49 protein-coding genes (1 of these 49 running past the window's edge) are annotated in these 48,781 nt (G+C 58.7%); 22 read left to right on the top strand and 27 right to left on the bottom strand.

Features of this window, described 5'->3' with window-relative positions:
- Positions 1-200: 200 nt before the first annotated feature.
- The 3 genes from ACN0VH_RS17265 to ACN0VH_RS17255 all read right to left on the bottom strand — a co-directional run bounded on the left by ACN0VH_RS17265 (position 201) and on the right by ACN0VH_RS17255 (position 5,647).
- Positions 201-3,890 carry an Ig-like domain-containing protein gene (locus tag ACN0VH_RS17265; RefSeq protein ID WP_417701522.1) on the bottom strand — a complete coding sequence of 1,230 codons (3,690 nt, stop codon included), beginning with the start codon at positions 3,888-3,890 and terminating at the stop codon, positions 201-203.
- 293 nt (positions 3,891-4,183) lie between these two features.
- Complete coding sequence (locus tag ACN0VH_RS17260) at positions 4,184-5,026, bottom strand: AraC family transcriptional regulator (RefSeq protein ID WP_417701520.1); 843 nt, start codon at positions 5,024-5,026, stop codon at positions 4,184-4,186.
- Between the two features lie 282 nt (positions 5,027-5,308).
- Complete coding sequence (locus tag ACN0VH_RS17255; protein ID WP_417701518.1) at positions 5,309-5,647, bottom strand: hypothetical protein; 339 nt, start codon at positions 5,645-5,647, stop codon at positions 5,309-5,311.
- A 214-nt stretch (positions 5,648-5,861) separates the two neighbouring features.
- Between ACN0VH_RS17255 and ACN0VH_RS17250 the strand changes: the two genes are divergently transcribed.
- The 3 genes from ACN0VH_RS17250 (at position 5,862) to ACN0VH_RS17240 (ending at position 7,505) form a co-directional block, all read left to right on the top strand.
- Positions 5,862-6,332 (top strand): hypothetical protein, encoded by a 471-nt coding sequence (locus tag ACN0VH_RS17250; protein ID WP_417701516.1) that lies wholly within the window; start codon positions 5,862-5,864, stop codon positions 6,330-6,332.
- Positions 6,333-6,478: 146 nt separating this feature from the next.
- Positions 6,479-7,102 (top strand): tetratricopeptide repeat protein, encoded by a 624-nt coding sequence (locus ACN0VH_RS17245; protein WP_278923716.1) that lies wholly within the window; start codon positions 6,479-6,481, stop codon positions 7,100-7,102.
- A complete protein-coding gene (locus tag ACN0VH_RS17240; protein ID WP_278923717.1) occupies positions 7,077-7,505 on the top strand; it encodes a hypothetical protein in 429 nt (142 codons plus the stop codon). Before ACN0VH_RS17245 ends, ACN0VH_RS17240 begins: the two co-directional genes overlap by 26 nt.
- Positions 7,506-7,681: 176 nt before the next feature.
- On the opposite strand, the gene ACN0VH_RS17235 is transcribed toward ACN0VH_RS17240, so the two are convergent.
- The 6 genes from ACN0VH_RS17235 to ACN0VH_RS17210 all read right to left on the bottom strand — a co-directional run bounded on the left by ACN0VH_RS17235 (position 7,682) and on the right by ACN0VH_RS17210 (position 13,434).
- A complete protein-coding gene (locus ACN0VH_RS17235; RefSeq protein ID WP_417701513.1) occupies positions 7,682-8,827 on the bottom strand; it encodes an NAD(P)/FAD-dependent oxidoreductase in 1,146 nt (381 codons plus the stop codon).
- Positions 8,820-10,328, bottom strand: coding sequence for a M81 family metallopeptidase (locus ACN0VH_RS17230; RefSeq protein WP_417701512.1), 1,509 nt, complete (start codon positions 10,326-10,328; stop codon positions 8,820-8,822). Before ACN0VH_RS17230 ends, ACN0VH_RS17235 begins: the two co-directional genes overlap by 8 nt.
- 74 nt (positions 10,329-10,402) lie before the next feature.
- The gene (locus ACN0VH_RS17225) at positions 10,403-11,146 is read right to left on the bottom strand and encodes an amino acid ABC transporter ATP-binding protein (protein ID WP_278923720.1); all 744 of its coding nucleotides are present in this window, start codon (positions 11,144-11,146) and stop codon (positions 10,403-10,405) included.
- A gap of 24 nt (positions 11,147-11,170) precedes the next feature.
- Positions 11,171-11,845, bottom strand: coding sequence for an ABC transporter permease subunit (locus ACN0VH_RS17220; protein ID WP_278923721.1), 675 nt, complete (start codon positions 11,843-11,845; stop codon positions 11,171-11,173).
- On the bottom strand, positions 11,838-12,563 hold the full coding sequence (locus ACN0VH_RS17215; protein WP_278923722.1) for an ABC transporter permease: 726 nt from the start codon (positions 12,561-12,563) through the stop codon (positions 11,838-11,840). Before ACN0VH_RS17215 ends, ACN0VH_RS17220 begins: the two co-directional genes overlap by 8 nt.
- A 73-nt stretch (positions 12,564-12,636) precedes the next feature.
- Positions 12,637-13,434, bottom strand: a complete 798-nt coding sequence (locus tag ACN0VH_RS17210) for a transporter substrate-binding domain-containing protein (protein ID WP_417701509.1) — start codon at positions 13,432-13,434, stop codon at positions 12,637-12,639.
- A gap of 158 nt (positions 13,435-13,592) precedes the next feature.
- Here ACN0VH_RS17210 and ACN0VH_RS17205 point away from each other — a divergent pair, with 158 nt between their 5' ends.
- Complete coding sequence (locus ACN0VH_RS17205; protein WP_417701507.1) at positions 13,593-14,525, top strand: LysR family transcriptional regulator; 933 nt, start codon at positions 13,593-13,595, stop codon at positions 14,523-14,525.
- Between the two features lie 223 nt (positions 14,526-14,748).
- Here the strand turns inward: ACN0VH_RS17205 and ACN0VH_RS17200 are convergent, their stop codons facing one another.
- Positions 14,749-15,261, bottom strand: coding sequence for an RES family NAD+ phosphorylase (locus tag ACN0VH_RS17200; protein WP_278923725.1), 513 nt, complete (start codon positions 15,259-15,261; stop codon positions 14,749-14,751).
- Complete coding sequence (locus ACN0VH_RS17195) at positions 15,261-15,611, bottom strand: MbcA/ParS/Xre antitoxin family protein (protein ID WP_232405386.1); 351 nt, start codon at positions 15,609-15,611, stop codon at positions 15,261-15,263. Before ACN0VH_RS17195 ends, ACN0VH_RS17200 begins: the two co-directional genes overlap by 1 nt.
- 508 nt (positions 15,612-16,119) lie before the next feature.
- Between ACN0VH_RS17195 and ACN0VH_RS17190 the strand changes: the two genes are divergently transcribed.
- From ACN0VH_RS17190 to ACN0VH_RS17180, 3 genes are read left to right on the top strand one after another with little or no spacing between them, the layout of a single operon-like run.
- Complete coding sequence (locus ACN0VH_RS17190; protein ID WP_278923726.1) at positions 16,120-16,794, top strand: acetyltransferase; 675 nt, start codon at positions 16,120-16,122, stop codon at positions 16,792-16,794.
- A 1-nt stretch (position 16,795) separates the two neighbouring features.
- Positions 16,796-17,725, top strand: coding sequence for a hypothetical protein (locus ACN0VH_RS17185; protein WP_417701504.1), 930 nt, complete (start codon positions 16,796-16,798; stop codon positions 17,723-17,725).
- Entirely contained in the window at positions 17,722-18,669 is a 948-nt protein-coding gene (locus tag ACN0VH_RS17180) for a GNAT family N-acetyltransferase (protein ID WP_417701502.1), read from the top strand. Before ACN0VH_RS17185 ends, ACN0VH_RS17180 begins: the two co-directional genes overlap by 4 nt.
- Positions 18,670-18,764: 95 nt before the next feature.
- Here the strand turns inward: ACN0VH_RS17180 and nagA are convergent, their stop codons facing one another.
- From nagA to ACN0VH_RS17160, 4 genes are read right to left on the bottom strand one after another with little or no spacing between them, the layout of a single operon-like run.
- The gene (nagA, locus tag ACN0VH_RS17175) at positions 18,765-19,919 is read right to left on the bottom strand and encodes an N-acetylglucosamine-6-phosphate deacetylase (protein WP_417701500.1); all 1,155 of its coding nucleotides are present in this window, start codon (positions 19,917-19,919) and stop codon (positions 18,765-18,767) included.
- The gene (locus ACN0VH_RS17170) at positions 19,916-20,944 is read right to left on the bottom strand and encodes an SIS domain-containing protein (RefSeq protein WP_417701498.1); all 1,029 of its coding nucleotides are present in this window, start codon (positions 20,942-20,944) and stop codon (positions 19,916-19,918) included. Before ACN0VH_RS17170 ends, nagA begins: the two co-directional genes overlap by 4 nt.
- A gap of 10 nt (positions 20,945-20,954) precedes the next feature.
- A complete protein-coding gene (locus ACN0VH_RS17165; protein WP_278923731.1) occupies positions 20,955-21,713 on the bottom strand; it encodes a GntR family transcriptional regulator in 759 nt (252 codons plus the stop codon).
- A complete protein-coding gene (locus ACN0VH_RS17160) occupies positions 21,710-22,606 on the bottom strand; it encodes a glucosamine kinase nucleotide-binding domain-containing protein (protein WP_417701496.1) in 897 nt (298 codons plus the stop codon). The genes ACN0VH_RS17165 and ACN0VH_RS17160 overlap by 4 nt, the downstream gene beginning before the upstream one ends.
- A 146-nt stretch (positions 22,607-22,752) precedes the next feature.
- Here ACN0VH_RS17160 and ACN0VH_RS17155 point away from each other — a divergent pair, with 146 nt between their 5' ends.
- From ACN0VH_RS17155 to ACN0VH_RS17130, 6 genes are all read left to right on the top strand, one after another.
- Entirely contained in the window at positions 22,753-23,649 is an 897-nt protein-coding gene (locus ACN0VH_RS17155) for an N-acetylmuramic acid 6-phosphate etherase (RefSeq protein WP_417701494.1), read from the top strand.
- Between the two features lie 29 nt (positions 23,650-23,678).
- Complete coding sequence (locus ACN0VH_RS17150; RefSeq protein WP_278923734.1) at positions 23,679-24,932, top strand: ABC transporter substrate-binding protein; 1,254 nt, start codon at positions 23,679-23,681, stop codon at positions 24,930-24,932.
- A gap of 80 nt (positions 24,933-25,012) precedes the next feature.
- Complete coding sequence (locus tag ACN0VH_RS17145) at positions 25,013-25,939, top strand: carbohydrate ABC transporter permease (RefSeq protein WP_417701491.1); 927 nt, start codon at positions 25,013-25,015, stop codon at positions 25,937-25,939.
- Between the two features lie 11 nt (positions 25,940-25,950).
- Entirely contained in the window at positions 25,951-26,790 is an 840-nt protein-coding gene (locus ACN0VH_RS17140; RefSeq protein ID WP_278923736.1) for a carbohydrate ABC transporter permease, read from the top strand.
- A complete protein-coding gene (locus ACN0VH_RS17135; RefSeq protein ID WP_417701488.1) occupies positions 26,787-27,812 on the top strand; it encodes a Gfo/Idh/MocA family protein in 1,026 nt (341 codons plus the stop codon). Before ACN0VH_RS17140 ends, ACN0VH_RS17135 begins: the two co-directional genes overlap by 4 nt.
- Positions 27,809-28,816, top strand: coding sequence for an ABC transporter ATP-binding protein (locus tag ACN0VH_RS17130; RefSeq protein WP_278923738.1), 1,008 nt, complete (start codon positions 27,809-27,811; stop codon positions 28,814-28,816). The genes ACN0VH_RS17135 and ACN0VH_RS17130 overlap by 4 nt, the downstream gene beginning before the upstream one ends.
- A gap of 18 nt (positions 28,817-28,834) precedes the next feature.
- Here the strand turns inward: ACN0VH_RS17130 and ACN0VH_RS17125 are convergent, their stop codons facing one another.
- Complete coding sequence (locus ACN0VH_RS17125) at positions 28,835-29,668, bottom strand: LysR family transcriptional regulator (RefSeq protein WP_417701486.1); 834 nt, start codon at positions 29,666-29,668, stop codon at positions 28,835-28,837.
- 97 nt (positions 29,669-29,765) lie between these two features.
- Between ACN0VH_RS17125 and ACN0VH_RS17120 the strand changes: the two genes are divergently transcribed.
- Entirely contained in the window at positions 29,766-30,191 is a 426-nt protein-coding gene (locus tag ACN0VH_RS17120) for a hypothetical protein (protein WP_417701484.1), read from the top strand.
- Between the two features lie 47 nt (positions 30,192-30,238).
- On the opposite strand, the gene xylB is transcribed toward ACN0VH_RS17120, so the two are convergent.
- From xylB to ACN0VH_RS17080, 8 genes are all read right to left on the bottom strand, one after another.
- Entirely contained in the window at positions 30,239-31,681 is a 1,443-nt protein-coding gene (gene xylB, locus ACN0VH_RS17115; protein ID WP_417701482.1) for a xylulokinase, read from the bottom strand.
- Positions 31,682-31,747: 66 nt separating this feature from the next.
- The gene (locus ACN0VH_RS17110) at positions 31,748-32,701 is read right to left on the bottom strand and encodes an ABC transporter substrate-binding protein (RefSeq protein WP_417701480.1); all 954 of its coding nucleotides are present in this window, start codon (positions 32,699-32,701) and stop codon (positions 31,748-31,750) included.
- A gap of 35 nt (positions 32,702-32,736) precedes the next feature.
- A complete protein-coding gene (locus ACN0VH_RS17105; RefSeq protein ID WP_278923742.1) occupies positions 32,737-33,735 on the bottom strand; it encodes an ABC transporter permease in 999 nt (332 codons plus the stop codon).
- Positions 33,736-33,748: 13 nt separating this feature from the next.
- Positions 33,749-35,272 (bottom strand): sugar ABC transporter ATP-binding protein, encoded by a 1,524-nt coding sequence (locus tag ACN0VH_RS17100; protein ID WP_278923743.1) that lies wholly within the window; start codon positions 35,270-35,272, stop codon positions 33,749-33,751.
- Positions 35,269-36,405 carry a Gfo/Idh/MocA family protein gene (locus tag ACN0VH_RS17095; protein ID WP_417701478.1) on the bottom strand — a complete coding sequence of 379 codons (1,137 nt, stop codon included), beginning with the start codon at positions 36,403-36,405 and terminating at the stop codon, positions 35,269-35,271. The genes ACN0VH_RS17100 and ACN0VH_RS17095 overlap by 4 nt, the downstream gene beginning before the upstream one ends.
- Positions 36,405-37,460 carry a sugar phosphate isomerase/epimerase family protein gene (locus ACN0VH_RS17090; protein WP_278923745.1) on the bottom strand — a complete coding sequence of 352 codons (1,056 nt, stop codon included), beginning with the start codon at positions 37,458-37,460 and terminating at the stop codon, positions 36,405-36,407. The genes ACN0VH_RS17095 and ACN0VH_RS17090 overlap by 1 nt, the downstream gene beginning before the upstream one ends.
- Before the next feature lie 24 nt (positions 37,461-37,484).
- Positions 37,485-38,780 carry a xylose isomerase gene (gene xylA, locus ACN0VH_RS17085; RefSeq protein ID WP_278923746.1) on the bottom strand — a complete coding sequence of 432 codons (1,296 nt, stop codon included), beginning with the start codon at positions 38,778-38,780 and terminating at the stop codon, positions 37,485-37,487.
- The gene (locus ACN0VH_RS17080; RefSeq protein ID WP_417701475.1) at positions 38,777-39,835 is read right to left on the bottom strand and encodes a LacI family DNA-binding transcriptional regulator; all 1,059 of its coding nucleotides are present in this window, start codon (positions 39,833-39,835) and stop codon (positions 38,777-38,779) included. The genes xylA and ACN0VH_RS17080 overlap by 4 nt, the downstream gene beginning before the upstream one ends.
- 61 nt (positions 39,836-39,896) lie before the next feature.
- Here ACN0VH_RS17080 and ACN0VH_RS17075 point away from each other — a divergent pair, with 61 nt between their 5' ends.
- The 8 genes from ACN0VH_RS17075 (at position 39,897) to ACN0VH_RS17040 (ending at position 47,437) form a co-directional block, all read left to right on the top strand.
- Entirely contained in the window at positions 39,897-40,145 is a 249-nt protein-coding gene (locus ACN0VH_RS17075; protein WP_278923748.1) for a hypothetical protein, read from the top strand.
- Between the two features lie 213 nt (positions 40,146-40,358).
- Complete coding sequence (locus ACN0VH_RS17070; RefSeq protein WP_417701473.1) at positions 40,359-40,763, top strand: 5-carboxymethyl-2-hydroxymuconate isomerase; 405 nt, start codon at positions 40,359-40,361, stop codon at positions 40,761-40,763.
- Complete coding sequence (hpaE, locus tag ACN0VH_RS17065; protein ID WP_417701471.1) at positions 40,760-42,268, top strand: 5-carboxymethyl-2-hydroxymuconate semialdehyde dehydrogenase; 1,509 nt, start codon at positions 40,760-40,762, stop codon at positions 42,266-42,268. Before ACN0VH_RS17070 ends, hpaE begins: the two co-directional genes overlap by 4 nt.
- A gap of 102 nt (positions 42,269-42,370) precedes the next feature.
- Positions 42,371-43,222: a 3,4-dihydroxyphenylacetate 2,3-dioxygenase gene (gene hpaD / locus ACN0VH_RS17060; protein WP_417701470.1), complete on the top strand. Its 852-nt coding sequence runs from the start codon at positions 42,371-42,373 to the stop codon at positions 43,220-43,222.
- 68 nt (positions 43,223-43,290) lie between these two features.
- Positions 43,291-44,148 carry a fumarylacetoacetate hydrolase family protein gene (locus ACN0VH_RS17055; RefSeq protein WP_417701468.1) on the top strand — a complete coding sequence of 286 codons (858 nt, stop codon included), beginning with the start codon at positions 43,291-43,293 and terminating at the stop codon, positions 44,146-44,148.
- Entirely contained in the window at positions 44,145-44,945 is an 801-nt protein-coding gene (hpaH, locus tag ACN0VH_RS17050; protein WP_278923753.1) for a 2-oxo-hept-4-ene-1,7-dioate hydratase, read from the top strand. The genes ACN0VH_RS17055 and hpaH overlap by 4 nt, the downstream gene beginning before the upstream one ends.
- A 51-nt stretch (positions 44,946-44,996) precedes the next feature.
- On the top strand, positions 44,997-46,055 hold the full coding sequence (locus tag ACN0VH_RS17045) for an aldolase/citrate lyase family protein (protein WP_417701466.1): 1,059 nt from the start codon (positions 44,997-44,999) through the stop codon (positions 46,053-46,055).
- A 122-nt stretch (positions 46,056-46,177) separates the two neighbouring features.
- Positions 46,178-47,437, top strand: coding sequence for a nucleotide sugar dehydrogenase (locus tag ACN0VH_RS17040; RefSeq protein WP_417701464.1), 1,260 nt, complete (start codon positions 46,178-46,180; stop codon positions 47,435-47,437).
- 58 nt (positions 47,438-47,495) lie between these two features.
- On the opposite strand, the gene ACN0VH_RS17035 is transcribed toward ACN0VH_RS17040, so the two are convergent.
- The 3 genes from ACN0VH_RS17035 to ACN0VH_RS17025 form a co-directional block, all read right to left on the bottom strand.
- Positions 47,496-47,684 carry a hypothetical protein gene (locus tag ACN0VH_RS17035; protein WP_417701463.1) on the bottom strand — a complete coding sequence of 63 codons (189 nt, stop codon included), beginning with the start codon at positions 47,682-47,684 and terminating at the stop codon, positions 47,496-47,498.
- Positions 47,685-47,847: 163 nt separating this feature from the next.
- Positions 47,848-48,654: a crotonase/enoyl-CoA hydratase family protein gene (locus ACN0VH_RS17030; protein ID WP_278923756.1), complete on the bottom strand. Its 807-nt coding sequence runs from the start codon at positions 48,652-48,654 to the stop codon at positions 47,848-47,850.
- A 98-nt stretch (positions 48,655-48,752) separates the two neighbouring features.
- Positions 48,753-48,781 carry the end of an acyl-CoA dehydrogenase family protein gene (locus ACN0VH_RS17025; RefSeq protein ID WP_417701461.1) on the bottom strand. The gene runs 1,741 nt beyond the window's last position, so 29 of the gene's 1,770 nt are visible here — the last part of the coding sequence; the start codon falls outside the window, past its right edge; its stop codon occupies positions 48,753-48,755.

Genomic DNA, 48,781 nt, shown 5'->3' with positions numbered 1-48,781 from the left:
GCGTGACCCGGATGAGTGACAAAGACCCAAAGGAAAGAAGGAAAACGAGCTTGACCCAAACACCCAATTAGAGAAGCAGGCATTCGCATCGGCCGAAAGCCGTGTCAGTTTCTCCTAACAACAGACGCTTCGCCGCCCGTTTCTGAGTTGCCATATTCTGAAAGTCAGCCAGCCCTCAAGACCCTGTGGAAATGGGGCGTTCAGAACGTCAGATTGAACCCGAACTGCACCCCAAAGCTTTCATAAACTGCGGTGCCGATACCGTCATAGAATGCGTCCACCGTCAAAACCGCTCTATTGGGTAGTGTGTAATTCGCCCCCGCCTTTAACTTGCCACGCCCCCCCTCGTACTCCGGCACAACCAGAGCCGCGTTCCCCGACCCTTTGGTAGATGAGCCGACAAAGGCGAGGCCGCCGGTCAGTTCCAATGTGCCGCTGCGTCTTGGCAGGCGGACCTGGTGGCGGACATCAAGGCCAAGTTCGGCCTGGGTCAATTCAAAACCCTGCTCTGGAATGAGGTTGCCAAGCCCATCGGTGTAGGCCTTCTGCGTATCGGTTGTGTAGGACAGCTGAACAGAAGGCATCCATGTTGTCCGACCCTGATCGATTTCTCCGGTCACCTTGAACTGTGCGAGCAGCCGTTGCGTCTCAAATCTGTCTGAATAGGTCCCAAACGGCGAGATATCGTTCTTCGTCTGCCCATAAAGAAGCATCCCCTCAAAGAACAACGGATGGGCCGGGCTGCGCGCCACGAAATATGGACCGATCAGCCAGCCATGGCCATCAATGCGGCTGGCGCCGTCCTCCTGGCTCAGAAAGTCGAATTCAATCATGCCGCCTATCAGCAGATTGGGAGACAATTTGACGTGGCTCCCGATGACGCCGAAGGTATAGCGGGTATTCCTAGTATCCTCATGTGTCCAGGAGCCGGTCAATCGTGCCCAGATGCCATTGTCTGCACCAGGCGCGCTGGCGAAGTCAAAATCACCTCTGCCACGTGTCACGGCCAGGTTCATGGCACCGGTGTTGCTGCCAGAGAGAAACCCGGTGAGGTTCGGCTGGCTGGCGATCAGCTGCGTCGCCCGCGATTGAATGAACTGCGCGATGACCTTTTGCGTTTTCTCAACAACGGCGTTGGAAATGGACAAGGTGTTCGACGCCGTGTTGGAATTGTCAGCCACATCTGTTGCGACGGCAGCGGGAATCGATATCTCGGTATCCCCTTTGCCAGTTGTCGTGACCGTGGCGAGATAGTCCGCACCGCTTCCTGAAAGATTCGTGACCGTGCCATTGGCAACGGAAATGTCGCTTGCGGCAAAACCGATCACGTTTTCGGAAAAGGTGATCGCAATCTCAATTGAGGCTGCTCCGACAAAAGTTGTGCTGGATGACGAGATACTGACCGATGGCGCGGTGGCGTCATATGTCGTGGTGACCTCGTTCGATGCCGCCGCGTTCACATTTCCCGCCGCATCGCGGAAGCTGCCCGCCGCCACCGACAGCGCCACCGATCCGTCCGCCAGTGGCGTCAGCACGGCGGTGTAGCTGGTGCCCGACCCGGACAGCGTGGCACTGGCATTGGTCAGGCTAAGGTCGGCAAGGGTGAAATCGGTGCTGGCCTCCGAGAGGGTGATCTCTGCCGATTGCACCCCGTTCAGCGGGCCAGTGAAGGCGCCGATGCTGATGGTGGGGGCGGTGGCGTCATATGCTGTGGTCACCTCGTTCGATGCCGTCGCGTTCACATTCCCCGCCGCATCGCTGAAGGTGCCCGCCGCCACCGACAGCGCCACCGATCCGTCCGCCAGTGGCGTCAGCACGGCGGTGTAGCTGGTGCCCGACCCGGACAGCGTGGCACTGGCATTTGTCAGGCTAAGGTCGGCAAGGGTGAAATCGGTGCTGGCCTCCGAGAGGGTGATCTCTGCCGATTGCGCCCCGTTCAGCGGGCCAGTGAAGGGGGCGATGCTGATGGTGGGGGCGGTGGCGTCATATGCTGTGGTCACCTCATTCGATGCCGTCGCGTTCACATTCCCCGCCGCATCGCTGAAGGTGCCCGCCGCCACCGATAGGGTCACTGACCCGTCCGCCAGTGGTGTCAGCACCGCCGTGTAGCTGGTGCCCGATCCAGACAGCGTGGCACTGGCATTGGTCAGGGTGAGGTCGGCAAGGGTGAAATCGGTGCTGGCCTCCGAGAGGGTGATCGCTGCCGATTGCGCCCCGTTCAGCGGGCCAGTGAAGGCGCCGATGCTGATGGTGGGGGCATCATAATCTGGAAACAAGTCAACCGTTGCAACCGGTGACACATAGCCCAGGCTGTTTTCTACGGTGACAGATACGGTCCCACCAGTCATGTCCGCTGCTGAGGTGACAGAAAATGTGCCGCCTGTCGCTGTGACTGTTTGCACGCTTGCGTCGGGAAATGTGATACGAACCGTCCCGTCTGCCTCAGCCGTACCACCAATTGTCATGGAGCGGTTTGTATTGATGACTGTTGTCGTCAGTACAGGGCTGTCCGGCACGGCGCCCGGCGTAATTGTGATGGTGAACTCTTCCTCGACAGCCTGATTTCCCGCCGAATCCGTCGCGTTGATCTTGATCAGGTTCGCCCCAATCGGGAAGTCATAGGGGGAGGTGATCACAACACTATTCAGCGAAAAGATGGGGGCTATGCCGCTGTCAACATTGTCATCAACAATTGTGGAGAAGCCAATCCGCCGGGTTCCGGATGGATCGGCTTCGAAAGAGATATCGCCAATGGGGCGTATTACTGGCGCGGTGCCATCGTAGGTCGTGGTGACTTCGTTTGACGCAGCGGCGTTCATGTTCCCGGCGGCATCGCTGAAGGTGCCCGCCGCCACCGACAGCGCCACCGATCCGTCCGCCAGTGGCGTCAGCACGGCGGTGTAGCTGGTGCCCGACCCGGACAGCGTGGCATTGGCATTGGTCAGGGTGAGGTCGGCAAGGGTGAAATCGGTGCTGGCCTCCGAGAGGGTGATCACCGCCGACTGCGCCCCGTTCAGCGGACCGGTGAAGGCGCCGATACTGACCGTAGGCGCGGTGATGTCAGCTGAAAATGCCACTTCATTAGAGGCGACCCAATTTCCCAGCCCTCCGCTGTCGGTAAAGCCCTCCTTTGGGACGGACACACTGACCTCCCCATCCATCAATGGGGTCAGAACAATGGAGAAACTGCTGCCGCTGCCGGACACTGTCGCGGTGGCGTTTGTCAATGTCAGGCTGCTGGATGTGAAATCAGAGCTGCTTTCAGACAGGGTGGCGACCACGGTATATTTGCCGCTGCCGTCTGGACCGCTGAGGCTGCCGAGTGACACCGTTGGTGCCGTATTGACAAGGGTCTGACCCACTGAAGCCGTGGTTCCCGTTACCCCGCTGATTTCGGCGCGGTAGGCATAGCGATCACCGTCGCTGGTCCGTGTTGCGTCAAAGGAAACCCCCATATAGCCATGGGCGGCATAGGTTCCTGCGGCGCCTTGCTGAACAAGGCCAGCGACATCCTTAAGACTGCAGTGTGCTTCCAGATTTGCAGCCGTTATCGCCGAAAAAGTGGTGCTTACACCTCCGTTGAAATAAGATGCCCCACCTGCCGCTTGGGTTTGTACAGCACCACCGCCAAGCGGTCTAACGCGTACAGACGCCAACCCCCCATTCACATCCTGGACGAAGGCGACCAGCCCGCATTGGGAATTCAGGTTCAAACTCCGGTCGATACGCGATGGCGCATCAAAGGCCGCTGCGGGCGGTGTAAGGGCAAGCAGGGTCGCGCAGATGACGGCAATGTATCCAAGACAGAGATTGCGTTTACCGGCACTCATGTTGGCTTTGTCGCTGCCAGCGCCGCCCGCCAAAAGTGTCCGCATCAAAAGTCCAGCCATCACAAGTTCATCCATAATTGTCGGATATCTGCCATGGTCACATTGATGTCAGTCCAGCGAACCCACACCAATCCAACCACGATCCATCCGGTGTCGCGTCAAATCGGCCTGCTGTCTGCGCTGAAGGGGGCGGCCCCCCGGATTATCCTGCCATCAGCATCTTGGGGGCACGGCCCGCACCCCGGGTTCTCAGACGCCAAATTTCTGCAAAGAGATCAAGGCCCTGGCAAGAGGCTGGGCCTCTTATGATAATTCTTTTTCAAAAATGATAATTCTTTGTGTCGCGAGGGGAGCTAGGGCGTCCGCGTGGCGCCTGCGCGCGTGTCCGAAGGGGTTTCCCCAAAGTGCTGCTTATAGGCGCGGGTGAAATTGCCAATATGAGCATAGCCACAGGCAAAGCCGATTTGTTTGACCGAAGTGGTGCCGTCGCGCAGTGCTGCCTGTGCTTTGGTCAGGCGCGCGGTGCGTGTGTATGCTGAAAGTGTGGTTCCAAACTCCATCTGAAACACCCGCCGCGCCATCTGATCGCCCATTGCGAACCGCTCCAGCATTTCACCTTCGGCAAAGCATTGGCCGGGATCGGCATCGATGGCAGCCTTGAGCTGCCGTACCCTGTGGGCCTGCCATGGCAAAACGCTGCGAGTATCGGCGTCGTCCAGAGCCAAGTGTGCATAGCCGGACAACACCTCGGACAGAAAGCTGATGGCCAGACCTTCTGCCCTGACGCTGCCCAGCCCTGTCGCCGCACGCAGCTGATACAGCCGCTGCGCGGTGCTGCGCGCCAGCATATCCGTAGGAACCGGCACAGCAAGGTCAACCGTCGCATCAGAAGCCATCAATCGCGCAAGCTGCGGACTAGATGTTTCATCCAGGCGGCCATTCAGGTCATGACGATACATTGCCACACAAACATGACGCAGGACCTGTCCTGGCTCCACGATCAGCCGAAAACCGGGCGTGTCACTGCGGATCACGGATGTTCCGTCTTGCGTCCAATGCTGCCGCTGCCCGTTTCCCATGACGATGCTGGCCTCGCCCGACAAAAAATACTGGGCAGAGACATGCTGGCCACTTTCATCGTGGGGAAAGCAAATCTCGGTCGGTTCATTGACCTCAATAGACGAGGTCACGAGCATTGCCCCGCCTGGGAAGGCGTTGAAGCTGAGGTATTGAGAGCCCTGCGCAGAAATAACACGCCCGCTTGCGGCTTGCCTTTGCAAATTACCGCCTTGTACCACCAATTCATTCACGCTTCACCGCCTCCAACAAGTCGCCGCGATGATTGACTTTGCTTCATATGGGGTCAAGACGTGTCTGGCCCAAGTCGCCGCACAGGTCTCAACCACGGCTGCGCGATGCCGCATCAGGTTGCTTCGCTTTTGGCGCAGAAGGTACGCATGCGGCAGGACACAAGGCGTTCACCTTTCGTTATTCAGGCGATGCAGTTCTGACCGGGCTTCATGCAGCGCTGAAAAGGCATTGCCGACACCTTGCCTGATATCACCGGCTTCGGCCGCTTTCCGCAGGAGGGTGATCACTTGCTTCGTAATTTCGGACACATACTCGGTTGCCGTGCATTGGAGGGCGGCTTCGATCTCATCGAGATATAGCGGAATGTTGTCTTGAATATCGCTTTCAGACAGGCGTGCAATGACGGACTGCGAGGGCAATTGTTCCGCCAGGCGGGCGAGCAACCGGATGTCACTTTCCAATTCCTGTTTTGTCGCTGAATCTGCGTTCTGGTTTCTACAAGCCACGGAAACCTTCCTGTTTTAAGGACAGTAAACTCTTTGCATCCTGCTACCCAGACAGTTCAAGACCGGATAATATTGCCAAAACGTGCCACCATTTCGCCATGTGGTGAGGAATTGCAGGACGCAACTATGCAAGGTTAGTATCTCAAAGTACATATTAATGGGGCACAGGCCCAGGCATTTACCCCAATAGTCACGTTTCCAGAGGATGCTAAAATTGAAGACCGCCCTACTAACCTGTCTTGCTATTCTTGGCTTTTTGCAAACCGCCTACGCGGGGGAAGAGAACCGTTGCGGATTCCCGTCATCGCAAGACGCTGATGAGCTTTGCGAGGGGATGACACATTTGCTCCCGCATTTCGCCGATGACTTCGATCTATCCCGGCTTGATGGCCGGTATGCATTGGCCTGCGGGATGATGGAAGGTATTGAGCTCTTCGGCGCGTCCGCCAAGAATGAAACACGGGTGCATGTGGATCGGCATGAGGCAACTGGCATCTTCCACCCCAAAGCCTTTTTTGGCCCGTTGAGCGGCCCTTTGAGCTTCATCTTGGCGATTTCCTACACGGATCCACAAACGAGCGAGGAGAGAACCTTTTCGGTGAATGGAGATCATCAAGGGTTTTACATACTGGCGGACCGGGACGGAATTCAAAGGCTGTCACAATGCGCTGAGGCCGCAGAATAGGCCGGGGCATTCTGGAAGGCGCCACGACAATGTATTTCCAAGTTCACAAGTGAACCACTAATTATATAGCATGCTCTGCTAACACCCTATCAGCGGGTACAGCTTGAACGGCGCGGACCATGTATACATCAAATAGGAATTCAAAGATGTTCAGGAATTTGATTTTGCTTCTTACTTTTCTCAACGCGCCTTTCGCCGCCTGGGCTGGTACGAGCAAGAGCGATATCTATTGGGCCGTCGTCAGATCTGACAGTGCCAACCTGGTACATCCAGGGATTGAAATCTTTGAATTCCAAGAACAGCGACAGTTTTCCAATGGACTCTCAGAGAGTGCTTGCGAAGGCAATGACGTTGCACATGGCAAACTGGAAGCGGCTGCCTCTTTGGGAAATGCAACTGCGAATACCTCTCTTGCGTGGCTTTACGGGAAACAGCACTGCCACTACTTTCAGAATAACCCTGAACTGGTCACAAGCCTGTACAAGCGCGCTGCAGAGCAGGGCTACCCCATCGCGATGACAAATTATGGGATCAAGTTGCTTCGAGGTGAAGGAACCGCAAAAAACCCCTATGTTGGCACCGTCTACCTGTTAAATGCTGCCATATCCGGTTGGGGTAATGCGGGCCTGTTCTTGGCCGAGCATATTCTTCTAGGTCTGAATGCGGAACATGATCGGGACGTGGCACAGGCTCTCTATGATCAATTCCGCACTAGCGCGGATAGCGATGAACTGATCAGAAGCGTTGAAAACCTATTGGCGCAACATTGAGCAGGCGGCGTCAGCAGAGGTGAAATCTGCGGAAAAAATGATGTCCGATTCACAAGCATTCATTGCCGAAGGGCTCGTGCCTATCGGCCGGTACAGGCAAGCGCTGGAAGATCTCGCCCGCCGTGCGGATGCCTGCGGCATATCAGGCCATGAAGAGGAGGGCGATATCGTGCTTCCTCCGCTCTATGACAGCGAAGCGCATGTTGAATTTCTTGACAGTATTGCCCGGCAACCGGAGCAGTATCATGCGTTCCTGTTGCTGCAAAAGGTGTGCCTGCTGGAGGACACCCTAGCCTATCTGCAGCGGTTTGGTGATCTAAATGCCGATACGACCATTCAGGGGTTGATCCGCATTTTGCGAGGTCCGGCGGTGGATATTGCCCCCATAAAGCCTGAAGCCTAAGGTTCAGGTCCCGTCAAGCTACCCGAGGCGGGCAACCAATCCGTTGTAGTTTCTGTCATTTGCAGTTGCTCAGTCTTCTGGCAAAAGTGACGGCATTGTCCGGCAATGCAGGTCTCCGGCCTTCAGAAAGCTGCGCTGCGGCGTTCAACTGCTTGATGCTGCACTGTGAAATGGCCCTATCCCGACTGGCGGAAACGTTCGGGTGAGACCTGTTCCGAATTGAAAGCACTTCCACGCATGGGGTGGGGCAGCGGTGTGTGGGTGAGGAGGGCTGCAGCCAGTTGGCCCACCGCAGGAGAGGTCTGTATGCCAAAGCCCCCAAGACCGGCGAGCCAGAACACACCTTCTGCGGTGTTGTCATATCCGATCAGGGGAACCCGGTCCGGTGCGAAGGTGCGCAACCCGGCCCAGCTGTGCGCCACATGCGAGATATCAAGCGTGGTGCATTCAGAGAGGTAGTGCGCAGCAAAGGCGATGTCCAACTCTTCCGGCCAGGCGTCATGTGCTGCGACGGGTGTCTCATCCGCGGGACTGACCATGAGCTGCCCGGCATCAGGTTTGAAATAGAAACTATCCTCCAGCTCAGTGACTTCGGGCAGGTGGGTCAAATCGTGGCCGGGTGTTTTCACGCTGATGGCGGTGCGGCGCAGGGGTTGCAATCCATAGTCCGGCAGCCCGAACAGAGCTGCGATTTCAGCGGCCCAGCCACCGGCCGCATTGACGACGGTCCGTGCCCGGATGTCGCCTGCGGTGGTGTCGAGAACCCAGTGGTCACCGTCTCGTCGGGCTGCAGTGACACGGGCCTCACGCAGGGTCTGCCCGCCCTGTTTGCGGGCCCCCTTCATGAACCCCTGCAACAGGGTCTCGACCTCCACATCCCAGCAATCAGGATCGTAGAAGGCGGCGCCCAACCAGTCCGGATCAAGAAAGGGGACCTTTTCCAGGGCTTGCTCTGTTGTGAGCGCCTGAATCGGGCTGGCGCCCTCAGGTGCTGTGGCGAGCTCTGCAGCGCAGATACTGCGCAGCTGTGCGGCCTTGTCGTGATCGGCAATCACCAGGTTGCCGCGCAGACGCAGCAGAGCGGTCTCGGCAAAGCCATCAGGCGGGGACATCATGAAGCCTGTGCTGGCGGTGGTTAGCTGTCCTGCAATCTTGGAGTGAAACCGTCGCGTGAATTCCGCAGCTGAACGCCCGGTGGAATGATAGCCAAAGGCCTGCTCCTGTTCCAGCAGGATAACGGAACGCCGACCCTCCAGAAAATAGGCGAGAGAAGCTCCGGCGATACCGCCGCCAATGATTGCGATGTCATGAATTTCAGGCATGAACCGTCTCCAGAGGAAAAACCGGGCGGCGCAGGCGGCTGTAGCTGCGCTTGCTGACATCCGGGGTACAAAGCCCGCCTGCGTCGGCGGTGATGATTGCCGAGGCGATGGGAGCAAAGGCGCCCTTGAAATGCTGCATCGACTTCACGGCGAGGACCGATTTGCTTGCCGGTTCGATACCGATCAGGCGAAAGATATTCTGGTCCAGCATCTGCATGCGGTCCGTGACGATCATGATGTCGATCCCTTCGACCCGAAAACACACGCTCAACCCGGTTGAGCCGGGCAACCCGGTGAACATCGGCCCTTCGAACGTGAAGGCACCGTCGCTGATGGCGCGCACTTCCCCGGTGAGTTCAAGCGGGCCGCCGCCGACCGAAGGGTCGCATTTCCCCCCGATGCTGAGCGTGACCCGGGCTCCGACACCGGCCTCGGCCAATATCGTTGCCGCCGCAGGATCCCACAGCGCGCCAGCTGCCGCATTGGAGATCCCTGCCTCCAGCAGGGCCGCGATCATCGCGGTGCAGTCACTGTAGGAACCGGCGCCAGGATTGTCAGCATAATCGGCCACGACAACCGGACCTTGCGGTGCCGGTTTTTGCTGCAAAAGGCCTTGGACCTGGGTTATGCATTCAGGCAGGGAAACTGGCAGCTTCCATTCGTCGCGAAAGGCCCAGATCTGGTCACAGATACGGGTGCCGATCCCGGCAGCGGTTGCGCTGTCGACCTTGGCGGTGTCATGGGTGACCAGAACGCTTGGCCCGGCGGCCCAGACGTCTGCATCCGTAAACCCGGCATTGATCGCCACATTCAGGACCCCCGGTGCCTTCATTTCTTCAGCAGCGTTTTCCAGCAGGCGGCACATTGGTCCATCTTCGGTGGTGCGCCCGTCATCGCAGCCTAGCAGCATGGCAGGGCGTGTCATGGTCAATCTGGGGGTTATGTCCCCGGTCATGGCCCTGTGCAGCAGGTCTGCCGCTTCATAGCCCGCTTCATGCATGTCCACATGCGGATAGGTGCGGAAGGAGACGGCAATCTGTGCCAGGTCGGCCATCTCATCAAAGATATTGGCGTGCAGGTCCAGGGTGACGGCCAGCGGCACCTCGGGTCCGACAACCGATCGGATCTCGCGCAGAAACTGGCTGTCGCCATCCTGATCGGTTTCCGTGACCATAGCGCCGTGCAGCGCCACGAATAGGCCGTCAAAGGGGCCATGCTCCTGCAGGCGACGCAAGCATTCTGTGGTGATTTCCCTGCGCGCGGCCTCGGTCACGATGCCACCGGGTTCAGCATGGGCTGCGGTGATGAAGACAGGGGTCCAGCCGCGATCCTCGGCGACGTCGATGCAACCGCCAACCTCGGACCCGGTGCCCTTGAACTTTGCAAGGATTTCGTCGCCCTTGAAATAATGGCTGGCATGAAAATCGTGCATACCCGTACGCATGACCGTGAAGGTGTTGCTTTCGTTTATGAATTCTATAACGGCGACACGGAAGCTCATGTCTATCGTCCTTTGTACCAAAAGGGGAAGTGCGCCGGGCGGTGGCCCGGCTAAGAATACAGTTGGACCGGTTCTTAGTGGCCGATCACCTGGTTGATGAATGCGCGCGCTCGGTCGGTTTCCGGGGCTGCGAAAAAGGTCTCGGGTGTGTTGACCTCCACGATCTGGCCGGCATCCATGAAAACGATGCGATCAGCTGCCTTGCGGGCAAATCCCATCTCGTGCGTGACGCAGACCATTGTCATCCCGTCGCGGGCAAGATCGGTCATGACGTCCAGAACCTCGCCAATCGATTCCGGATCCAGCGCCGAGGTTGGTTCGTCGAAGAGCATGATGTCAGGCATCATGCATAGGCTGCGCGCAATGGCGGCGCGCTGCTGCTGACCACCGGAAAGCTGCGACGGGAACTTCCCTGCATGATCAGCCATGCCCACCCGCGACAACAGCTCCATCGCCTGCCGTCTTGCTGTCGCCTTGTCGAGGCGAAGCGTGCAGGTCGGCGAAAGCGTGCAGTTGTCGAGCACTGAGAGGTGCGGGTACAGGTTGAAATGCTGGAAGACCATGCCCGCCCTGGCCCGGACCTGGCGCAGCACTGCGGCGTCGTCCGTAAGGGTGACGCCGTCAACCGTGAGACTGCCGGATTGGTGATCCTCAAGCCCGTTGATGCACCGGATCAGAGTGGATTTCCCGGACCCAGATGGGCCGCAAATGACGATCCGTTCGCCCTTTGCGACGGTCAGGGTCACATCCTTCAACGCATGGAAGGAGCCGTAATGTTTATCAAGGGCTTGAATGGATATGGCGAGGGGGGTGGCCATAGTACATGTCCTTTCTCTGGGGGGTCAGGCCGCCCAGGCGTTGCGGCTTTCGATCCGGCGCAAGAACCATTCCAGCACCAGCACCAGCACAAGGTAATGCAGGGCGGCAACGTAATAGGCACGCAGATCAAAGGTTTCGGAGAAGATGAAACGGGCTTGTCCCATCAGATCAAAGATAGTGATGATGGCCAGCAGAGAGGTGGCTTTGAGCAGCAGGATGAATTCATTGCCAAGCCCGGGAAGAGCGCGGGCGATGGCAATCGGAAACAGAACGCGGCGGAAGGCCGTCCAACGCGTCAGGTTCAGCGCCGCATTGGCTTCCCTGATGGAACTGGGAATACCGTTTAGACTGCCGCGAATGATTTCTGCCTGATAGGCGGCGGTGTTCAGGACGAGCGCCAGCAGGCCGCAGTAGTAGGCGTCCCGGAAGAACCACCAAAGGCCAAGCGACCGCAGGTCCCGGCTGAACTCGCCGGCGCCATAGTAGACCAGAAACAGCAGCACCAGCAGCGGCATGCCCCGGAAAAAATTCACATAGCCGTAGGCCAGAACCCCGCTGAGGCCCCGGTTGCGCGCACGCGCGACGCCGATGGGAAGGGCCAGCACAAATCCCAGCAGGATGGCAAGGAGGGTCAGGCTGGCAGTGACCTTGAGCCCCGAAAGCCACAAGTCTTTGTAATCGAGCCAAAGATCAAGCATGGGCGCGCCCTCCGGCAACAACGCCGCGCGTGGCACGTCTCTCAAGCCGTTTCTGGATCCAGGACGAAAGGATCACCAGGCTAATATAGATGGCGGCAATCACAAGATAGAAGAAGAACGGCTCTCGGGTGGTGTTGATGGCCAGGGCTGCCACATGGGTCAGGTCGCTAAGCGCGATCACGGATACCAGCGAGGTGTCCTTCAGTAGGATCACCCAGAGATTGCCAAGGCCAGGCAGGGCATGGCGCCAGAACTGAGGCAGGATGACCTTCCAGAAGCAATGGAACCCTGACAGCCCAAGCGCCTGAGCCGCCTCGACCTGACCTTTACCAATGGCCTGAAGGGCGCCACGCACCACTTCGCTGCCATAGGCGCTGATGACCAGGCTCAGTGCGATCAGACCGGCCAGAAAGGGGCTGATCGACAGCGTGCTGTCGAACCCGGCATATTCCGCTACCCAGCTGATCACGACCTGCGATTGATAGTAGATGATCAGCAGTGTCAGTATCTCGGGCAGGCTTTTGAAAACCGACACATGCATCTGCGCCAGATACCGCACCGGTCGCCTCCGCGAGTTGCGCGCCCGGTGAATCAGGAACGACAACATGATCGAGACCGGAAAGGTTGCCAGAGCCAGCCCGAGGGTCATGCCGAGACCAATAAGAAGTTCGTCCCCCCAACCGGTGGGACCGGGGGTCAGAAGGGAAAGTAATTCCATGGGGTCATCCAGATGGGGGAAATTTCAGGCCCCGTCGCCGGTTATTTTACTATGACGACTGAGGCCTTTCTGTTCAGCCTTTGAATAGGTCGCTGACAATCCGGGGTTGCGAGCGGATGTCGAATTCAAAGTATTTGGCGCGAATGTCGTCGTAGGTACCGTTGGCGATGATCGCGGCCAGAGCGTCGTCAATGCGTGTTTGCAGGTTTTCGTCCTCCAGCCGCATAGCAATGCCCGCGCCGATGGTGCCGTCCATCAGGAAATCTTCGCCCACGAAAGCGCAGCAATCGGTGCCCTTCGCCATCCAGTCCCCAATGGAGAATTTGCTTTCCAGAACCAGATCCAGTCGACCGCTTTCCATATCAAGGAAGGCTTCGCCCAGCTTCGGATAAAGCTTGATTTCACTCTCCGGGAAATACTCCTGCAGAACAGTCACAGCAACCGATCCCGACTGTGTGCCGATCACCATTCCCTCAAGGCTGGCAGGGGTGGCAGTGTCCAGTTCCAGTTCTTTCAGCGCAGCAAAGCGCATGGCGTTGAAATAATAAGGCGAGGAAAAACGGACCTTTTCCTGTCGCTTCTCGGTGATGGCCATGGAGGCCACCATGACATCAAATTTCTTCGCGTTGAGTGCGGGGATGATACCGCCCCATTCGTGAGCGCTCCATTCACACTCGACCTGCATTTGCGCGCACAGGGCATTGCCGATGTCCACGTCGAACCCTTTGAGAGAGCCGTCTTCAGTCACGAAATTGAACGGTGCGTAGGCACCTTCTGTGCCGATCCGCAGGGTCTCGGCCGCAGCGGGCAGCGCAAGGCTGGCAGTCACAATAACTGCGCAGGGCAGTCTGAAGAGGGCAAGGGATGTCATGTTTTCTTATCTCACCTGTTGGGCCCACAGCGGGGGGCTGATCTGGGCAATGTATTAGTTTTTTGGAACGTTCGGTGATATAGCGTCACCATGTTCGTACTGCCTACGAACTAGGAGCAAAGGAGGTTTGCAGACAATGCAAAAGAAGTATTCATGGTATGAAAAAAACTAATGTTATGGCGCTCGCCAGACCGCAGCGGCGCCAACTGCCCAATCTTAAGGCCCTTCGGGCATTCGAAGCGGTTGCATTTCACGGCAGCTTTACCCGCGCCGCTGACGAACTGGCCGTCAGTCAGGGGGCCGTGAGCCATCAGGTGAGACAATTGGAGGAGGGCCTCGGTGTCTCCGTGTTTCTACGCGGTGCAAAAGGAGTTTCCCTGACAGAAGAAGGCAAGGTGCTGCAGGAGGTCTGTGAACGCAGCTTTGACAAAATTGCAGAAAGCACCGCCCTAATTCGCCGCGACCGCAAGGACCGGGTGTTGCGGGTGCGTGTTGGTCCGTTCTTTGCCATGAAGGTGATTGCCCCAAGAGTGGCAGGATTTCTGGAGCAAAACCCCGGTGTTCAACTTCATCTCACCAATCTTGAGGTCGACGCGCCACCGCCCGGCGCAGGGGATATCCAGATCAAGTATTGCCTTGAGCCGCCTGCGGGGTGTCACGCGATAGAAGTATTCCGCGAACGTCAGGTCCCGGTATGTAGTCCTGAGTTGCTGCAAACCGTGCGTGATCCGGTGCAGTTGCTGGAAGACCCACAGGTGCCACGGTTGCATTACAGAGATCTGGCTGAGTGGCAGGCATGGCTGGATGGCACGGGCCTTGGCGCGGCCTCTGCCAATTCCAACCTGATTTTTGATGATCAGCACACCATTCTGGCGGCGGTCCGATCCGGACAAGGCGTTGGGCTGGCCGACCGGGCGCTGATTTCTGAGGACGTTGAGCGAGGGCGTGTCTGTATTGTGTCCGAAAACTCGGTCGAACCGGAAATCTCCTACAAATTCATCTGCGGGGCCGGGCGGAATACTGCGGGCTCTCTTATAGAGACCTTCCGAATTTGGCTGATGTCAGAACTCGAAGGCCTTGAAGGGACCTGAGGGGGCAGGTTGTCTCATTTTGAATGTCATGTGGTCTGATCGGGGGAGCCGTGTTGATCGTACCTGTATCTTGTAAAGCAAACGGTAGGCAGCCTGGGCCGACCTCGTTTGCCCCTCGGCGGCGGCACCCAAACCGTGCTCTGCCTTTGCGCAATACAGCCATGCGGAGCGCATCAGTAGTATGCTGCAAGCCCATTCCTTACCTGACCTGCGCCGGATGTCTTTACATCTTTGACAAACGGTCCTCATCGTCCACCACGTTGAGAGTGCAGCCAGCGCCACTCCACCGCCATAGGACGATGTTGAAGTCGGTTGCCGCCGCACCTTTTGCGAAACTCCGGATCAGCAGGCCTGCAAACCGACCATGGATCAGGCGTGCGGCAAAATCCTGGGTGGGCACATCTTGCCCGCCGATCATTCTGGTGCGCCACGCGGGATCAGCGAGCATGCGATCAGATATAGCGTGTTTTTCCAGCCCTCTTGGATCGCGGGTGTCAAAGATCGGGCCAAGGTCGGCGGCGTAGGAAACCAGGATCGTTGGTTGCAAACTGCCCACCTGATTGGCTTCGCGCAGTGCGCCTGCTGGATCAAGCGCGGTATAGAGCGCCGGTGTCCCCCTGGCATTGACCCGTCCGCCATACAGCTCTGCGCCGCGGCCCGATAAGGGATCGCGGGCGTAAATCGGGTTCAGAGCGCGGTAAAGCGGCCCAACAAAGCGGCCGTCCTTCAAAGGCATCAGGCAAAGACACCGGCGTCAACTGCATCGATATATTCTAGAACCTGCTGTGCTTTGCCTTCCTGCACGAGTTGCATGGCGGTTCGGCCATCAAAGCCGGGCAGGGGTTCTGACCGATACCAGGCATAGGCCATGAGTTCTGATCCAAACCGCGGTTCAACCTTATTGAGCACCTCGACCAGTTCGCGCAGGCGGCGTTGTGTCTTGTCCGAGCTGATGCGCGTGCGCCGTTGCAGGGCGTCCTTGCCCAAACCGACCGTCAGGGCGATTTCCTCTGCCGAGGTGCGCAGCGCTGCCGCGATCTTTCGCGGCTCAAACTGTCCGCCTTCAGCGAAATTTGCGATATGCATGAAGCGCCTCCTTTGCGGCTACTATGACGTTATATAGCGTCATAATGACCGAATATCAAGTCGGAAGGCCGGTTTCTCCGTTGCCTGTTTTGCCGAGGAAAATTAGCAAGAAGTCTCTATCTCAGCGATCATCTGCCGATATCTCGGCCGCCGCCAGCCTAACCACTAGGCCATCGACATGTTGAGCGGGGCCGATATCGCGGCCCTGTTCAGCCGTTCGCCAGTTTGCCTTTCCGATGGAAGAGGCTGCCGCCGCCTTTCCCTCAGGCGACTTTTCCTGCGAGGCGGTGTAGAACCTGCAACCCAACACCTCCGGACAAATTTGGCAGCAGGTGCCAAGAATGGCCATTTCGACAAAGTCAGTTAGCCCCCGGCATCAGTAATTGTGGGCAAGTCGACAACGTGGTAATCGTGCCGTGGCATGGATTTGAGGCGCGCCTCTGTTCTGCTGTGAACTTATCCGGTTTCCATCTGGAAACGAAATCGCACTCAGCCCGTTAAGGTAGTTATGGCTCAGAATTTGCTTATTGTAGGCGCCGGAGAATTTGCCGATATCGCCTATGAGTATTTCACTGTGGACAGTCCCTATACCGTCATCGGTTTTGCTGTCGACCGGGAGTTTCTGGACGAGACCCCCAAATTCGGCCTGCCGGTTGTCGCATTGGACGAGGCCGCACAACATTTTGATCCGGCCTCGACGCATGCCCATGTGGCGATCACATCGACCAAACTGAACCGGGTGCGGGCCGAGCTGATGGAAAAAACCCGCGCCGAGGGGTACAGCCTCGCCAATTTCATCAGCCCGCGCGCAATGGTCTGGCGTACTGCCAGCTTGGGCGAAAACGTCTTTATCTTTGAAAACAACGTGGTTCAGCATGGTGTGACCATCGAAGACGGATGCGTGCTCTGGTCCGGCAACCATATCGGCCACCAAACCCGGATTGGCGCGCATTGCTTTCTGTCCTCTCATGTTGTGATTTCGGGCTATTGTAACATCGGGGCGCGTAGCTTCATCGGGGTCAATGCTACCTTTGCCGACAACGTCACTATCGGCGAAGACTGCGTTGTCGGCATGGCTTCCGCGGTCAACAAGAGTTTTGGCGATCCGGGGTTGGTCCTGAATGGCAACCCTGCTGCGCCATCCCGAGTGTCATCCTATCGCTATTACAGGATAAAACCATAAAATGGGCTGGGAAAAAAAAGGGCTGATCTACTGCCCTGACGGCAGTCACGACTGGGCGCGCCATTCGTTTATGACACCCAGCCCCTGGCAGCGGGATGCAGATACAATCCGCCTGTTTGGCGGCATGCGTGACGACGCTGGTATCAGCCGGATCGGATGGGTAGATCTGGATGCGCGCGACCCGTCGCAGGTAAAGGCGGTCTCCGAGAAACCAGTTCTGGATCTGGGTTCGCCCGGTATGTTTGACGATAATGGACTGATCCTGGGTGATGTCCTGGAGGTCTCGGAGACGGAACTCAGGCTCTATTATGTCGGTTTCCAGCTTGTTGAGAAGGCCAAGTTCCTGGCCTTCAGCGGCGTTGCCATAAGCCGTGACAGGGGAAAGAGCTTTGAGAGGGTGCAGAAGACACCGATCATTGATCGCTGCCCCGAAGGCCCGTTCATCGGCGCACTGCATTCAATCGCCCGGCTGCCTGACGGGACATATCGCGCTTGGATTTCGCGCGGGCAGGGCTGGGAGGAGATCGAAGACAAGCTCTTTCCGCGGTATGATTGTTGGACGATGACCAGCCCGGACGGCATCCGTTTCGACAACAGCACCGCTCAGCCGATCATTTCACCGGCCTCGCAAGAATATCGTATCGGCCGCCCGCGGGCCAACCAACGTCCTGACGGCACATGGGAGCTGCGTGCGACCTCGGACACCCGGGCCAAGCAATATGCCAGCTTTCGATTTTCATCACTGGATGGGGTGACCTTCACCCGCACCGATGACGAAGAACTGCCACGCGGAGCTGCCGGAAGCTGGGATAGCGAAATGACCTGCTATCCGGCCCACATCAAGACCACCGACGGACGGAACCTGCTGTTTTACAACGGTAATGACATGGGGCGTACCGGTGTGGGCTATGCAGAATGGGTGGAGGGATGAATCCCGCCCCGATGATCCGCCCTTATTCCCCGGCGGATGCCGAGGTCTGGAACAGGTTTGTGCAAGGGGCGGCCAACGCAACCTTCCTGCATGACCGCGGTTTCATGGATTACCATGCGGACCGGTTCGTGGATCATTCCCTGATCATCGAAGATAACGACAAGATCATTGCCCTATTGCCAGCCAGTCAGGCCGGTGACACGCTGGTTTCGCACGGCGGGCTGACCTATGGCGGGCTACTGGTGCCCCCCCGGCTGCCGGCCGCTACCATAGTAGGTATTATAGAGGCCCTGCAGACGTATTTGGCGGGTCAGGGCCTTCGCAGCCTTATTTACAAGCCCAGCCCCCACATATTCCACACTCAGCCCTCTGAGGCTGATCTTTATGCGCTGATCAACGCGGGTGCCCGGCAGGTACGTGCTGATCTCGGCACAGCCATCCCACTTCAACGCCGCCAGCCCTTCAGTGGCGGTCGCAAGGACGGGATCCGGAAAGCACGCAAAGCAGGCCTGGTTGCGCGCGAGGCTTATGACTTTGCGCGTTTCTGGGGCATTCTGACCGAGGTTCTCGGATCACGTCATGATGCCGCCCCAACCCATAGCCTTGATGAAATGACCCTGCTGGCAGAACGTTTCCCTGACCAGATCCGCCTGTTTGGCACGTTTGACGGCGACTCCATGCTTGCCGGCATGCTCCTGTTCGATTGTGGGCGCACGGTCCATGCCCAATATATCGCTGCCGCCCCTGAGGGCAGGAATTCAGGTGCGCTGGATCTATTGGTGCATCACCTATTGGCAGAGGTATTTGCCAAGCGTGACTGGTTCAGCTTCGGTATCTCCACCACCAATGCGGGGCGCGAGCTAAACGTGGGTCTGTCGCGACAAAAAGAAATGTTCGGCGGACACAGTGTGATGTTCAGCCAATATCAATGGGATATCGCCTAACCGACCACCCTTTGGTGAGCTTCATTCCCGCAAGCGACACACAACAGGACACAGGCGCAGAGGCTGCACGAGCCGCGTCTGCACAGGGCTAGCGCTCAGCGCGCCGGGTCGTGCCCTCCCAGCACTGCGGGATCTGAAAATGGGGTTTCAAAATACAGCGCAGAGCGTGAGCTATCGGTGATACGGCCCAAACCGGCCCCATTGGGAAGCAAAGAGGCCGGCGTCGATGTCGCGCGCGAAACTGCCTGTCTGTGATCGTCCTGCACATCATCAACCATAACCGAGAGCGCACGGGATAGCACCAGGTCGGCACCGGCAAGGGTACCATTCTCCAGGGTCAGACGCTGGTTCTTGCGAAAGACCTTTCGGCCGTTGAGCAAGAAATGATCAATCGACGACCCCGCTGTCGCCATGGCATCGGTGACCAAGAAGATCCTGTCTGATTGCGGTTTTGCACGCAGCGCAATGCGGATGACGGCAGGATGTACGTGAATGGCGTCAGCAATCAAACCTGCGTAGATATCGCCCCGCTCCAGGGTGGCGCCAACCAGACCTGGTTCGCGGTTTCCCAGCTGGCTCATGGCGTTGAACAAATGCGTGACGCATTTTGCCCCGGCATCAAAGGCGGCATGGCAGGTGGCGCTATCGGCCTCTGTATGCCCAAGGGACACCACGATCCCCGCATCTGACATCGCCTTGATCTGCGCTGGCGTGGTGTTTTCCGGGGCGACCGTCACCATGACATTTGGGATCCGATCCGCAGCGCCCAGCATCAAGGCGAGGTCCTCTTTGCCCATCGGGCGGATCAGCTGTGCATCATGGGCACCCTTGCGGGCCACCGACAAGTGCGGCCCTTCCAGGTGAATACCGATGATACCCTCTAGCTTTTCCGCCAAGGCCTGTTCGACAGCATCGATTGCCGCCCGGGTGCGCTCTGGGGTGTCGGTGATCAGGGTTGGCAGCAAGGCCTGCGTCCCCGTAGAGGCATGCGCCTGGGCTATGGTGCGCAGGGCCGCGACCGATTGGTCATCATTAAACATGACGCCCCCACCGCCATTGACCTGCAAATCAACAAATCCAGGCGTGATCACCCCGCCATTCAGCCGCTCAACAGGGTGGTCCGGCGCCAAGCCATGAAGCGGCAGAATGCGCAGGCTGCCATCTTGCGCGCGCACTAGCGCGTGTTGGCTGTGCAGGTCTACCCCATCGTGGATCTGCGCCCCCACATAGGCTTTGGCAAGGCCATTCATACCGTTTCTGTCACTTTCTTGAGATGCCTTGGCGCATCAGGGTTGATGCCCCGCGCAGCGGCTGTTCTTTCAACCATCGCATAAAAACTGGCAATCAGGCAGATCGGATCGATCAGCGGATGACCCGTGCGGACCGTAGGCAACCTATTGGCCTGCATTGCCTTTTCACTGGTGACAAAAACCGTGGCACCCTTGGCCGCAATTTGATCCGCAACCCCGGCAAGCGCACTTTCGGCTTCGTCCTCGGCGGCCAAGGCAATCACTGGAAAGCCGCTGTCCACAATGGAAACAGGGCCGTGCAGAACCTCGGCTGAGGAATAGGATTCCGCATGGATCTGACAGGTTTCCTTGAATTTTAACGCCGCCTCATTGGAAATCGCATAGGCGGGCCCGCGGCCCAGACAAAAAATGGAGTTGCGCGCGCCAAGCGCAGCGCGGGCCTCTGGCCAGTCGATGTTGACTGCCTTTTCCAACTTGCTGGGCAGGTCCATGATTGCAGCCCGAAGCGCGTCGTCCTCGGCCCATTCCGCCTGCATCCAAATGCCCGCCACGGCCGAGTTTACAAATGTTTTGGTTGCCGCGACGCTGATTTCAGGCCCGGCATGCAGGTTCAAGCAGTGATCGGCCACCTGCGCCAACGGGCTGTCGGTGTGGTTTGTCATGGCAATGGATAGTGCGCCGCCCTGCTGCGCCATCCGCGCCATTTCCACTATATCTGGGCTTTTGCCCGATTGTGACACCGACAGGCAGACACTGCCTGCCAGGTTCAATTTACGATTATAGATCGAGGCAATCGAGGGCCCGAGCGAGGCAATCGGCGTGCCTGTCAGCAGTTCGGAGGTGTATTTCAGATAGGTTGCAACATGATCGGACGACCCACGCGCGACCGTAACCATGTAGCTGGGATTTCGGGCGCGAATGGCCTCGGCGGCGCTGCGGATATCGTCGCCGCCACGGTGCAGCAGCCGGTCAACTGCGCGGGGGATCTCCAGAATTTCCCGGCGCATCTGTGTCTGAGTGTTCATCTGTGCAACCCTATTCTTTTGCAAGGCGGAGTTCGGCCACGAAGTTGTAGGCATCCCCGCGATAGATGGAGTGGGTGAATTCGACGGTGCGGCCATCCGCCAGATAAGAGGTGCGTTCAATCCGCAGCCCAGCCTTTCCGGGTGCAACCTGCAGCAAGCCTGCGTCGTCCTCTTCCAGGTTGATGGCAGAAATCTTCTGCAGCGCCCGCACAGGTCTAAACCCAGCCGCGCCCAAGACCTCATATAAAGAGGTTTCAACCAGCAGCGGGTTTGGCAACATCCGGGTCGAAAGCGACGCCCGTTCAATCGCCATGGGCTTGCCGTCAGCGATCCTGAGCCGGGCAATACGCGCCACCGAGTCGTCCGGGGAGAGCGCCAGGGTCAGAACCTCGTCCGGCGAGGGCATATAGATGCCGCGTTCAAGCCAGGTGCTGGTAGAGGTCATGCCGCGTCGCGACATATCCTCGCTGAAGGAGGTCAGCCGCGACAGGGACTGTTCGATCTGTGGCGCATCCGAGGCCACAAACGAGCCCGAACCCTGCTTTTGTATAATGATACCATCTGCCGCCAGGGCCTGGATGGCCTTGCGAACGGTTACCCGTGACAGCTCTGTCAAGGCGGCGATTTCACGTTCAGGGGGCAGGGGGCTGCCAGCTTTCAAAACACCCTGATCAACGCCCTCTTTCAGGCGCTGGCGCAACTGGACATAGCGCGGCCCGGCATCCGGTTGCAGCCAATTGTCCGGCGTCAGGAACGTGGCAATGCTCATCTTGCGTCCTCCGATAGGGTCGCCTGGCTTGCTTTGGCCAGTTGAAAAGCACCATCCAGAGCGCTGCCCTTGGCACGGATCAGGCCAGACGCCACCGGCGCAGGCAAGAACGCCGCATAGTGGGGCCCCAGCCCGCCGGACAGGCACAGCCTGTCGCCGGGCTGATAACCAAGCACACCAAGGCAGCGCATCAAATAGTCGGCGCCCTTGTCAACGACGCGCCGCCCCCAAACATCCCCCGCCCGCGCAGAGGTCACAACATCAGGGGCGTAGGTGGCAAAATCACCCGGTTTGGCGGTCAGACTGAAGGTCACGATGGCATTTGGATCGTTGTCAAATCTTGCAAAGATCTTGCGGGTCAGATCAGTGTGAGCGGACAATCCATCATGGCACAGCAGGACCTGCGCCAAGGCGGCACGGCCCAACCAAGCGCCGGATGCCTGGTCCGACACCTGAAACCCCCAGCCGCCAACATATGAAAACACACCGGATTGGCTGGCGGCAGCAATTGTGCCGGTCCCAACAGAAAGCAGATACCCATCCTGAGCGCCCAGAGCACCGGTAACGGCCGTTGGCCGGTCATCTGTTACCTTGCAGTCTTTGAATGGCAGCGCCGCGGCAACCAGTGCGGCAGTTTCTGGCCCCAATACGCCGGCGATGCCGATATGCGCGGTCGCAGTCTCCAGTGCGGCAATCGGAATGCCTGCACCTTCAGCCGCCAGGCGCACCGTGGCAATAATATTTTTCACAGCCAGCGCAAAATCGGACGCAGCATTGGCGCGACCACCCTCGGCTCGTGCAAGCACCCCACCATCAGCAGTGCCAATGGCTGCGCGACATCCGGTTCCGCCCCCATCAACGCCAATCAGAATTTTGTGCTTCGAGTCACGCATGCAATACCTATATAATACCTCTTAACGAAAATATAGGCCAAATATGCTAAATTTGGTGAGATTGGCCTTGTATTTGGTCTTTATGGAAATAGGGAGTAGACAAAAGGTATCTAAAAGGTATTAGATTGGGCGAGAGGGGGATTCTCATGCTGCAACCAACGACCGAGCAACGGATACAGAGCGACGCGATTGATGCGCAATCCGTGCCCCTGGCCGCCGCAGCACTGCTGGAAACCCAGTCAGCGGCTATCACGGCGGTACAGGCCGTGATCGCAGAGATTGATCGCGGCGCACAGCTCATGGCTGCTGCAATCCGATCTGGCCGGTCCCTGACCTATGCGGCAGCCGGCAGTTCCGGGCTGATGGCCCTGGCTGATGCCTGTGAATTACCCGGCACCTTTGGCATCCCAGCGCACTGTGTTCACATCCATATGGCGGGTGGCGTCCCAACGACGGGGCAGATGCCGGGCGACACTGAAGATGACGCTGGCGCTGCGGACATCGCCCTGCGCGACGTGATGCCGGGGGATGTGGTCATCGTTCTCAGCGCCAGCGGCACAACCCCCTACGCCCTCGCGCTTGCCAAATCGGGTAAAGCGAACGGCGCCAGTGTCATCGCCATTGCCAACAACCCCGAAACGCCGCTGCTAGAGATGGCCGATGTCCCCATCTGCGTTGCAACACCGCCGGAGGTGATTGCCGGATCAACCCGGCTCGCGGCTGGAACCGGGCAGAAGGTGGCGCTGAACCTGATGTCCTCTTTGATGGGGATAAAGCTGGGCCATGTCTATCAGGGCATGATGGTCAATGTCGTGGCTGACAACGCCAAACTGATTGAGCGCGCCATCGGCATCGTGCGCCATATTGCAGATGTATCCGCACCTGTGGCCAAGGCCGCCCTAGCGCAGACGCAGGGCAATCCAAAGGCCGCCATTCTGGTCGCAAAGGGCTGCAGCCCCCTTGTCGCACGGACCCTGCTGCAGCGCCACGACGGCCATCTGGCCCCCTGCCTTAAGGCGCTGGAAAAGAACAAAAATACATAAGAAAGACAAACAATAATAGGGAGAAGATCATGAAAAAGACGACTGTAATCGCAACCATGCTGGCCTCGACGATCATCGCGGGTACGGCGGCTGCCGAGGATGTGACGCTGACCATCGAAAGCTGGCGCAATGACGATCTGGCTATCTGGCAGAATGACATCATCCCGGCCTTTGAGGCGGCGCACCCGGGAATCAAGCTCAAGTTCACGCCTTCGGCCCCGGCGGAATACAACGCGGTGTTGAATTCCAAACTGGACGCCGGCTCTGCCGGTGACATCATCACCTGTCGCCCCTTTGACGCCTCGCAAGCGCTGTATGAGGCAGGCCACCTTGCAGAGATCAGTGATCTGGATGGCATGGCAAATTTCTCGTCTGTGGCCAAATCAGGCTGGAGCACCGACGACGCGACCGTGCAATACTGCGTGCCGATGGCCAGCGTGATCCACGGCTTTATCTACAACAAAGAGGCCTTTGCCGAAGTGGGCGTAGAGGTCCCCAAGACCGAGGCTGAATTCTTTGCGGTTCTGGAAAAAATCAAGGAAGACGGCAACTATATCCCGATGGCGATGGGCACCAACGACCAGTGGGAAGCCGCCACCATGGGCTATAACAACATCGGCCCGAACTACTGGAAAGGCGAAGAAGGCCGCCTGGCCCTGATTGCCGGAGAGCAGAAACTGACGGATGAGGCCTGGATCGCGCCCTATCGCCAGCTTGCCAAATGGGCCCCCTATCTGGGAGATGGCTATGAGGCACAGACCTATCCTGACAGCCAGAACATTTTCACCCTGGGCCGCGCGGCGATCTATCCTGCCGGCTCTTGGGAGGTCTCCGGCTTCAACGGGCTGGCGGATTTTGAGATGGGGGCGTTTTATCCACCAGTTCAGAAGGCCGGCGACACCTGCTATATTTCGGATCACACCGATATTGGCATCGGCATGAACGCTGCCACCCCCAACCCCGAGGCAGCAAAGACCTTCCTGAACTGGGTTGCCTCTTCCGAGTTTTCGACCATCTTTGCCAACGCGCTGCCGGGCTTCTTCCCGCTGTCTTCGGCACCTGTCACGGTCGAAGACCCATTGGCCGAGGAGTTCATTTCCTGGCGCGGGGAATGCGAGAGCTCGATCCGTTCTACCTATCAGATCCTGTCGCGTGGGACGCCAAACCTGGAAAATGACACCTGGAACGCATCGGCGGCTGTGATCAAAGGCTCTGAAACCCCGGAAGAGGCAGGTAAACGCCTGCAAGAGGGTCTTGCCAGCTGGTATGCGCCGCAGCAGTAAACCACTGTCCTGATATCCGGATGCCGCCCCGTTTGAGGGCGGCATTCCCCCAGTTATTCTTTTCGCGGTAGGATGTCCTGATGGCTGAACAACAGACAAAACCCAAATTCAGGTGGCATATCCTTGTGTTTCTGGCCCCTGCGGTGCTGGTGTACACCGCCGTCATGATCTATCCGCTGTTCAACACCCTGCGCCTGTCACTGTTCACCGAGGTCGACCAGACGCGGATTTTTGTGGGCTTGCAGAACTTTCGCACCCTGTTCGGAGATGCGATCTGGTCCACCCAATTCTGGAACGCGCTAGGAAATAATTTCTGGTTCTTCCTGGTGCATATGCTGGTGCAAAATCCCATTGGCGTGGCCCTTGCCGCAATCCTGAGCCACCCGAAACTGCGATTTGCCGGTTTTTACCGTTCCGCCATCTTCATTCCCACCATTCTCAGCTTTGTTATCGTTGGTTTCGCCTGGAAGCTCATCCTGTCGCCCATCTGGGGCATTGCGCCGGGACTGCTGGATGCCGTTGGCCTGAAATCGCTTTATGCGCCCTGGCTTGGTAAAGAGGCTTATGCGCTGACCACCCTGTCGCTGGTGTCGGTCTGGCAGTTCGTTGGCATCCCGATGATGCTGATCTATGCGGCACTTCTATCGATTCCTGATGAAATTCTAGAGGCGGCAGAAGTGGACGGCATCACCGGACTTGCAGCCTTCTGGAAGATCAAGCTGCCACTGATCCTGCCCTCGATCGGGATTATTTCAATCCTGACCTTTGTTGCCAATTTCAATGCGTTTGATCTGATCTACGCGGCGCAGGGCGCACTGGCCGGACCGGATTTCTCAACTGATATTCTAGGCACATTCATGTATCGCACCTTCTTTGGCTTTCAGCTGCAACTAGGGGATCCGCATATGGGGTCAACCATTGCATCCGCAATGTTTGCCATCATCCTGATTGGCGTGTGTCTGTACCTGTTTGGTATTCAGTCGCGCATGCGCCGCTATCAGTTCTGAAGGAGAGCGCGATGAACGTTGCCCGTCAAAACCGCCTGAATACCTTTGCCGCGCATGGGGCCTTGATCCTTTATACCGTGATCGCGCTATTCCCGGTCTTTGTGATCGTTATCAACAGCTTCAAAACACGCAAGGCGATCTTTCGTGAACCACTGGCACTGCCCCATGCAGATAGTTTTTCGCTGATCGGCTATGAAACCGTGCTCAAGCAGGGGGATTTCGTTCTCTACTTTCAGAATTCGATGATCGTGACGGTGGGTTCCTTGTTCTTTATTCTGCTGTTTGGTGCCATGGCGGCCTTTGCCCTGGCGGAATACCGCTTCAAGGGCAACACGCTGATGGGGCTGTATCTGGCCCTCGGCATCATGATCCCCATTCGCATTGGCACCGTCGCCATTCTGGAAATGATGGTACAGACGGGGCTGGTCAACACCCTGTGGGCGCTTATCCTGGTCTATACCGCACAGGGGCTGCCCTTGGCGGTGTTCATCCTATCGGAATTCATGCGCCAGGTGAGTGACGATTTGAAGAACGCCGGCCGCATCGACGGATTGTCCGAATACCGGATCTTCTTTCGCCTGGTTCTGCCGCTGGTGCGCCCGGCCATGGCAACGGTTGCCGTATTCAACATGATCCCGATCTGGAACGATCTATGGTTCCCGCTGATCCTGGCCCCATCCGAAGAGGTCAAAACCCTGACGCTCGGCAGTCAGGTCTTTATTGGCCAGTTTGTCACCGACTGGAACGCGGTTCTGTCTGCCCTGTCACTGGCCATTCTGCCGGTCATGGCGCTTTACGTTGTTTTCTCGCGGCAGCTAATCCGGGGCATCACATCAGGAGCAGTGAAATGAGGGTTGTTGTTGCGGGGCTTGGCAATATGGGGCGGAGCCATGCGCTGGCCTATCACGCCCACCCCGAGGCCGAGATCGTCGGGCTGGTGAACCGTTCGGATGTGGATTTGCCACCCGAACTGGCAGATTACCCCCGCTTCGAAAGCTTTGAGGAAGGATTGGCGCAAAAGCCCGATCTGGTCTGCGTCGCCACCTATTCCGACAGCCACGCCGATTATGCCATCGCCGCGATGGAGGCAGGCGCGCATGTGTTTATCGAAAAACCGCTGGCGACTACTGTGGCAGATGCAGAGCGGGTGGTTGCAACAGCCCGGCGGCTGAACCGCAAGCTTGTCGTCGGCTATATCCTGCGCCACCATCCCAGCTGGCAGCGTCTCGTCGCCGAGGCACGCGATCTGGGCGGGCCTTATGTGTTTCGCATGAACCTGAACCAGCAATCAGATGGCCCCACCTGGGATACGCATAAATCCCTGATGCAGACCACCAGCCCGCTGGTCGATTGTGGCGTGCACTATGTGGATGTGATGTGCCAGATCACCGATGCCGCGCCTGTGCGGGTCAGCGGTATGGGCCTGCGCCTGTCGGATGAAATTGCCACGGATATGTATAACTATGGGCAATTGCAGGTCTGGTTCAAAGATGGCTCAGTCGGCTGGTACGAGGCGGGCTGGGGGCCAATGATGTCGGAAACTGCGTTTTTTGTAAAAGACGTGATCTCCCCCAGAGGCGCGGTTTCCATCACCGAGGACAACAAAGGCGCCTCTGATGATGTGGATGGCCACACCCGAGTTGGCGGCATTCTGGTGCATCGCCCCTCTGGCGATACCCTGATTGAAATGCCGGATGAGCCGGGCCATCAGCAGCTGTGCAACGCCGAGCAGGCCTTCATGATCAAGGCGATCACCCAGGACATCGACCTGACACGCCACCAGAGCGACGCCGTGCAATCGCTGAAAATTTGCCTGGCCGCCGACCAAAGCATCCGCACCGGACGCCCCGTAGACCTAGGAGAGACCCAATGACCGCGCTGACCCTTACCAATCTTTGCAAGTCGTTTGGCTCGGTAGAAGTTTTGAAAAACATCAACCTGACCGTCGAAGATGGCGAATTCGTGGTCTTCGTCGGCCCTTCGGGCTGTGGTAAATCCACCCTGTTGCGGGTGATTGCGGGGCTTGAGGACGCCAGTTCAGGCACTGTCGATATTGGTGGCACAGTGGTCAATACCGTCCCCCCCGCCAAGCGCGGCATTGCCATGGTCTTCCAGTCCTACGCACTCTATCCGCATCTGAGCGTACGCGACAACATGGCGCTGGGGCTGAAACAGGAAAAGCAGCCCAAATCCGTGATCGATGAAAGGGTTGGCAAAGCGATCGAAATGCTGGATCTGGGCGCTTATGTGGACCGCCAGCCTGCGGACCTGTCCGGCGGCCAGCGCCAAAGGGTGGCCATCGGCCGGGCCATTGTGCGCGAACCAAAGCTGTTCCTGTTTGATGAACCTCTGTCGAACCTTGATGCCGCATTGCGGATGAATACGCGCATCGAGATCGCAGAACTGCACCGGACCCTCAGCGCCTCGATGATCTATGTGACCCATGATCAAACCGAGGCCATGACCCTTGCCGACAAAATCGTGGTTTTGCGGGATGGGCGGGTCGAACAGGTCGGATCGCCGATGGAGCTGTATAACAACCCCGCCAATCAGTTTGTTGCCGGCTTCCTCGGCTCGCCAGCGATGAATTTCCTGAAAAAAGCGCCGTTGAATATCCCGAAAGATGGGGCCCTGGGCCTACGCCCCGAACATCTGCGCCCGACCAAAGGCGGGCGGATCAAGGGGGCCGTGACCCATGTTGAACGTCTGGGCGGCGACACCAACCTGCTGGTCGCCACCGAAGGGCAAGAGGCTCTTACCGTGCGCATTTTTGGCCAGGACGATACGCGCGTCGGGGCCGAGATCGAGCTTGATTTTGACGATTCTGCCGCCTTCCTGTTCGACGCTCAGCAACAGCGGGTCCGTTGCGCGACCTAAATGGCGCATCCGGGCAGATCAGGGCAGGGGTTTCGTATCCGCCAGTTGCTTGGCCAGAGTGCTGGCAAAAACCGACTTTCGGTACGAAATGCCAAGGCGGCGGCTGGTTTTTTCCGGGTGAATAAATGGGCGCAGAATGATGTCCTCTCGCCCCTCACCATGTGAGCGCGGCACCAGGGCGATGCCAAGGCCCGCCGCCACCAGATCCAGCAGTTGCGCATCATTCATCGCCTGCGCCGCAGGCCCCGGGCTGGCCCCGTTCTTCGCCGCTGCTGGATCAAGGCGATCGGCATCTGGACAATAGGGCCGATGGATCAGCGCCTGATCGACAATATCCTCCAGACGTAGACCCGCCGCACGGGCCAGCGGGTGAAATCGCCCAAGCGCGACGCAAAAGGGCTCTTCCGTCAGCAGAATAAAACCATGGCCGGCTGGGACGCAGGCCTCGGACAAAAAGGCCAAGTCACTGCCAAGCAGATCATCGGTGAAGGCAAAAGTCAGATCGGGGGATTTCCAGCGCAGCGCATTCAATCCGGGCGCAAAGCTCTGCAGCAGCACATCGGGGGCACAGTGAATGCGCACCCGTTGCTGGGGCTGGGTCTGCAGCCGCTGATCCAGGCTCGACAGATGGGCCACGCTTTCCACCGTGTCATGATACAGCCGGATTGCCAGCGGCGTTGGCTGCAAACCTGATTTGGCACGCAAGAACAACGCCCCCCCCAGACGTTGTTCCAGCTTCTGAATCGCCGCCGAAACCGTCGGCTGGCTCACCTCATTGGCGCGGGCCGCCTGACTAAAGGTTCCGGTTTCAAAGGCACCAGAAAAGTAGCGTAGTGTGGTAAGTTCTATCATAGTCAATGACTATACCTTGTATAGTCTTCATAGCAATTAACTTTATACACTGCGACTGGCATATCGGCGGGGCCAACCCTTGAAAAGGACTTCAGAGATGACTGCGACAGCAACAAATGAAACAGCCGCAAACCCCGGTGCCGCCGTAATTGATCAGGTGATTGCAAAATTCTGCGTCGGCGATATGACGCTTTTTGACGACATGGCCGATGACATTGATTTTCGCATCGACCATTACCGCGATGCCGATACCGACGTCAGCTGGCAACAGGCTGAAACCAAACCATCCCTGATGGGGCTATTTGCGCGGCTGGCGGAAGAGATTTTTCCCCAGGGAACACAGGCGCTGGAGGTCCAGACCTCGGCCCTTGGCGCCGGCTGGCATCTGACCCGGTTTCAGCAGCAATTCTTCTATGGTCAGCGTCAGCGCGAGGTCAGATCCTTGACCTATATTATCTCGCATGAGGCCGAGGGGCTGTTGGACTATTTCCGCGAAACCGTGACCACGATTGAGAATATCTGATTGGTGGCCAATAGATCAGCGGCCAGTGCCGACCGGGTAGGCTGACCCTATGCGCAGCCGCTATTCCAACCATCCTTATAGGCGAGATAGCGCTGCGCATAGGCTTCGGCGCGATCCGGTTTGGGCCGATAGCAGGCCTGAACCTGTGGTGGCGTCAGTACTGAACTGGCCGGTTGCTCGGGCGTGCTGGCCAGGATCGCCAGCCGCGCCGCGCCAAGTGCCGCGCCCTGGGCACCGCTGGCGGGCAGCTGAAGGGTCAACCCGGTAATATCGGCGATCATTTGCAGCCAGGTTTCTGACTGGCTGCCGCCACCTGCGACCCAGACCGTTTCGGGCAGGGATCCGCAGTGATCCAGCGCCGCGCAGCAATCGCCAAAGGCATAGCCGACGCCCTCCATCACGGCCTGCACCAGATCCGCCAGCCGCTGGTCGCGACGCAACCCAAGGAACGCACCGCTGGCATCGGGCGCATTATGCGGCGTTCTTTCACCAGACAGATAGGGCAGAAAAGTCACCGCAGAGGGCGCCCGGTCCGGCTCCACCAGCGCGGTCAGTGCCGCAGGTGTTTTGCCGACGATATCGCCCAGCCAGGACAGCGCATCGGTGGCCGAAAGGATGACCCCCATCTGATGCCAGGTCTGCGGCACCGCATGACAGAAACTATGCACTGCGCCATCGGTATTGGCCGCAAAATGATCAGTGACCGAAAACAGCACGCCGGACGTGCCCAAAGACAAGAACCCATCGCCTGGCTGCACAAGCCCCAGCCCGCAGGCCGTCGCCGCATTATCGCCGCCGCCACCCGCCACGGTGACAGATCCAACGCCCCATTCAGTGGCCAGCGAGGGGCGTAGCCTGCCTGCCGACGCGCTGCCTTCGACCAGCCGAGGCATATGATCCCGGCTCAGCCCGGTGGCCGCGAGCAGCACATCCGACCAGTCGCGCCGGGCCACATCCAACCAAAGCGTCCCCGCCGCATCGGACATGTCCGAGACGTGCTCTCCCGTCAGCCAAAGCGTGACAAAATCCTTTGGCAGCAAAATCTTCCGTGTTTTTTCAAATATGTCAGGCTCATTTTTTGCCACCCAGCGTAGTTTCGGCGCGGTAAAACCGGCCATAACGAGATTGCCGCCAATACCGCGAAAATCGGCGCGCGCGTCCAGTTCGCCACATTCGATGCTGGCGCGGCCATCGTTCCACAAGATGGCGGGGCGCAGGGGCTGATCATCCTTATCCAGCAGGGTCGCGCCATGCATCTGACCAGACACGGCAATGCCACGTAGCGCTGCAAAGGCGGTTGGGGCGCTGGCGCGCAGCTGATCAATCGCCGCTTCGCAGGCGGCAATCCAGGCCATCGGATCCTGCTCACTCCATAGCGGGGCAGGGCGGTCGACCTCCAGCGCGCTATGGCCTTCGGCCAGGACGATCTGATCTTCGTCGATCAACAGCGCTTTGACACCCGAAGTGCCCAAATCCAGTCCAAGATACATTGCGATGGCCCATCCAGTAGAAATTGGCTGGCCATCCACCCGCAGCAGATGGCCAGGGAAGCACCCTTAGAACGGGCTGTCAGGATAGTAGAAATCCATTGCGTTTTCCTGCGTCACCAGGACCGAGCCAATGACAAAAGACCCCGACACAGGTGCATTGGACGTCAATCCAACAGCCGTGAGTTCGATTGCGGTGGCAATCATCGAGGGTGGATAGGTCACGTTGGCAGGCATCATCTTGTCGCCATCTGCGGTGCGCTTGATCATTTCCTTCATGCCAGCGCCGCCCAGAACGAATTGGACATCATCACGCCCGGCGGCCTCGATCGCGGCAAGAACACCAATAGCCATGTCATCATCCGAGGCCCAAACCGCGTCGATTTTTGGATACTTCGACAGGAAGTCTTCCATCACGGTAAAGCTGTCGTCGCGGTTCCAGTTGCCGTGTTCGGCCGCCAGGATGTTGATGCCAGAACCATCAATCGCCGCCTTGAACCCATCGACGCGTTCATTGTCGATGGTGGTTGGGATGCCGCGGAACACCACGATATCGCCGCCATCCGGCATCTTGGAGGCCATGTATTCGCCCGACACCTTGCCAAAGCCGGAATTGTCGCCTGCAACATAAAGGTCTTCAATGCCGGGCACCGAAAGACCACGGTCCACAACGGTGACCCAGGCGCCGCTGTCTGCAACGGCCTGTACCGGCGGGGTCAGTGGATCGGATTCAAAAGGCAGCACCACCAGCGCATCGATGTTGCGGGTGGCAACCATGTCTTCGATATCATTGACCTGCTTACCGGGGTCCGATGCGGTGGCCAGGACAAAATCAAGTTCGGGATAGACCTCTTCCAGGCGTTCGACAGTCTGCTGCGCGTGAAAATTCATGCCACCGGCCCAGCCATGCGTTGCCGCAGGAATGGACACACCGATCACCTTGACCTCTGTTTCATCTGCGCCGGCGGCGGTTCCGACGACCGTAGCCAATGCCAGTGCAGCGAATGATTTGGTATATTTCATCTTTGCTCCTCCCATGAAGCGTGCTTGAAGCGGCTCTAGTTTGCCGTCTTGCCTTCGCGCTGCAGGATCACAGCGAGAATGATGATGACGCCCTGGATCGCACCATTGAGATAGGGCGACACAAAATCCGTCAGGTTCAGAATATTGCCAATCAGGCTCAGGATCAGCACGCCGATCACGGTGCCCCAGACCCGGCCGAAACCACCTTTCAGGACCGTGCCGCCGATAATGACGGCGGCGATGGCTTCCAATTCCCACAACACCCCGGTGGAAGAGGAGGCAGAGCCAAGCCGCGGCACATACATGATGGTGGCGACGCCAACCAGGACGCCAAGGCCTGCATAGGCGATCAGCCGGGTGCGCTTGACGTTGACATTGGAATAATGGGCGACGTTTTCATTGGATCCGGTGGCGGCGCAGTGGCGGCCAAAGGCTGCACGCGACATCAGGATTTCCCCCAGAAGCACAACCAGCGCAAAGACAATGATCGGCCAGCTGATACCAAGGATGCCATCAAAATAAACCGGTCGGTAAAAACTGCGCAGAGCAAAATCCAGCGAGAGCGTGCCGCCATCGGCCAGCCAGGTCACCAGCGACCGGTAAACCCCCATGGCGCCCAGCGTGACGATAAAGGCATCAATGCCAAGGCTTGTGATCAGATAGCCATTGAGCAATCCGGCAAGCAGGCCGGCAACAAGCGCGGTTGCCATGCCCAGCAGGATGATTGGCACCCCGACGCCCAGGCTTGGCAGGGCCGCATTCATCACAAGGATCATCAGCCCGGCAATAAAAGCTGCCATCGACCCCACCGACAGATCCAGCCCCCCGGCGGTGATGACAAAGGTCATGCCCACCGCAATGATGCCAATAAAGGCTGATCGGGCCAGCACATTGGTGATATTGGCGGCGCTCAGGAAATTGGCATTCAGCATTGCCCCGATGATAACCAGAACAATCAGCGCAAGGATCGGCCCCAGAACCGACATCGACGGCCAGGCGCGGCTTTGCGGCGGAGGGAGCGTTGCATCAGTCATGGTATTCAAACCCTTATGCCACTTCGAAAGTGGGTGTTGTCTCAGCGCGCAGCCCCATGGACAGGCGCACAATTGCGTCTTCAGATATTTCACCCGGCTGCAGAATGCCGCTGACCGCGCCCTGACGCATCACCATGATGCGGTCTGCCAGGCCAATCAGTTCGGGCATTTCAGAGGTGATGACGATGATCGAATGTCCCGCATCCGCCAGTCCCCGCAGGAAGGCATAGATCTGCTGCTTGGTGCCGATATCAATGCCGCGGGTTGGTTCATCCACAATCAGCAGGCGCGGCTCTGACAGCATCACCTTGGCCAGCAGCAGCTTTTGCTGATTGCCGCCGGACATATTGCCAACGCGCACATCGCGCCTGCCGGCCCGGATATCGAATTCTTCGATTGCGCGGGTCAGGGCGGCCTCTTCGGCGGTGCGGTTAATCAGAAAACCACCAAATTTATGCAGGGTCTGAAGGGTCAGATTTTCGCGCATACCACGTTCCAGCAGCAGCCCGCGCAGTTTGCGGTCTTCGGTCAGGTAGCACAGCCCCGCCCGTTGCGCCGCTCCGGGCGTCTTGAACACAACAGGCTGCCCAAACAGATGCAGGCTCTCTGCCCGGGCTGGGCGCAGTCCTGCCAGGCCCTCCATCAGTTCGGTCCGACCAGATCCAATCAGCCCGCCGAGGCCAAGAATTTCCCCCTGCTGCAGGCTGAAGGATACATTCTTGGCAAAGCCCGGCACCTCCAGACCATCGACCCTCAACACCACCGGCGCATCCGGTGCCACACCCGGTTTTTCAGGATAGAGGTCGGACACATCACGCCCCACCATGGCAGTGGCCATCGCGTCTTCGCTGCTGTCACTAGCCGGGCCGAATTGCACCACTGCGCCATCGCGCATCACGGTGATTTCATCAGCAATATACGCAACTTCGTCCAGTTTATGCGAGGTGAACAGGATCGCGGTCCCAGCACTGCGCAGGGCGTCGACCTGCTTGAACAACACCTCGGTTTCGCGCGTAGTCAGCACCGCAGTGGGTTCATCCATGATCAACACGCGGGCATCGCGCGACAGCGCCTTGGCGATTTCCACCATCTGCTTGTCAGAGTTCGACAGAGAAGAAACCAGTGCATCGGGCGAGATATCACACTCCACCCGATCCAGATAGGCACGCGTCTTGCGGCGCATTTCAGCCTTGTCCAACAGCAGGCCGCGCGTCAGTTCACGACCCAGAAAGATATTCTGCTCGACGGTCAGTTGCTCTGCCAGATTGAATTCCTGATGGATCATCACGATGCCCGCCAGTTCGCCGTCATGCAGGCTGGTAAACTGGGCGGGCTGCCCGTCCAGCAGAACCTCACCAGAACTGGCAGGCTGATAGCCCGCCAGAATTTTCATCGTGGTGGATTTGCCTGCCCCGTTTTCGCCGATCAGCGCATGCACGGTGCCCGGCCGCAGGGCCAGATCCACGCCATGCAGCACCTCAATCGGGCCAAAGCTCTTGCTGACGCCTTTCAGCGCGATGACGGGGCCCGCAGTCATAGGGTGACCCAAGCCGCATCTCGGGCCGACGAGGTGACGCAGGCCTGAATGAATTTCATCCCCGCCATACCGTCAGCCATACCGGGCAGTTGGCCCATGGCATCCGCGCGCGCAGCACCACCCTGATAGGCGCGAATGGCATCAGCCGCTTCGCTGTAAATGGTAGCAAAGCCTTCCAGATAGCCTTCGGGGTGGCCACCGGGGATGCGGCTGACGGCCTGCGCGGCTGCATTGGCGCCGGCGCCATTGCGGGTCAGCAGCTGCTTGGCGCCGCCATGGCGGGTGTACCAAAGGTAATTGGGATCCTCTTGCGCCCATTCCAACCCGCCCTTGTCGCCATAGATGCGCAGCTTCAGCGCGTTCTCGTTGCCCGGCGCCACCTGGCTGGACCACAGCATTCCCCGTGCGCCACCCTGAAAGCGCAGCATCATATGGGCATTGTCATCCAATGCGCGCCCCGCGCCCCAGCATTGCAGATCGGCGGCCAGGCTTTCGACCTTCAAGCCGCTGACAAAACAGGCCAGATTGTGGGCGTGGGTGCCGATATCGCCGACCGATCCGCCAGCGCCTGAACGGGCCGGATCGGTACGCCATTCGGCCTGTTTCAAACCTTCGTTTTCCACCGCAGAGGTCAGCCAGTCCTGCGGATATTCGGCCTGCACGATACGGATATCGCCCAGATCGCCCGCTGCCACCATGGCGCGGGCCTGCCGGATCATCGGATAGCCGGTATAGTTATGGGTCAACACAAACAGCGATTGCGCCTGCGCCACCGCCGCTTCCAGATCGGCGGCTTCTTCCATGGTGGCGGTCAGCGGCTTGTCGCAGATCACATGGATGCCCTTGGCCAGAAAGGCCTTGGCTGCTGCTGCATGAACGTGGTTGGGCGTGACAATGGCCACGGCCTCGACCCCGTCTTCACGGGCGGCTTCGGCCTCGGCCATCTCGGCAAAGCTGCCGTAAGAGCGTGGAATTCCAAGCGCTTCGGCGCTGGCGGCGGATTTTTCCGGTGTCGAGGACAGCGCGCCCGCAACCAGATCAAAGCGGTCGTCAATCCGTGAAGCAATCCGGTGCACACCACCAATAAAAGCGTCATTGCCGCCGCCGACCATTCCAAGACGAATAGGTGCCATCAGTCGATCCCCAACATTTTGCGGTTTGCGGCCTCATCGGTGCCGCCATCGGCAAAGTCATCAAAGGCCTTGTCAGTCACGCGGATTATGTGGTCCGACACGAACTGCGCCCCTTCGCGGGCGCCGTCTTCGGGGTGTTTCAGGCAGCATTCCCATTCGACCACGGCCCAGCCGTCGAAATCATTGGCGGCCATCTTGGAAAACACCGCGCCAAAATCGACCTGCCCATCCCCAAGCGAGCGGAACCGCCCGGCACGATCGGTCCAGCTTTGATAGCCGGAATAGACCCCCTGCCGTCCGGTTGGGTTGAATTCGGCATCCTTGACGTGGAACATTTTGATCCGGTCTTTGTAGATGTCGATATTGTCCAGATAATCCAGGCATTGCAGCACATAGTGACTGGGATCATAGAGCATATTGGCGCGGGCGTGGTTACCGGTGCGTTCCAGGAACATCTCATATGAAATGCCATCATGCAGGTCTTCGCCCGGGTGGATTTCATAACAGACATCAACGCCGCAGTCTTCGGCATGGTTCAGGATTGGCAGCCAGCGTTTTGCCAGTTCGTCAAAGGCGGTTTCAACCAGGCCCGCCGGGCGCTGCGGCCAGGGGTAGATATAGGGCCAGGCCAGCGCGCCGGAAAAGGTGGCATGCGCCCCAATCCCCATGTGCTGCGAGGCCGACAGCGCCTTTTTCACCTGATCCACCGCCCATTCCTGGCGCGCCGCAGGATTGCCCCGCACTTCGGGTGCGGCAAAGCCATCGAACGCGGTGTCATAGGCGGGGTGAACCGCAACCAGCTGGCCTTGCAGATGGGTTGACAGTTCGGTGACTTCCACGCCGTTTTCGCGGGCCTTGCCCTTGAATTCATCGCAATAGTCCTTGCTACTGGCGGCCTTGTCCAGATCAATCAGGCGGCCATCCCAGCTGGGCACCTGCACCCCCTTGTAGCCACAGTCAGCGGCCCATTTGGTAATGCTATCCCAGGAATTGAATGGCGCGTCATCGCCCGCGAATTGCGCCAAGAACAGCGCCGGACCCTTGATAGTTTTCATGGCTCTTCCCTCCCTTTTGTTCGCCTACACAAAGCGATTGACGACGTTTTCCAGGATCTCTTGACGCCCGGATTGCGGCTGCGGGTTGATGCCATCGTCCAGTACCCGTTGCGCAATACTGCCCAGATCGCTTTCCAGCATCGCCTGCGCATCAGCACTGTCCCAACCGGCGTAGCGCTCGGCGCGCATCGCTTCCAGGGTTCCGTCCTCCAGCATGGCCGCCGCCGCCTTGAAGCCCCGCGCACAGACATCCATCGCCCCGGCGTGCGCGGCAATCAGATCGACAGGATCCAGCGATTGGCGGCGCAGTTTTGCATCGAAATTGGTGCCGCCAGTGGTGAACCCCCCGGCTTTCAGCACCTCGTAATAGGCCAGCGCCACCTCGGGCACATTGTTGGGGAACTGGTCGGTATCCCAGCCAGACTGGTAGTCATTGCGGTTCATGTCGATAGAGCCAAAAATGCCAAGGCTCGCCGCCAGCGCCAGTTCGTGTTCAAACGAATGGCCCGCCAGGATTGCATGACCCTGCTCGATATTCATCTGCACCTCGCCTTCAAGGCCAAATTCCTTGAGGAAGCCATAGACAGTGGCGACGTCAAAATCATACTGGTGCTTTGACGGTTCCTGCGGTTTCGGTTCCACCAGAATGGCACCCTTGAAACCGATCTTATGTTTGTATTCCACCGCCATCTGCAAAAACCGCCCGGCCTGCTGGCGTTCGCGTTTCAGATCGGTGTTGAGCAACGTTTCATAGCCTTCGCGCCCGCCCCACAGCACATAGTTCTGACCGCCTAGATTGTGGGTGGCATCCATGCAGGCCTTTACCGTCGCCGCCGACCAGGCAAAGATTTCCGGGTCGGGGTTGGTGGCCGCGCCCGCCATAAACCGGCGGTGGCTGAACATATTCGCTGTGCCCCACAGAAGCTGGGTCTTGCTGCCCGCCATCTTGGTACCAAAATAGTCAATGATCTCCTCAAAATTGCGCAGGCTCTCGGCAAAGCTGTCGCCTTCGGGGCGGATGTCTGCGTCATGCCAGCAGAAATAGGGCACATTCAGCAGATCAAACATGTCAAAGGCGACATCCGCCTTGAGCCGGGCCAGATCCATGGTGTCGCCAAACCAGGGCCGATCAAAGGTCTGGCCGCCAAAGGGGTCACCACCGGGCCAGGCAAAAGAATGCCAATAGGCCACCGCAAAACGCAGGTGATCTTCCATCCGTTTGCCCAGGATCACCTCATCCGGGTTGTAGTGGCGAAAATCCAGACCAGTGCTATTGGGATCATAGGCCAGTGGGGCAATATCTTTAAAGAAATCCGTCATTTGGTTTTGTCTTTCATCGTCTCGGGGAAGGGGGCGCCGGGCAGATTATCCCGCAGGTAGATGGTTGGGACCAATTCCGGCATGCGCGGCACGCCCTGTTCGTCAATCAAGGCGCGCAGCACGCTGAAGGCGCGGTTGATTTCCACATCGGGGCGCTGGTCAATCACGATATCAATATGGCCCGCTTCCACCGCCTTGCGCGTATGCGGGACCAGTTCATGCACCACGCAAAAGGGCTTGCGCGGGGCCAAGGTAAGGGCGGCAATCAGCCCACTGTTGCCCGCGCCCACGTTATAAACTGCCGTCAGATCCGGGTGCTGCGCCAAGGCTGCACTGGCCTGGCTTTGCACGACGGCCGCAGCATCCTTGGTCATCAACGGGTTCAGCAGCGCAATCTTGGGGAAATCGGCGGTGATCACCTCTTGAAACCCTGCCAACCGTTCGGCATGGTCATGCGCCGCAAGGGCGCCAGCAAAGGTCTGCACCAGGCCCTTGCCGCCGCCATGCGCCATGCCAATCAGCCGCGCCGCCGTCCGGCCCGCAACCCGGTTATCAATGCCAATATAGGCCGAGCGATAGTCAATCGGCAGATCCGACACCAACCCGACAATGGCCACCCCCTTTTGCCGCAGCGCTGCCAGCGGCTGTTCCAGCGCCGTACTTTTCAGGCCGACAATCGCCACACCATCAAAGTCTTGCTCCAACAGCGCCGTGAGCCCCGCCTGCATGTCTTCCACCCCGAAGGCCGCGACCTCGATGATCTCTACACGGATCTGTTCAGTCTGTAGCCGCTCGGCGGTGATCTTCAGGTGGTCGCGGATCCGGTTGAAGAAGGCATTCGGGCCCAATGGGATCAAAAATGCGAGCCGATAAACACGACCGCGCGACAGATTGGCGGCGGCGACATTGCGCACATATCCCAGGGCCGCCATTGCGTCGCGCACCTTGCGGATCGACTTTTCCGCCACGTTACCGCGCTTGTTGACTACACGATCAGCTGTCGCATAGCTCACGCCGGCGGCCTGCGCCACGTCGCTTAAGGTTGGGCTTGCCATGTTTCCTCCCACCCGGCGTGTCACAACGCCGTGCTCTCCTGCCTCTAGCAAAGACTTGAAAATGACAGACGTCAATCAAAAAATGATAGGCGTCAATCATTATTCTGGCAGCGGCGCTTTTCCAAATGACGACACCTGCCATTTACCCAGAGGAAAGGCCCGGCCAGAAGCCGCAGAAACCGCCCCTGGAACCGATGGCATTGCGGGCCGACCCCCAAAGAAAGGATGCGCTGCCAGGCAAGGCGACGTGGCAGAAAAGACCCGAATACAGCGCTTTAGCAGTGCTGGAAACAGGCTGAAAATCACCTAAGGTCGGGAAGTTTTTCCAGTCATTCGTCCCGAAATTCCGGAACATATTGCTGTATTGTCAACGACAATTTCCCACCCGCCAGGATTAATCGCAATATAGCTCATCGGGCTGACTGCGCAAATTCATTGCGCAAAGTTTATTTGTCATGTTAAGCAATAAGGGCGCCCAATAGCCGACTCATCCTTCCCCTACCGCCTCGAGGAAACACCGCCCATGCCTCACTTTCAGATCGAATATTCGCCCAATCTCGAACAGATCGTGGACATTGCCGGCCTCTGCGCCCAGATCCGCGCAACAGCGGTGAAGATTGATACCTTCCCCATGCCAGGCGTGCGGGTCAGAGCGGTGCGGGTCGATCACTATGCCATTGCCGATGGTGATCCAAAACATGGATTCATTGATATTTCCATTCGCCTGCGCGCCGGCCGCAGCCCGACAGAAAAGCAAGCGGCCACCCAACGTATCTTCACCACCGCCCGCAGCTATCTTGCAGCGGCAATGGCAGATCACTCCATCGCGCTTTCGCTGGAAATGCGTGACATCGACCCTGAATACTCCCCCAAAACCGGCTCTATTCGGGCCCATCTGGCCCCATCCCCACAGGAGGATAACGCATGACTGTGTTGACCCAAAACATCGAGAAACTGAACGGGTTTCTGGTCCGGTTCAAAGAAACTGGCATCCAGAACCGCATCGCGGGCCAGGATTGCGCAGGCACTGCCGGAGTGTTCCAGAGCCGCTCTCCGGTGGACAAAAGCGTGATCTGCAACGTCGCGCGTGGTGATGCCACGGATATAGACGCCGCCGCCAATGCCGCCGCCAATGCCTTTGCTGCTTGGCGGGATATGCCGGCGGTGGAACGCAAACAGATCCTGCTACGCATTGCCGACGGGATCGAAGCCCGCGCCGAAGAAATCGCCCTGTGCGAATGCTGGGACACCGGCCAGACCCTGCGCTTCATGTCCAAGGCGGCGCTGCGCGGGGCCGAGAATTTTCGCTATTTTGCCGATCAAGTGGTGCAGGCACGCGATGGCCATCACCTGCAGTCTCCCACATTGATGAATATCACCACGCGCAAGCCCATTGGCCCGGTTGGGGTCATCACCCCGTGGAACACCCCCTTTATGCTATCGACCTGGAAAATTGCCCCTGCCTTGGCAGCGGGCTGCACCGTGGTTCACAAACCCGCGGAAGACAGCCCCCTCTCCGCCCGCCTGCTTGTCGAAATCGCCGAAGAGGCTGGCCTGCCGCCCGGCGTTCTCAACACGGTCAATGGCTATGGCCACGATGCCGGGAAACGCCTGACCGAACACCCGGCGATCAAGGCCATCGCCTTCGTCGGTGAGAGCCGCACCGGGGCCGCCATCAGCAAACAGGGGGCCGATACGCTCAAGCGGTTGCACCTGGAACTCGGCGGCAAGAATCCCGTCATCGTCTTTGACGATGCCGATCTCGACCGGGCGCTGGATGCCGTGATCTTCATGATCTACTCGATCAACGGCGAACGCTGTACTTCTTCCTCCCGCCTGCTGGTGCAGGACACAATCCGCGCCGACTTTGAGGCCAAGCTGATTGATCGCGTCAACAACATAAAGGTAGGCCACCCGCTAAACCCCACCAGCGAAATTGGGCCCCTGATCAGCGAAGAACACTACAACAAGGTCACCTCATACTTCGACATCGCAACACAGGATGGCGCCACCATCGCCGCAGGCGGCACCAAACTGGGCGATGTCGGCTATTTCATCCGTCCCACGCTCTTCACCAATGCCAACAATCAAATGCGCATCGCCCAGGAAGAAATCTTTGGCCCGGTCCTCACCTCAATCCCCTTCAGCACTGAAGAAGAGGCGCTGAACCTCGCCAATGACACCCAGTACGGCCTCACCGGCTATCTCTGGACCAATGATCTGACCCGCGCCCTGCGCTTCACCGATCAGCTTGAGGCCGGCATGATCTGGGTAAATTCGGAAAACGTCCGTCACCTGCCCACCCCCTTTGGCGGGGTCAAGGCCAGCGGCATCGGCCGCGACGGCGGCGACTGGAGCTTTGACTTCTACATGGAGCAAAAACACATCGGCTTCGCCACCGGCCAACACAAGATCACCCGCCTCGGCGCATGACCCCAAATTCATTTGGCCAAAAATATCCCGGGGTGAAATTTCAAATGCCAATTTGAAATTGAGGGGCTGGCCCCTCCACCCCACGACACAAGGAGAGACCCCATGGGAGAGATCGTACTCGCCGCCAAGATGACCCATGTCCCAACCATGCTGATGTCTGAGCAGGACGGGCCGGTCAAAGGGACACGTCAGGCCGCCATTGACGGTCACGCCGAAATCGCCCGCCGCGCCAAGGCGCTTGGCGCCACCACCGTGGTGATCTGCGACACCCATTGGGTGATCAACGCAGGCTTTCACATCAATGCCAACAAACGCTTTGCAGGCCTGTTCACCTCGAACGAATTCCCGCAGTTCATTCAGGATCTGCCCTATGGCTACGATGGCAACCCGGCCCTGGGCGAGGCCATCGCCAAAGCCGCCACCGACAGGGGTGCCTATACGCTCTGCCATCAACTCGACAGTCTGGAGCTGGAATATGGCACCCTGGTGCCGATGCGCTTCATGAGCCGCGAACATGACATGAAGGTGGTCTCGGTGGCCGCCTGGGCCACAGTGCATGACCACGACGAGAGCCGCATTGTCGGCGAAGCGATCCGCGAAGCTGTTGAGGCCTCGGATGAAAAGGTTCTGCTGGTGGCCTCTGGCAGTCTCAGCCACAAGATCTGGGCCAACAAGGACTATGCCGCCAACAATGGCACCTTTACCATCTCCTCCGAATTCAACCGTCAGATGGATCTGCATGTGCTGGAGATGTGGAAACAGGGCGACCATGCCACGTTCTTGAAAATGCTGCGCGAATATGCCCAATTCTGCTGTGGTGAAGGTTCGATGCATGACACGGCGATGCTCTATGGGGCGCTTGGCTGGGACACATACACCGGCAAATGCGAAGTGGTGACGGAGTATTTTCCATCCTCCGGCACTGGCCAGACCAATGTGATCTTCCCGGTCTGACCGGGCATCTCATCAAACAATGATACGCAGGGCAGCGCCACGGCGCCTGTTTGTGGAGGAGAAACCAGATGCGTTTTGCAACCTATAGCGCCGAGGGAGAGACATTCTTTGGCGCCGTCACCGAGGCGGGCATGATCGCGTTGAATGACGCCTGCCCACAATGGGCAACGCTTTATGATGTGATTGCCAATCAGGGCCTGGCGGAACTGGAAAAATCCGCCGCCGGCAGACCCGTGACCCACAGGGACTATGTTTTTGAGATGGTACTGCCCAATGCGCCGCGCATCCTCTGCGTTGGGGTCAACTTCCCGGATCGCAACGCCGAATACAAAGATGGCAGCGCGCAGCCGAAATACATGTCGCTTTTCCCCCGCTTTGCCAGTGGATTCACCGGCCATGGGCGCAATCTGGTCCGCCCACCGGAAAACCACACCCTGGACTATGAGGGCGAAGTTGCCATCGTCATCGGCAAGGGTGGTCGCCGGATTAGCCAGGACGACGCCTATGACCATATCGCCGCCCTGACGCTCTGCAATGAGGGCACCATTCGCGACTGGGTGCGCCATGCCAAGTTCAACGTCACCCAAGGCAAGAACTGGGACAACTCCGGCGCGCTCGGCCCCTGGCTGGTGCCATTCACCGAGGCCAGACAGCTGGATGAGGCCCGCATCATCACCCGCGTCAATGGCGAGGTCCGCCAGGACGATGTGCTGTCGCGGATGATGTTCCCGATCCGCCGCGAGATCGAATATATCTCCACCTTCATGACGCTACAGCCTGGCGATATCATCATCACCGGCACCCCGACCGGGGCTGGCGCCCGCTTTGATCCGCCGCGCTATCTGAAACCCGGCGATGTGGTCGAGGTTGAAGTCGAAGGCATCGGCACCCTGCGCAATGGCGTTGAGGACGAGGTGGTATCATGACCCCACAGGACCACGCTGCGGCGGCAGCAGATCTGCTACAGGCCGAGGCCAGTGGCCAACAGATCGGCTTGCTGACCAAACGCCACCCGGACATGGGCATGGATGACGCCTATGCGGTGCAAAACGCCATATATCGCGCCAAACTGGCAGCAGGCCGCCGGGTGATCGGCTGGAAGATCGGGCTGACCTCCAAGGCGATGCAATATGCGCTCAACATCGACATTCCCGACAGCGGCATCCTGTTTGACGATATGCTGTTTGAAACCGGCGCCACGGTGCCAGCGGGGCGGTTTATCCAGCCCCGCATTGAGGCCGAAATCGCCTTTGTGATGAAATCAGCCATTGGCGGCGCCAAGGTCAGCCGCGAAGAGGTCATTGCCGCCACCGACTATGTGACGCCCTCGATCGAAATCCTCGACACTCGGATCCTGCGCGCGGACCCGGAAACCGGGCAAACCCGATCAGTGTATGACACGATCAGCGACAATGCCGCCAATGCGGGCATCGTTCTGGGCAAGGAACGTCACCCGGTCAACGCCCATGATCTGCGCTGGGTCGGGGCCATCACCTCGCGCAATGGCGCAGTCGAAGAGACCGGGTTGGGTGCCGGCGTGCTGAACGATCCGGTTGAAAGCGTGGTCTGGCTGGCCAGGCGCATGGCTCAGTATGGCCAGAGCATCGAGCCAGGGCAGGTGGTGCTATCGGGGAGCTTCATCCGTCCGGTAGAATGCCCCACAGGTGCCGATATTCACGCTGACTTTGGCCCATTTGGTGCGGTTGACATTTGCTTCGCCTGACACTCCCCTAGCGATAACGCTGACATTTCTTTTGCCACAAGGACATTGCCCATGCCTGCGCCACACAACGCCTTCAAGGCAGCCCTGAAAGCCGGAAGCCCGCAGTTGGGCTGCTGGCTGGGGCTTGCCGATCCCTATTGCGCCGAGATCAGCGCCGGCGCCGGCTATGACTGGCTATTGATCGACGCCGAGCATGCGCCCAATGACCTGCGCTCAATCACGGCGCAGTTGCAGGTGTTGGCCGCATCTGACAGCCACGCAATTGTCCGCCCTCCGATCGGGGAAACCTGGATGATCAAGCAGTTGCTGGATGCCGGCGCCCAATCCCTGCTGATCCCGATGGTTGAAAGCGGTGCCCAGGCGCGCGAGCTGGTGCGCGCCGTCACCTACCCACCCGAAGGGGTGCGCGGTGTTGGCTCTGCCCTGGCGCGGGCCTCGCAGTTTTCTGCGATCCCCGACTATCTGCAAACCGCTGACGATGAGATCTGCCTATTGGTGCAGGTGGAAAACCGCGCCGGTCTGGCAGCGCTGGATGACATTCTGGCCGTCGACGGGGTGGACGGTGTCTTTATTGGCCCCTCCGATCTGGCCGCTGATTTGGGGTTCATTGGCAATGCCGGCGCCCCAGAGGTCGAAACCGCTGTTCTGGAAGCCCTGAAAAAGATCGTTGCCGCAGGCAAGGCGGCCGGGATCTTGACCCTGGATTCGGCGATGCAAAAGGCCAGTCTTGCGGCGGGGGCTACCTTTGTCGCGACCCACATCGATGTGTTGCTCTTTGCCAATGCGATCCGGCGCGACGCTAAATCAGCCCTGGCGCTGCTGCCAGACCAGACCGCCAGAGGTGCGGCCAAGACCGAGGCCGCCAGCCGCTATCTGCAGCAGCTGTGCAAACACTGGGCCCATAAGGGCGAGGTCGAGTTTAATGAAACCAAAGGCAGCATTGTCTTTGCAAGTGGCCAAAAGGCGCTGCTGACGGCGACGGCAGATCACCTGCAGGTCAACGCCAGCACCGGGCCGCGTGGGGACCTTGAGCAATGGAAACAGGTAATTGCAGATCACCTGACCCGCTTTGCCTTTCGTGAAGAATTTGACCTGCAGTGGCTGGAATGATCGGGCAGGGAGATCGGATCCTGCCAGGGGCTGGCCCCGCTGTATCAGGCGGGCTATAGGGGGCGGGGACAGGCGGCATAGGCACCCTGTATCAAAGCGCCGGAACAAAGCAGGAGCAGACCTTGCAGGACCAGATTTGCATCATCGGCCTGGGCTATGTCGGCCTGCCCCTCGCGGTGGCCTTTGGCCGCCATCGCCCCACCCTGGGGTTTGATACTGACGCGCAGCGTATCGCAGATTTGCAGGCCGGCAGGGACCAGACGCGCGAAACCACCACTGCAGAGCTGGCCGAAGCCAGCCATCTGCGCGTAAGCAACGATCCCAGCGCAATTTCAGACGCGCGGATTTATATCGTGACGGTTCCCACCCCGGTGGATGCCAACCACCGCCCCGACCTGACCCCCCTGCTGGCCGCGTCAAAAACCGTGGGCGCCGTGCTGAAACCTGGCGATCTGGTAATCTATGAAAGCACCGTCTACCCCGGTGCCACCGAGGAAGACTGCGTACCGGTGTTGGAGGCCGAATCCGGCCTGCGCTTTAACCAGGATTTTCATGTTGGCTATTCGCCAGAGCGGATCAATCCCGGCGACAAGACCCGCCGCCTGGCTGATATTACCAAGGTGACATCCGGTTCGACCCCGGCCATCGCGGCGCAGGTGGATGCGTTGTATAACGAGGTGGTGACCGCCGGCACCCATCTGGCCCCCAGCATCCGTGTGGCCGAGGCCGCGAAGGTGATCGAAAACAGCCAGCGTGACATCAACATCGCCCTGGTCAACGAGCTGGCGATGATCTTCAACCGCATGGGCATCGACACCGAAGCAGTGCTGCAAGCGGCAGGAAGCAAATGGAATTTCCTACCCTTCCGGCCCGGCCTAGTGGGCGGCCATTGTATTGGCGTTGACCCCTATTACCTGACCCACAAGGCAGAAAGCCTGGGTTATCATCCCGATATCCTGCTCGCCGGGCGGCGGCTCAATGATGGCATGGGCACCTATGTGGCGCAGCAGATGATCAAGGCCTTGGTGCAGCGCGGCAAACCAATGCGCCGGGTGCTGGTAATGGGGCTTACCTTCAAGGAAGACTGCCCCGATCTGCGCAATACCCGTGTGATCGATGTGGTGCGCGGACTAGAAGACTACGGTCTGCAGGTGGATGTGCATGACCCCCATGCCAATCCGGCACAGGCACAGGCGACCCTTGGCCTGACCCTGCAAGACCAGCCTGAGGCGGGCGCCTATGACGGCATCATCCTTGCGGTGGCACATAGCGTATTTCGCGCGATGTCAGCAGCACAAATCCGCGCCTTTGGCGGCCCGGACACGGTGCTTTACGATCTGAAATACATCCTACCCCCCGAAGAGTCAGACCTGCGACTATAACCGCCGCCGCAGGGCCTCGATACTGTCGTTCCCTGGCCCAGCGTCAAAAGAAAATGCCCTAAGCCTTGGTCTTGGGCGCGTTGCGTGCCGCCTTTTCTTCCTTGGTCATCTTGTTGTTCCAGACATTGTTGCTCAGTCCCAGCTCGTCTGGCATCGGCTTGGTCTTGCCAACACTGACCTTGCCGCCTTTGTTCAGGAATTCCTGAATAAGCGCATCATCGGTGGTTTCTTTGGGAACATGTTTCATGCGGTCAATTCTTTCCTTTCGCCCAAGGCAGGGCAACAAAGCGACGTAGATCCGACTATGACAGACAGGGGCTGCCATGCTGTTTGTCTATCGCTTTGCGACGATCTTGACCAGCCATGTCACGGTATCGCCCTGCCCAATGATTTGGCCAGGGCGGCAGGCGTTAGCTGTCGCGGCGCACGCGCGCGGCGGATTTGTCGGCAAAGGCCGCCAGACGCGCGCGGGCGTCGGGCTGGGTGTTGACCACACCGGCCACCACGGATTCCGCATAGGCTGCATCCATGGCAGACATATTCTGCATGTGGCTCACGGCGGAACAGATGGCAAAGTTGGACAGAGGCAGGTTTTCGGCGGTGCGACGCGCCAGTTCCAGCGCTTTGTCAAAGCTGGACCCTTCGACAATATACTGCGCCAGCCCCAGGTCGCAGGCTTCTTGCCCATGATAGACCCGGCCCGTCAGCATCATGTCGATCATCCGAGATTTGCCAACCAGATCGGTGACCCGAATGGTAGCGCCGCCGCCAGTGAACAGCCCGCGCTGGCCCTCGGGCAGGGCAAAATAGGTGGTGTCGTCCATCACCCGGATATGGGCGGCGCTGGCCAATTCCAGCCCACCGCCGACAACCGCGCCCTGCAGGGCGGCAATCACCGGAACCCCACCATATTCCATCTTGTTGAATGCCTCATGCCAACGCAGGCAGACATGCATGAAATCGGCCGGGCTGCGGTCGGCATCGTGATGTTCGATCAGGTCCAGCCCGGCGCAAAAGTGATCGCCGGATCCTGCCAGAACCACCGCCTTGACCCCCGCGCGCGGTGCTGTGGAGAAGAAATCCACCAGCTCTTCAATGGTGTCGATATCCAGTGCATTACGTTTGCTGGGTCGGTTGAGTGTCACCACCCAGACGCCATCGTCATGGGCCTGAAGGTCAAGGTTTTTAAAGCGGGAAAGGTCGATTTCGAGTGTCATGTCACGGTCCTTGCAACAATGGGGCAAAATGGAGGAGGGCACCCCCGTCATGGGGGCACAGAGTCTAGATGGAATAGAGACGACGCCAGCAGGCAGGGTTACAAGAGTGCCGCAGCCAGGCTCTCGG

It is taken from the genome of Pseudophaeobacter sp. (genome assembly GCF_048267565.1).
Lineage (GTDB): Bacteria > Pseudomonadota > Alphaproteobacteria > Rhodobacterales > Rhodobacteraceae > Pseudophaeobacter > Pseudophaeobacter profundi.
This window is presented reverse-complemented; position numbering and strand designations above follow the sequence as displayed.

Excerpts from the sequence above, each read along its gene's own strand:
- ACN0VH_RS17265 (WP_417701522.1), bottom strand. The coding sequence starts at position 3,890 with ATGGCTGGACTTTTGATGCGGACACTTTTGGCGGGCGGCGCTGGCAGC.
- ACN0VH_RS17260 (WP_417701520.1), bottom strand. The coding sequence starts at position 5,026 with ATGCTCGTGACCTCGTCTATTGAGGTCAATGAACCGACCGAGATTTGC.
- ACN0VH_RS17245 (WP_278923716.1), top strand. The coding sequence starts at position 6,479 with ATGTTCAGGAATTTGATTTTGCTTCTTACTTTTCTCAACGCGCCTTTC.
- ACN0VH_RS17235 (WP_417701513.1), bottom strand. The coding sequence starts at position 8,827 with ATGCCTGAAATTCATGACATCGCAATCATTGGCGGCGGTATCGCCGGA.
- ACN0VH_RS17230 (WP_417701512.1), bottom strand. The coding sequence starts at position 10,328 with ATGAGCTTCCGTGTCGCCGTTATAGAATTCATAAACGAAAGCAACACC.
- ACN0VH_RS17225 (WP_278923720.1), bottom strand. The coding sequence starts at position 11,146 with ATGGCCACCCCCCTCGCCATATCCATTCAAGCCCTTGATAAACATTAC.
- ACN0VH_RS17220 (WP_278923721.1), bottom strand. The coding sequence starts at position 11,845 with ATGCTTGATCTTTGGCTCGATTACAAAGACTTGTGGCTTTCGGGGCTC.
- ACN0VH_RS17215 (WP_278923722.1), bottom strand. The coding sequence starts at position 12,563 with ATGGAATTACTTTCCCTTCTGACCCCCGGTCCCACCGGTTGGGGGGAC.
- ACN0VH_RS17210 (WP_417701509.1), bottom strand. The coding sequence starts at position 13,434 with ATGACATCCCTTGCCCTCTTCAGACTGCCCTGCGCAGTTATTGTGACT.
- ACN0VH_RS17205 (WP_417701507.1), top strand. The coding sequence starts at position 13,593 with ATGAAAAAAACTAATGTTATGGCGCTCGCCAGACCGCAGCGGCGCCAA.
- ACN0VH_RS17200 (WP_278923725.1), bottom strand. The coding sequence starts at position 15,261 with ATGCCTTTGAAGGACGGCCGCTTTGTTGGGCCGCTTTACCGCGCTCTG.
- ACN0VH_RS17195 (WP_232405386.1), bottom strand. The coding sequence starts at position 15,611 with ATGCATATCGCAAATTTCGCTGAAGGCGGACAGTTTGAGCCGCGAAAG.
- ACN0VH_RS17190 (WP_278923726.1), top strand. The coding sequence starts at position 16,120 with ATGGCTCAGAATTTGCTTATTGTAGGCGCCGGAGAATTTGCCGATATC.
- ACN0VH_RS17185 (WP_417701504.1), top strand. The coding sequence starts at position 16,796 with ATGGGCTGGGAAAAAAAAGGGCTGATCTACTGCCCTGACGGCAGTCAC.
- ACN0VH_RS17180 (WP_417701502.1), top strand. The coding sequence starts at position 17,722 with ATGAATCCCGCCCCGATGATCCGCCCTTATTCCCCGGCGGATGCCGAG.
- nagA (WP_417701500.1), bottom strand. The coding sequence starts at position 19,919 with ATGAATGGCCTTGCCAAAGCCTATGTGGGGGCGCAGATCCACGATGGG.
- ACN0VH_RS17170 (WP_417701498.1), bottom strand. The coding sequence starts at position 20,944 with ATGAACACTCAGACACAGATGCGCCGGGAAATTCTGGAGATCCCCCGC.
- ACN0VH_RS17165 (WP_278923731.1), bottom strand. The coding sequence starts at position 21,713 with ATGAGCATTGCCACGTTCCTGACGCCGGACAATTGGCTGCAACCGGAT.
- ACN0VH_RS17160 (WP_417701496.1), bottom strand. The coding sequence starts at position 22,606 with ATGCGTGACTCGAAGCACAAAATTCTGATTGGCGTTGATGGGGGCGGA.
- ACN0VH_RS17155 (WP_417701494.1), top strand. The coding sequence starts at position 22,753 with ATGCTGCAACCAACGACCGAGCAACGGATACAGAGCGACGCGATTGAT.
- ACN0VH_RS17150 (WP_278923734.1), top strand. The coding sequence starts at position 23,679 with ATGAAAAAGACGACTGTAATCGCAACCATGCTGGCCTCGACGATCATC.
- ACN0VH_RS17145 (WP_417701491.1), top strand. The coding sequence starts at position 25,013 with ATGGCTGAACAACAGACAAAACCCAAATTCAGGTGGCATATCCTTGTG.
- ACN0VH_RS17140 (WP_278923736.1), top strand. The coding sequence starts at position 25,951 with ATGAACGTTGCCCGTCAAAACCGCCTGAATACCTTTGCCGCGCATGGG.
- ACN0VH_RS17135 (WP_417701488.1), top strand. The coding sequence starts at position 26,787 with ATGAGGGTTGTTGTTGCGGGGCTTGGCAATATGGGGCGGAGCCATGCG.
- ACN0VH_RS17130 (WP_278923738.1), top strand. The coding sequence starts at position 27,809 with ATGACCGCGCTGACCCTTACCAATCTTTGCAAGTCGTTTGGCTCGGTA.
- ACN0VH_RS17125 (WP_417701486.1), bottom strand. The coding sequence starts at position 29,668 with ATGATAGAACTTACCACACTACGCTACTTTTCTGGTGCCTTTGAAACC.
- ACN0VH_RS17120 (WP_417701484.1), top strand. The coding sequence starts at position 29,766 with ATGACTGCGACAGCAACAAATGAAACAGCCGCAAACCCCGGTGCCGCC.
- xylB (WP_417701482.1), bottom strand. The coding sequence starts at position 31,681 with ATGTATCTTGGACTGGATTTGGGCACTTCGGGTGTCAAAGCGCTGTTG.
- ACN0VH_RS17110 (WP_417701480.1), bottom strand. The coding sequence starts at position 32,701 with ATGAAATATACCAAATCATTCGCTGCACTGGCATTGGCTACGGTCGTC.
- ACN0VH_RS17105 (WP_278923742.1), bottom strand. The coding sequence starts at position 33,735 with ATGACTGATGCAACGCTCCCTCCGCCGCAAAGCCGCGCCTGGCCGTCG.
- ACN0VH_RS17100 (WP_278923743.1), bottom strand. The coding sequence starts at position 35,272 with ATGACTGCGGGCCCCGTCATCGCGCTGAAAGGCGTCAGCAAGAGCTTT.
- ACN0VH_RS17095 (WP_417701478.1), bottom strand. The coding sequence starts at position 36,405 with ATGGCACCTATTCGTCTTGGAATGGTCGGCGGCGGCAATGACGCTTTT.
- ACN0VH_RS17090 (WP_278923745.1), bottom strand. The coding sequence starts at position 37,460 with ATGAAAACTATCAAGGGTCCGGCGCTGTTCTTGGCGCAATTCGCGGGC.
- xylA (WP_278923746.1), bottom strand. The coding sequence starts at position 38,780 with ATGACGGATTTCTTTAAAGATATTGCCCCACTGGCCTATGATCCCAAT.
- ACN0VH_RS17080 (WP_417701475.1), bottom strand. The coding sequence starts at position 39,835 with ATGGCAAGCCCAACCTTAAGCGACGTGGCGCAGGCCGCCGGCGTGAGC.
- ACN0VH_RS17075 (WP_278923748.1), top strand. The coding sequence starts at position 39,897 with ATGACAGACGTCAATCAAAAAATGATAGGCGTCAATCATTATTCTGGC.
- ACN0VH_RS17070 (WP_417701473.1), top strand. The coding sequence starts at position 40,359 with ATGCCTCACTTTCAGATCGAATATTCGCCCAATCTCGAACAGATCGTG.
- hpaE (WP_417701471.1), top strand. The coding sequence starts at position 40,760 with ATGACTGTGTTGACCCAAAACATCGAGAAACTGAACGGGTTTCTGGTC.
- hpaD (WP_417701470.1), top strand. The coding sequence starts at position 42,371 with ATGGGAGAGATCGTACTCGCCGCCAAGATGACCCATGTCCCAACCATG.
- ACN0VH_RS17055 (WP_417701468.1), top strand. The coding sequence starts at position 43,291 with ATGCGTTTTGCAACCTATAGCGCCGAGGGAGAGACATTCTTTGGCGCC.
- hpaH (WP_278923753.1), top strand. The coding sequence starts at position 44,145 with ATGACCCCACAGGACCACGCTGCGGCGGCAGCAGATCTGCTACAGGCC.
- ACN0VH_RS17045 (WP_417701466.1), top strand. The coding sequence starts at position 44,997 with ATGCCTGCGCCACACAACGCCTTCAAGGCAGCCCTGAAAGCCGGAAGC.
- ACN0VH_RS17035 (WP_417701463.1), bottom strand. The coding sequence starts at position 47,684 with ATGAAACATGTTCCCAAAGAAACCACCGATGATGCGCTTATTCAGGAA.
- ACN0VH_RS17030 (WP_278923756.1), bottom strand. The coding sequence starts at position 48,654 with ATGACACTCGAAATCGACCTTTCCCGCTTTAAAAACCTTGACCTTCAG.